Origin of the sequence: Pseudoalteromonas sp. Angola-30 (assembly GCF_028599215.1) — a bacterium.
In the GTDB taxonomy this organism is placed as follows: Bacteria; Pseudomonadota; Gammaproteobacteria; order Enterobacterales; family Alteromonadaceae; genus Pseudoalteromonas; species Pseudoalteromonas atlantica.
The window spans coordinates 115,343-173,013 of record NZ_JAQREI010000006.1 but is presented as its reverse complement, the minus strand read 5'-3'; the positions used below and the strand labels follow the sequence as shown (position 1 = coordinate 173,013).

Below are 57,671 nucleotides of genomic sequence, written 5' to 3'. Positions count from 1 at the left end.
TTGATGGGTAACTTCTTCTTCGCTATATAAACGTGGGCCTGACATGGGTAAAACCTCAATGCATTTTAAGTGCGCACATAATATCAAAACTCATCTGTGTTTTGAGAAAAAACAGCTAAAAATAATGACTTTTTTGTTACCAGCTCATGCGCAGTTAAGCTTAAATAAGATTCAAAGTGCTTTGACTAAAAAAGTTAAAAATAATTCAATTTATTTTTTATTATAAAACAAACCGTTACTTTACTTAGTACGGCGTACATCATAAGCTCAAACACATAATAATAGGAGAGCGCAATGATAAAACTAGAAATACAACAAGGCATTGCTAACGTTATTTTAAGCCGCGCAGAAAAACAAAATGCACTTAGCTTTGATATGTTCTTGCAATTAAACAGTACTATTAAACGTATAAAAAAAGATAAAAGTGTTCGCGCCGTAGTGATAAAAGGTGATGGTGAGCATTTTTGCTCTGGGCTTGATGTGGCTGCAGTGATGGCTTCACCATTAAACATTGTTAGGCTGTTGCTAAAATGGCTACCTGGCAATCAAAACCTAGCGCAAAAAGTGGTACTGGGCTGGCAATCGTTAAGCGTACCTGTGATTGCGCAAATAAACGGAAATTGTTTAGGGGGTGGGCTACAAATAGCATTGGGCGCCGACTATAGAATTGTTGATACCCACGCAAAACTAGCCATTATGGAAGCGCGTTGGGGGCTATGCCCCGATATGGGCGCTAATGTAGTGCTTGCTGGTTTATTAAAGCGCGACCAAGCGCTGTGGCTGGCAAGCCACGCCAACCCTATTAGTGCTCACACGGCCTACGAGCTGGGGTTAGTCACAGAGCTTACAGACAATACCGAACAGGCCACACAGCGCATGTTAAATATATTACGTGAACGCTCCCCCGATACACTGGCAGCGATAAAGCGCGTTACTCAACAAAGCTACACAACAAACCAACGACAAATTTTAGCTAAAGAAACGTTTAGCCAAATTCGCTTGTTACTCAATCCTAATACTAAAAAAGCAATTGCCAAAGCAAAAGGGAAAACAGATATAAGCTATGCAAATCCAAAGCGCTGGTAAGACTAAATTAGCATTTAATAATAGTGCGTATTTGCTAACGTTAATTTCTTTCTATATTAATGAGCCATTATCATGAAGTACTTACTTAGCAGTGCAATTATTTTACTGTGCTTAGGGTGTGCTAAATTAATAATGCACTTAATTGGTGGCAGCTTCCCTGCACCGCTCCTTGGCATGGTTATTTTACTGAGTTTATTACTGTTAGGTGTAGTGAAAGAGCACTATATTAAGCCCTCGGCCTCCCCTATTTTAAATATTATGCCAATATTTTTTATACCCGCGGGGGTAGGATTTATCGAGCACATTGCACTTATTAAGCTGCATTGGCCCTATTTGGTTTTGGTTATTTTGCTCGTCCCTGCCAGTACGCTTTTACTGGTAAGCAGCGTTGTTGGCTATGTTAAAGGTAAAAATAACAATGACTGAGCTGCACCTTACGCTATGGTACTTAACAACTCCCGCTATTATTTTGCTGTTTTTATTATTAAGAGCGTTTAATAAACACTGGCAGCACAGCATAGTAAAGTCGCTCACCAACCCAGTGTTTTTAAGTATTGCGATTATTGCCTTAGTACTTGTTAATTTAAAATTACCTTATGCTGATTTTTCCACGCATAGCCAACTACTTAGTTGGCTATTAGAGCCTGCTATAGTGGCACTGGCCTTACCTTTGTATCAGCAGTTTATACATGTCAGAAAAAATCTACTGTTAATAGTAAGCACGTGTAGCCTAGGCATTATTAACGCCACAGTGGTGGCTTTTATTTTAAGTATTTTATTTGATGTACCCGCCAATTTAAGCGCCTCCGTAGCTGCATTAAGTGTAACTACGCCTATTTCATTAATAGTTACTGAGTCTTTAGGGGGGATTAGCTCCCTTGCCGCTGCATTAGTTATATTTATTGGCTTACTAGGTGCGCTCTTTGGGTTAATGCTCATTAAGTGGATAGGTGTTAATAACCACCAAGCTCAAGGAATAGCAATGGGAACTGCGTGCCATGCTATAGGCACCGCAGCAGCACTGGACGAGCACCCAAAAATAGGCGCGTTTTCCTCGGTTGCTATGGCTTTAAGCGCATTATTAACCGCCATAATAGTCCCCGTGCTATATCCTTTTTTAGTCAACACTTTGCTATAGTTAGCAAAAAATAATTACGCAATATAAAGAGCCCACTATGATCAGTTCTGAAATAGAACAATTTGAAAAATACTACACCATGCTCACTGAGTATTTAGTTACCTACAGCATGCAAATTGTGGGTGCCGTTTTTATTCTTATACTGGGTTTGTGGGTGGCTAAAAAACTCTCAAATTTAGTCGCTAAATTGATGGCTCGTCACAATGTCGATATCACGCTTACCAGCTTTGTCAGTAACGTGGTAAAAGTATTGCTTATTGTGATGGTTGTAGTGATAGCGCTTGGCAAAATAGGCATTAGTGTTACCCCCTTTGTAGCGGCTATAGGTGCTGCTTCTCTGGGTGCGGGTTTAGCCTTACAAGGAATGCTTTCAAACTATGGCGCAGGCCTTGCTATTATTGCCACGCGCCCTTTTGTGGTAGGCGATACCATTGAAGTAAAAGGGGTCAGCGGCCAAGTAAAAACAATTGAGCTGGGTTACACCATTTTAATTGATGAAGAAAAAGTAGAAATCACTATTCCTAACAAGCACATAGTGGGTGAAATTATTCACAACTCGTTTAGTTACTCGTTAGTTAAAGGAGAAATAGACATAGCCTATACTGCCTGCGCTGATACCGCTGTTAGCCTTATTGAAGAAGTGTTAAAGGCTCATGATCAGGTGGCTCAAAACCCTATTTCTCAAGTAGGCATAGAGCGCTTTGCCGATAGCGGCGTAACCATTAGTTATCGCTATTGGGTGCCTACAACCAAAATAATAGAAACCAAGCTTGCTATTAACGCAGGCGTTTATAAAGCCATTAATAGCGCTGAGATAGAAATACCCTTTCCGCAGCGGGTGGTTACGATTAAAGAACGCGACCTTTCTTAATAAAAAGCAAAGCCGCTTAATGCGGCTTTGTTGTTTTATAGCTTAAAGCAGTAATAAACTGCCTAACCCTAAAAAGGTCACAAACCCAACTATATCGGTAACCGTGGTTAATATTACCGAGCCAGAAAGCGCAGGGTCTATTTTCATTTTGTCTAAAATAGACGGTATAACAACCCCAGCTAACGACGCAGCCACTAAGTTAAGCAATATAGCAACGGTAATTGTAATGCTTAGCATTATGTCGCTAAACCAAACAAAGGTGAGCGCGCCAATCACTAATGCCCATACTAAGCCGTTCACCGCACCCACCCGTAGCTCCTTTTTTAAAAGTGCATTGCGGTTAGAGTCGGTTACCTGGCCAAGCGCTAAACCGCGCACTATTACCGTTAAAGTTTGACTCCCGGCGATTCCGCCCATAGAGGCCACCACAGGCATAAGTACCGCCAGTGCCACAACTTGCTCTATTGTTGCGCCAAATAAGCCAATAAACCACGATGCTAAAAACGCAGTGGCTAAATTTATACCCAGCCAAATTCCCCGGTTTTTAGCACTTTTTCTTACACTGGCAAACAGGTCTTCGTCTTCGCGTAAACCACCAGCTTTGGCCGCAGCTTCGTCGGCAATTTCTTGGCGTAGTTCGTATGCCGAGCTAATGGTTAAACGCCCGACTAGTTTGTTATCGGTATTAACCACCGGCATGGCCATTTTTTCACTGTGAATAACCACTTCTGCCGCTTCGTATAAATCATCATCAGCATGTAATGATGAAAAATCATAGTTTGCCAGCGCCAATAGGTTATCGCCTTCATTGGCTTTTATTAAATCATTTACTGCAAGTTCACCTATTAGGCTGCCTTGGCGGCTAACTAAATACACAACTTCGCTGTATTGCGGCAAACCTTTGTGCAGTAATTTTTTAACGCCTGCAATTGTTGCTTTTTCAGTTATTTTTAGAAAGTCGAAACCAACCCAGTGACCTAATTGCTCAGGCGGATACTGCTGAGCAAGATCGTATTGTTTCGTTTGTGCTTCATCGAGTTGCTTTTTAGCATAATCAACAAAGCGCTCAGGAATAACCTCTTCGAGCTCAAGTAATTCTTCAACATTTACTTCATCTAATAGCGCGTATGCCTCGCTATCATCTAAGGTTTGCAGTAACCATAAGCAGCTGTCATCGCTCAGGGTGACAAATATTTCATGCTGCGTGTCTTTATCTAATAGCTGCCAAATTTCTAGACGCTGTTCTTTGGGGATGGCTTCAAAAAGTAGCGATAGGTGCTCAGTAGATAAATTAAGCTGTGCATCGGCTAAAAGCTGGCTTTTTTGCGTGTGTGTTTCGCATTGTAATAAATCGTTTATTAGCTGCGGTAGTTGGTCGACTGGATACTCAATCATCTTGAAACCTTAAATTTAAAAATGCACATTGCTTATAGTTTACTTGAACAATAAAAAATTGCAGAAAAAACCTAAACTTATTAAGACGCTTTAAGCTTTGATGGTTGAAACTGCGCTCATTATTTTTGCGCATTGTAGGGGTAAAAACACCAGCGATACTACTGTTTATTTTAAAAATTAAAAAAGAAATTTTTGGCCTTATTTTTAGCCAAAAAAAAGCCCATAACGCTAAGCTGTTATGGGCAAAGTCACACAATGAAAAAGGGGGATTAAAATCTATCGGTTAAGTTACGTATTAGGTCAGAGTCTACAAACTGCGTGACCATTGCAGCACCCCATGCATATGCACGTTGTATTGGGTAGCCTTTAAATATCCAGCGTTTACGAACATGGTTAAAACGCTGTAAATACTGCTGCTTAGCACGCGGCAAAGGTGTACTACTTAGCTTATCCCACGCTTTATATACGCCCGACATGTCAGAGCCGCGCATAAAACGTTGCAACCAACGCGCAAAGCGCGAAAAGCTAATGGTTGACTGAAAATCAATGATATAAGGCTTGCCATCGCTACCACATAATATATTGCCCATATTACGTAAATCTAAATGCACAATGCCTAGGCGGTGCATTTTTGCAACTTGGCGTTCAAGCTCAATAAAAAATTCAACAGGCAACGTCTCACCCTGGTGTATTAAGCTTCTAAGCGGCGTGCCTTCTATGTAGTCATACGCCACCGCTATCGGCGATAAACGGCTAAACCGATTAGCAACTGCATCAAGCTGTGCTAAGCGGCTCAACCCTTTAAATTCTTGATTTACAGAAAGCTTGGCAAAGGTTTTACGAATAAACCACGGGCTTTGGCTAAAGTCTTTTACTATTAAGTCAAACGTATCATCTTTGTACCTGTATACAATTGCGTTCGCAAAACGCCCTTTATGAACAACACTTAAATACTGTTGCATAAATACATGTTCAGGAAACTGCTGCTGTAATTGTGATAACAACTTATTTTCAATCATAACAAACCTAACAAGATGATAACTTTAATTGCCTAGGCAACTATATTAGCAAAGTTGGATTTGCTGCACAATTAGATCTAGTACTTAGCAGGCTAAGTTTTTATTGAAACAGTATCGCTAAAATGTTGATAATCTTTTTTAGAGATTTAAGAAGGTGAATCTAGGTTGTTTATTGCTCGGTTTAGTAAGTCCATAACGCTGTGTTTTTCATTTTCAGAAAAGCCGCTAAGTGCTTTTTCGTACACTTGATTTACTAAGGGCATTATTTGCGGATAAAGCGCTTTGCCTTTATCACTTAAACTTAAAAGTGTAGAGCGCTTATCAAACTCACATTGTGTTTTTTCAATTAAGTCTTTTTCTTCTAAACGCTTTAACAAACGGCTCATCGCGCCTTTATCGTACACCATATGATCGCTCAGCCCAGCTAATGTGTTTACTGAGCCACGCGCTAATAGCACCACCACAATATATTGCGCAGAGGTTAAGTCCATACAATCGAGTTGAGCATCAATGTGTGTAGCAATTTTTGAACGTAAAAACGATATCAACCGGCCTAGGTCTTGCTCTGCTACGAGCGTTTCGGGGTCGGCGTTTTGTACTGAAGGCATACTTTGTTGCATATAAGGGTTACTCTGTTTATTCAAAATGCGTGTAATAGACTACACATTATTAATAAAATTCCCTAGGGTTAGCGTACTTTCAAAAATAAAAATTTGTTCTACCTAGGGTCTAACATGTTTGGCGTTAATAAGCCTATGCCTTTGCAGCAACCTTAAAATATAAGCACAGCTTTTCCAAATAAAAGTGCCTTGCTAAAAATTCAACCTCAAAAAGTAAACTCCCCCTAAACCATTTTTATTTAAAATAAAAAGCCGCAACATAAGTTGCGGCTAGTAGTGGTTTATGCAATGCCGTTTTAAATTTTAAACCTTAAACTGCCCTATTAATTGTCCTAAGTTCTCGCCGCGCCCTGCTAAATGCTGGCTAACCTCAGAGGTGGCCTTACTTGCTTGGGTTAGTTCATTAACAATTTCTTGAATGGCAAACACATTACGGTTTATCTCTTCTGTCACTGAGCTTTGCTCTGTGGCAGCGGTTGCAATTTGCGTACTCATGTCGTTAATCGTGGTAACCGACGTAGTCACAGCACCTAAACTTTGCGATATATCGCGCGATGACTCAACTGAGCGATTACAACTTGCTTGGCTCGCCTGCATGGCATTTACCGCGGCGCCCACTAAGTTATGTAATTCACTTAGCATTTCACTAATTTCATGGGTACTAAGTTGTGTACGACTCGCTAAGCTCCTTACTTCATCAGCCACCACGGCAAAACCCCGGCCTTGCTCACCGGCACGTGCGGCTTCTATGGCGGCGTTAAGTGCAAGCAAGTTAGTTTGCTCGGCAATGCCACCTATTACACTAAGTACACTGTCTATTTTTTTAGATTGCTCACTTAAAGAGTTTACCTGATCAGCAGCTAGGTTAATTTCGCCCATAAGGCCAGAAACTTCACTTAGGGAAATATCTACGCACTCTTGCGCTTTTGCCACTTCTAGCGTTGCCGTATGAGTAGACTCAGCAACTTGCGTGGTATTTTTAGCCACTTCGTGAGAGGTGGCCGACATTTCGGTAATCGCTGTGGCAACTAGGTCAGTTTCGTGGTTATGATTAAGCAGTTTATTTTCAAACAGTTTTGTTTGCGAATTGATATCGCTTGAGGCATTTTTTACATCATTAGTAACATCAGCCACATTACTTATAATGCTTTGCAGCTTGCTAACAAACACATTAAACGATTCGCCCAACTGCCCTATTTCATCGTGCGTATGTATAGCTAGGCGTTTTGTTAAGTCGCCTTCACCTTTAGCAATATCATCTAAGCTTTGGCCCATTATTTGGATAGGTTTAACCATAGCGTTAGACGCTAAAAGTGCGCCCACTACGCTAACCACAACCCAAAATAAGGCAATCAATAACAAGGTAGTTATTTTTTCGCGAGTATGTGATTGCATAGTCTGTTCATAATTTGCAAGCTCTGTTTGTATATCATCCATATAGGCACCCGTACCAATCATCCAATCGGTACCTGGTATCATTACGGCATACCCTATTTTCTCTACTAACCCGTTGGTATTTGGCTTTTGAAAATGGTAATTAAATGCCCCGCCACCTTTACGTGCTTGCTCTAATAATCCAACAATTATTTTTTTACCATTTGGGTCTGTCATCCCTATTTTATTTTGCCCTTCAATAGCACTTCCTAACAAGGCATGGAACACACTAACGCCGCGTGTGTCGTAAATAAAAAAGTAACCGTCGTCACCAAAAGTAAGCTCCCTAAGGACATTTTTAACACTTTGTGTTGATCCGTTATCCAACTGATGGCGTACCAACTTGCTTGCTATTTCCACTTCGGTGGCAAGTAGCGTGTGTTTGTCTTTAATGAGTTTAGATTTAATTGTTTCAAAATTTTGTTGCTGGTTTTGCGATTCTAAATAGTACGAGCTGGCCATTAAGCTAATTAATAACAAGCTCAACGGTAAAATAGCCAGTAATAAAAGTTTATTTCTCAAGCTTAAGTTACTCATTAAATCTCCACAAATAGGGTATGCACGTTATCACTGTCTGCTTTGCAGTAATCAACGCAATAAAGTAAGCATTCAATATGTCACTATTTATATCAATTTATAAATAGCGCAGGGGGTTGCCAAGGGCTGGCAAGGTGGGCGCATTATAATTAGATTACAGCGCTTTAGATATACATTATCACTCGACATTAGTCGCATTTTTTATCGAAAACACTGTGCAGTAAGGCATTTTCATTACCTTTTACTTAGTTAACACTCAAGCAATTCCACCACTATTCATCTCACATTAAGGTAGCCAGGCATTTTTATTTAACATATAATCATCACAATTCTAATAATAAATACTTATACAAAAAGCGGGACAATGTTCAACGTTAACTTAGGCTGTGGTTTTTAAAAATAATAATGAAGTACTTCTTATATCTAACGTTGTTGATTTGTTTAAACGTGTGCGCTCAACCTGCTAACAAGAGCATTGCCTTTTATTACTCATCCCCCATGCCGCTGGCTGAAATGACCTTTTATTCACGGGTTGTTGTGCAGCCGCAAAGCATCACTCCACACGAACTTAATTGGCTTAAAGAGCGCAACATTAGCGTATACGCTTATTTGAGTGTTGGAGAATCGTTTACTGAAAATGAATCCTCAGTAGCAAAAAATCCACACTGGAATAGCCATATTGCTGATTTAACCGCTGAGCACTGGCAACAACACCTGCAAAAACAAGCACGTGAATTACAACAACGAGGCTTTAACGGTTTATTTTTAGATACGCTCGACAGCTACCAATTATTAAAACCCGATTACGATAAAGCGGCTCAACAAGTGGGGCTTGTGAATATAATTAAAGGTTTGTCGAGTACATTTAACAAACACTTAATTTTAAACAGAGGGTTTGAGCTACTGCCACAGCTTAACGATTACGCCTCTGATTTAGTTGCCGAGGGGCTATTTAGCCACTTTAATCCAGTAGATAACAGCTACAAACTTACCACTGAGAACGATCAAGCTTGGCTAAATGAAAAGCTTCATAAAGCACAATCACTGGGCTTTAACGTACAGGTAATTGATTACGCTAAACAACAGCAGCGCCTTGCGATGGCTAAACAAATTATTGCCCAAGGTTATGCTCCTTGGGTTACTGATGGGCACCTTCAAACTTGGGGGACATCAAATATACGGCCTGTGCCTAGGCGCATACTTATTCCATACAACAGTAATGTAAAGCCACTTATATACACCACAGTTCACTTAAAGCTTGCCACAATGATTGAGTATTTAGGCTACATACCTGATTACATAGACATGGCTAACACGCCTTTACCTAAAGTAGATACCAGTCTCCATGCAGGCATTATCTCTTGGACGACGAGCGATCAATTTTATAATGCACAGGTTATTGAGTGGCTCGAAAGTAACTTAGGCGTGGTACCACAACTGGTACTTGGCGAGCTCCCTCCTTCTAATAAGTTACTTGAAAGCTTAGGAGTCGAGCCTTTTAATTTGCCTTCAAATGGGCCTTATAAACTCGCGGCTATGGCATCTTGGCTCAAAGGTGAGTCAACCACTGCGCCCGCTATTGTAAAGCCCTATTTATTAACGCTTGCAGAGAATGCGCAATCATTAATATCAATACACGCTGAAGATGGCACCACCCTAACCCAAGGAAGTAAAACTAAGTACGGCTCACTTATCGCTGCACCTTGGCTTATAGATACACTGCCTATGGAGGGCAGTAACTGGGTTGTAGACCCCAAAGCCGTGTTAACTAAGGCAATGGGGCTTGCGCCTATACTAGCCCCAGATACAACTACATTAAGCGGTCGGCGTATGCTAACACTTCATATTGATGGCGACGGCTTTACGAGCATTGCACACTTTGCAGGTAAACCTTACGCAGCAGAAGTTGTGCGCGATGAAGTTATAAAAAAATACAAGCTACCACTGACCTCCTCAATTATCCAAGCCGATATTGAGCCTAACGGGTTGCATGGCGCTGACAGCCCAAAGCTTGAAAAAATAGCCAAAGAAATTTTTGCGCTTCCTTATGTCGAAGTCGCGTCACACACTTACAGCCACCCCTATTTCTGGACAGCCTTATCAGGTAGAAAAGAAATAAATAAAGACGACACCGACTACGGGTTTCATTTAGATGTACCCGGATATGACGCCATCGATTTAAATAAAGAAATAACGGGCTCAGTAAATTACATTAATGAGCGACTCGCACCAAAAAATAAAAAAACAGTGATGATGCTATGGTCAGGTGATGCAACCCCAGGCCCAAAAGCCCTCGAACTTGCGCGCGATGCCGGTGTAGTTAACGTTAATGGAGGAAATACCGACGTAAATGCCGACAATCCAAGCTTGTCGCATATATCACCTATTGGCCGTCCTGAGCGAGATTTGCTGTATCAAATATACGCGCCCATTTTAAACGAAAATGTTTACACCAATTTATGGCACGGCCCTTACTATGGTTTTAAACGCTTAGTAGAAACATTTGAAATAACCGAAAAACCATACAGGTTAAAGCCTTACACAATTTACTTTCATTTTTACTCTGGCGAAGTGCCAGCAGGGCTTGATGCGCTGCATTACAATATTGATTACGTATTAGCCAGAGAAAATACCCCGGTGCATTTAAGTCAATATGCACGCATTGCCAAAGACTTTTATTTTTCTGCGCTTGCTAAAAATACGCGCGGCGAATGGCTATTTAGTTCTAAATATATAAAAACGCTGCGCTTGCCTGATATTTTTGATGTGCCCAATATGACTAACAGCCAGGGTATTTTAGGGGTAACCGCGCAAGGAAACTATATTCACGTAGGCGATGAAATAGCCACAATTAACTTTGATCATACAACGCCAGATAACCAACCTTATTTACTCTCTGCTAATGTCGCGTTTAGTAATTGGCAGGTAAACGGCCCTGTCAGCTTTAAAGCGTGGATTGAGGCTAAAATTGAGCTTAAAAATGCTCGCAATTGTCAATTCATTTCGCATATGGGAAAGCGCTTTAGCGGAAAAACCTTTGGCAATACAACGCAGTTTACATTACCTGCTGGCGAATTTTATGGCTATTTAAACTGCGCAAAAAGGGCTCAATAATGAATAACAAAAAGCGCCCTCACTTAGTATCAGTTAAAACCATTTTAATTATATTAGCGGTTAGTTGCTTTTCACTTTACGCGCTGTTTCCGCACACCTTATTTTTTGAAGATGACTCGCTATCGCAAGATTATACTTTTGAAAAAACCTACTTAAATGCCGCATTAAGTAGCGATCCTAATAATGAAAAACTACGCGCCAAAAAAATAGCCATTCACCTGGGCTTAAATGAGTATTCGCAAGCGACTAACGAGCTTGAAAAACTCCCTAAGAGCGATACAAAAACTGAATTAGAAATAAAACTTTTATACGCATTGTGGGTTGATAGTGGCGCAAATAAAGATGACCGTTTTGAAGAACTAACACTTAAACTTGCGGCATTTAAACACTGGGATAACCAGTTATTAAATATAGCTAAAGCCACGGGGCTCAATGCAAACGTAGCGCAATATTATGAGCAACACGCACAGCCATTATTAGCCGCTGATTTTTGGTTAGGCGCAGGTGAGCCTGGCAAAGCGCTCGCTATTTATAAAACCCACATTAATGCCGATGTAGCCCAAAAAGCCATTGAAACCGCACTGGGTGCTAACAATCCAAAACAAGCTTACACATGGTGGAAAAAATACGGTGATACCGCTAATACCGAGCGTACATTATATTTTGCAAGCTTAGCGGGTGATAATAAAGAAGCCTTAAAAGCAGTAGAAAAATTATTAAAAACTCAGCCTAATAACAGCGAATATTTAACCAAAGCCATGCATTTAAACTTAGCCAATGGCAATGCAAACGCAGCTGAACAATTAATCGCAAAGTTATTACTTAAAACACCCAATGATAAAGCGCTGAGGCTTTTAAATTGGAAAATTATGCGCTGGCAAAATAAGCCTAAACAGGCGCTTAAAGAATTTAAATGGTTAATGGCCCATAAAGCCGTTGATGTAGCTATGCTGACCGACAGCATTAATGATGCGAATGCCTTGTACTTATATCAAGATGCCAACGACATTTACGAATATAAAGCGCAAAACCGACAGCTTAAAGACAACGGATTTGCAAATTGGATGCAAACCAACGAATTTATTGGTAACGCAAAACAAGAGCTTAATCATATTGAGCGCTATGAGCAAATAAACGGAAAAACACCTCTTTCACAATATTGGAAAGCCAAGGTGTTACACGATACCGGTAATTTAGCTGGGCTGAGAGCCTTGTGGCCTCACTACGCAGGGCCGAAAAACGAAGAAGACTTACTTTGGCTTGCAAGAGCGCATTGGTTAAACGATGACTTTACAACCGCTTTGGCCATTTTAAAACAAAAAGCACGTAGTAACGATGATGAGTTTTGGGGCGCCCGCGTTGATATGGCTTTGCGTGTAAATGATAAAAAAGAAGAGCTGTACGCTTTAGAGCAATTAAAAAACATTAGCCCACTGAGTGTAGGTGATATGCTGCATTATCAGCAGCTAAAATTTGCCGACAACCCACAAGGGTTATTAAATTACCTATGGCAACAAACCGCACTCACTGATAGACAGTTAATCCAAATTACCTTATTAAGCACGCAAATTGGCGATGAAGAACACGTTACTCGTGCTCATCAGGCTCTTGAAAAACAACGTTATAATAAAGCGCTTTACCCTGCATGGTTAATATTATCAAACTGGTACCAAAATCAAAGTGACTTAAATTACGCATACACAACACTTAACCGCGCAGCAAAACTAAGTGAATACAATCCCGATGTGGTACTAGCGCAAGGCTGGCTTGCATTGCAAATGCACGACACCATTATGATTAAGCGTATTTTAGCTAACTACTCAAGCAATGAACCCAGCCGAGAGTGGGCACAATTACTGGCGAGTTTATCTATTCATCAAAAAGCCTTTAATAGTGCTTATTTTTATCTGCGCCAATTAGCCATTAGTAACCCTCGAGATTTAACTACTTTAGTAAATTTAGCCGATGTTATGAACCAGTTAGGCTACTACGCTAATGCCAGCGAACTTAAACATTATTTATTAAACCATTTACCAAAAGACAAATACGCATACCGAGGTTTAATGATCCAATGGGCCGGCGCAATGGCCGTGCCCCACTTACGCCAATTTAGCAGCTTAGATGACATAGCGCCTGAGGCTATAAACAACGCAACCGCCAACTGGTGGTTAGCCAGACGCGCAGCACAAAAACTTGAGCCATGGCAAAAGCTACAATTAGCTATGAGCAACGGCGAGTTTAATAAAGTAAAGGCACTGGTAAATACGCAAACATTAGGCAAAATAGATGAGCTAAGTGCTTTGCTCTATTTAAGGCAGCCTTATGCAACTATGCAGCGTTGGTATGAGGAGTTAACACACGAGCCAACACAAGCCGAAACGTCTTTATTACGTAACGCCCGCACCAGCTACTTTAGAGCATTAGAGATCAATCTATCCCCTGAGGCCGGTTTAAATACCAGCCAGTACGATGTAAATGTTTATTTTCCATATGCTAAAGGGCAATGGAAACTTAGCATTAGCAATCAACAAAACTTAAATAACAACGGGTTACTGTTTGCCATAGAAGATAAAATGACATGGGGTCGTTGGTACTTTGATGCAAAAGTAGACTCTCATCAGGGCAATTTAATGAGCCGCCAAGGCTTGAGTCTAGATGCGCGTTACCAGTGGGACTCGCGCACGCAGGTAGGCGTAAAACTTGAGCACAACGTTGAAAACCGCCAATCAGAAACCTTACTTAGCTTTGCCAAATTAAATAAAACCACGGCTTATATAAATTACGCTATTGATGGGCGTCAAAACATGCAGTTCTCGGCAGCCGCCATGGCATTTAAGCGCCGCAGTGATAGCTCAACGCTTGTCAGCGGTCAAGAATATAACGCCCGCTATCAATACACTATTTTAAAAGACCGCCCTATTTGGAGTACTTATTTTAGTGCTCAATGGCAAGACTTTGAACGCACATTAGCCCCTTTAGGCATAGATCAAAGAGCCCGACCGCTGCTTATTGATATACAACCTTTTAGGCGCTTTGCTCTGGGCACTTCGCTTTCGTCAAACTCGAACTTAGCCCCCCCTTATTTAGGCGAAAGCCCCTCGTGGTTATTCGACATCAGTACGGGTTATCAAACGTTAAACGACACTCTCGACATTTCAGTAACAAGTGGTGCGGGCTGGTCAGTGCTAGGGGATGATTTATTTAAATTACAGCTGGGTTATCAAAGTAGTAATAAAGTGGGTAACTCAGATACACAATTACAATTAGGCTATTACGTACATTTTTAATGTTAGGAGAGAATATGTTTCGTTTAATCATACCGTGTTTGGTATTAGTGCTCAGTGCATGTACCACCAGCCGTGTGGCTGATGATGTAGAGCTAGGACCATCAACTACCGTGGCTTTAATGCCTTTGGTAAATCATGCGCAAACCCCCTTAGCCGGTGAACGTGCAGAAGATATACTTGCGAGTATTTGGCAGCAAAATAAGCTTCCTACGTTATTACGTGCACCGCGCAGTAACTCTAAAGACCTTCCGCCACTTGACGATCAATACCGTCTTGATAACGCCATGCAGTGGTTAAGCACACAGCAAACAGACTATGTGTTATCAGGTAGCATAGAAGAATGGCGTTATAAAGCGGGTCTAGACGGCGAGCCGGTAGTCGCACTTACACTTAACTTAACGGCTAAAGGTCAAACAACCCCACTTTGGACAGGCACTATCGCAAAAAGTGGTTGGGGCCGCGACAGTATTGCCGCGACAGCACAAGATGTCATCGCCGATTTAATTTCGTACATTGAGGTTAGTGAGTGAAAACACATTTTTTTCGACCAAGAGAGGTCCCTGAGCTACAAATTTGGGCTGAGGTAATTGTATTTACCGCGCTTGCAATTGTGCTGCCGGTTATATTTAACGCCGAAGACCCCTTTTGGACGGAAAATGGGTTTTCGTGGCCCGTACTTGGGCCGCTATTAGTGGCTTTGCGCTATGGTTTTTCAAAAGGCTTTATAAGCATATTATGTTTATTAGCCGGGCAATTGCTGTTAAGCAAAAGCGAAGTATTAGCGCAACCTAACGAATTTAATATTAACGCCATGATTGGTTATTTAATTGTAATTATGATTGCTGGCGAATTCAGAGATGTATGGGAGCGCACTAATCAGCAGCAAAGTATTGAGCTTGAGTATGTAACTAACCGATTAGAAACCTTTACCCGCCAATACCATTTAATAAACTCATCCCACGACCGGATTGAGCAAATGTTAGCAGGTCATACTCTTAGCCTGCGCGAATCGCTCCAAGCGGTACGGGCCGTTATAGGGCAACTAACACAAAGACGCTTAGACAGTGCGGCAAATAGCATTTTAAACTTATTTGTTGAATATGGCTCACTTGAAAAAGCAGCGCTTTATAAAGTAGAAAACCACACCATAATAGAGCAGCCATTAGCAAGCATAGGTGCTATGGGCGAGCTAAATAGGGAAGACCCCCTTATTAAAGCCATGTTTGAAGAGCGCGAGCTGGTCTCTGTTAAAGAGGTTAAAAATAAATTTAGCCAATACCATATTGCTATCCCACTGGTTGATATTAATAACACTATTTACGGGGTAATTTTAGTACAAAGCATTCAATTTTTTGCCCTTAAAAACACCACACTTACTTTGCTAGCCGTTATGGCCGGTAACATTGGCGATTTGCTGCATCATGAAATTACCAACCCAGTAATGACCCCACAAGAAACCCCTTATTTTGTAAGGCAACTACGCAGGGCGAACAAAGAAGCTAAACGCTATAATATTCCCTCGCAGCTGCTTAAACTCAAAGCAATGCAAACAAGTGAAGAGTCGCGCCAATTATTAGAGTATTTAAGTGAAGCTCGCAGAGGTCTAGATATTTATCTTTACGATAGTGACAACCACACACTTTTACTGCTTATGCCAATGGCAAGTGAACTGGACAAAAGTGGCTTTATATCGCGTATTAATACTTGGTGTATCGAGCACTTTGGTAAAACCGTTGAGCAACTGCAAATTAAAATAGAAGAACAAATGGCATTGCCTATAAGCAGCGAACACATCGCTAAGTTAGTTGCATCCCATGATTAAAATTATCGTTGCCGCTTTTATTGGCTGTTTATGTGAATACTTTGCTTTTGCGCATATTTTAGATGCGCCTAACTGGCTGTTGATTGTTTTATTACATGGCATTGCTTGCCTGTGCTTTACCTTTGTAAGCCATGCATTTATTCCTAACAAATACAAAACCACCTTAAAAAGTGGTTCGGCACTGTTATTTTTACTGCTATTTACCTTGCCTGTATTTGGTATTTTAGGGGTGGTATTTGCCATTACTTTTGCCCTTAGTAAACCGCTTAAAAACAACGACATTGATATTGTAGAGCACAAGGTTCCTGCCCTGCCTTTTGAAGCAAGAAGTGTTTCAGCAACGCCTATTTACTCAATGGGTGGACTAAAAGCTATTTTAAAACACGCCAGTGAGCCAAATAAACGCCTAAGTGCAGTAATGGCTGCACGGCACATGAGCGATGCCCAAGCTATTCCTATACTCAAACTGGCTTTAAAAGACTTAGAAGATGATATTCGCTTACTTGCCTATTCAACTCTTGATAGCAAAGAAACTAAACTGAACGAAAAAATAAGCCAATGCCAGCACGCTATAGCCAATACCACGCAACAACCTAAATTGAGCAATCTGCAACGCCAACAAGCCGAGCTTTATTGGGAGCTTAGTTACTTAGGCTTAGCACAAGGCGCACTAAAAAAGTACGTACTAGAAAAAGCAGAAGCACTAACCTTAACAAGTATAAAGTTTAACCCGCAGCCAGCAAGCTATGTGTTTTTAGGGCGAATTCAACTTGCGCTCGGTAAATTAAATGAGGCGCAGCAAAGCTTAAATTTAGCCACGCAATTAGGCATGGCCAGACGCCACGTATTACCTTATAAAGCCGAAGTCGCCTTTGGATTACACAATTACACAGACTGTCAGCGCTATCTTGAAGAGCTAGCACTACAGCCTAAAGGCTCTGAGTTACGCCATTTACAGGAGTATTGGCATGAGTGAAAAAAAAGCCGACATTTTACTCTTACTTGAAGGCACTTACCCTTATGTACGGGGCGGCGTATCGAGCTGGGTACACCAAATTATAGAAGGCCTGCCTCACTATAACTTTGAATTAGTGTTTGTCGGTGGCGCACCCGAACACTACGGCGACATTCAGTACACGCTACCAAGTAACGTAACTAAGCTGCATGTGCATTATTTAGTTACGCAACACAGTACAAAAATAAAAGCGAAACATGGCGTTAAATATAAAAAAGAACTGTTTGATTTTTGGCAGCTATTACAAGGGTATTTCCGTGACTGTAAAGACCCAATACCGACGGAGTTGGTAAAGTTTGCCTTTGAAAATCTAGCTAAAAAAGACGGTATCAACGAAGCCGATTTTTTATACAGCGAGTCGTCGTGGCAGGTGCTGGCAAACTATTATTTAACCTATTGCGATGAATCGTCATTTATCGACTTTTTTTGGTCGTACAGAAATTTGTATAAACCACTGTTTAAAATAGCCGAAATAGCCCGTTCACTCCCCGATGTTAAACTTATTCATTCTATTTCGACAGGCTATGCTGGCATATTGGGCGCAGGTGCAAGCGTTATACACAACACGCCATTTTTGCTTACCGAGCACGGTATTTACACTAAAGAGCGTAAAATAGATTTAATACAGGCCAGCTGGATAAAAGAGTCTGAACAAAGCCTAGGTAAAAACCTAAATACTGAAATGGGCTTTATTCGCCGAATGTGGATCAGCTTTTTTGAGCAAATTGGCCGCACTACTTATCATCAAGCCGACAAAATCATCTCGCTTTATGAAGGGAATAGACAAAGGCAAATTAAAGATGGAGCCAGCGAAAGTAAAGCCTCGGTAGTGCCTAATGGTATAAAAACAAAACGCTTTGCTGATGCCCTTAACGCAAGACCTAAATCGGTCCCTATGGTGGTTGGGTTAATTGGCCGTGTAGTGCCAATTAAAGATATTAAAACCTTTATTCGTGCCATTAAAGAGGTCCAAGCCGAGCTGCCAGAGATAGAAGGCTGGATCATAGGCCCTTTTGAGGAAGACCCACAGTATTATAAAGAGTGCCAGCTACTAGTAAGCAGCCTAGATTTAGACAAAAACATTACGTTTACCGGCATGAGAAACATCGTCGAAATACTCCCTAAGCTAGGTATTGTTGCGTTGACTTCAATTTCTGAAGCTCAACCATTAGTGCTGCTTGAAGCAATGGCAGCAGGCGTACCTGTACTTGCAAGTGACGTGGGCTCGTGCCGAGAAATAATAGAAGGGGCAAGCGAGGAAGATAGGGCCCTTGGTAAAGCTGGCGAAGTAGTTTCTATTGCCTCACCCAGCGAAACCGCACAGCAAATAATCACCCTATTGGAAAATGAGCAAACATGGTATCAGTACCAACAAAGCGGCCTCAATCGCGTTAAAACATACTACGACGAGAGCCATATGTTTGCCCGCTACGATAAACTTTACAAGGATACAATCGCATGGCCGGAATAGGTTTTGAGATACGTAAAATTCTCAAAAAAAACACCCTACTCTCTGTTTTTGAAGCATACGGTTATGCGGGATTAATAGGCTCAGGCCCTTGGCTGCTTTCTATCATTGCGCTCATGCTAATTGGTATTTTAAGCCTAGGTGTCGTGCTGCCAAAAGTATTAATTATTCAGTTTTTAACGCTTATTACGTATATGATGGCAGCGTCCCTTATATTAACCGGCGGTCTGCAGCTATTATTAACGCGTTTTGTTGCCGATCTGTTTTTTCAAAAAAAGGACGAGCAGGTACTGCCTAATTTACTTGGCGCGCAGCTTGTTACCACCCTTGCCGCATTACTGATCGGCTTAGCTGTATGGCCAATACTACCGCTACCTGTTGTGACTAAAATAATAATATTAGGGGCGTTTGTAAGCTTATGTAACCAATGGCTTGGCGCTATATTTTTGTCGGGAATGAAGGAGTACCGGCTTATTTTAGTAACCATGTTAAGCGGTTACAGCTTTATGGTGTTACTGGCATTTTTACTGCGCGACTGGCAAATAGACGGGTTGTTTTTTGCTTTTTTTGCCGGTGAAGCGCTGCTCTTTTTTAGCTTTTTGTTTATGATTATTCGTCGCTACCCTGGCGGTAAACTCATTAGTTTTGATTTTTTAAACAATAAAAAAGTGTATTACAGCCTATTTTTTTGTGGGCTTTTTTACAACATAGGCGTGTGGGCCGATAAAATTATTTTTTGGTACTCCCCCGCTACCTCTATTCAAATTATAGGCACATTAAGAGCAAGCCCTATTTACGACTTGCCTATATTTTTAGCCTATTTAACCATTATTCCAGGAATGGCGGTATTTTTAGTCAGAATGGAAACCGACTTTGTAGAACAATACGACCGTTTTTATACCGCCATTAGAGGTGGCTCATCGCTTGAAGAAATTTTTTACCTAAAAGATAAAATGGTGCAAACAGCGCAAGGCGGCCTTTACGATATATTTAAAATCCAAGGTATAACCGTTGCGTGCTTATTACTGTGGGGTGAGCAAATACTGACCTTTATAGGCATAGACCCTAACTATAAAACACTGCTGTTTATTGATGTGGTGGGTGTAGGTGTACAGGTTATATTTTTGTCTATCTTAAATATTTTATTTTACTTAGATAAGCGTGCCACCGTATTATTTTTATCTGGGCTGTTTTTGTTTATCAATATCGTATTTACGATTGCCTCAATTGCATTAGGGCCACAGTTTTATGGTTACGGTTTTGCGCTCTCGACCATAATTACATCTGTAATTGGTCTTTATTGGCTATCAAAACAATTTGAAGAGCTTGAGTACGAAACTTTTATGCTGCAGTAGCATAACGGTTTTCGTATAAAATTAGCCTGATATTCCACGCTTTTTATAATAGGATCTCTGAATGAGAAAGTCGTTTGAATTCACGGTCAAATCAAACAAAATTAAAATAATTAATTATTGGTTTGGTGGCATTAAGTTATATGTAAATGGTGACTTGCGCGAGTGTAATAAAACGCTTTTTGCCTTTGGCAACAAAGCTTTGTTATCTGCAAACCTTGAGGATATTGGCACACTAGAAATAAAACCATTATCAGGACTGATTTCTGTAGAAATTGATGCATACCTTGTTAAAGCCGATGATATACATCATGTTTATAGCTCACATAAGCGCCTCAGCCTTAAACAAAAAAGGCTAGCTCAGTAAGTATATAAAATGCTGCCAAAACAAAGAGTATAAAAAGCCAAGAAAACTCCCCTTACTTGGCTTAGCTAATCTTTAGCATAGTTAGACATAACTAGTTTAGCTTTATACTAAATGATGATGCAGCTGCAATTACTTACTCACCCAGCGCGCTTTAAAACCACGCGTATCAACATGTATAAATGCACCGCGATGCGATTTTGGCCCGTAAACACCTAAACCGCCAAGTAAACCTTTAAATGATTCTCGCTTAGCGAGCGACTCCACTATGCTAGCCATAGCTTGTGCATCGCCAATAGAGTGCTTGCCGTCGTTGTTTATATCATCCATACGGTAGTCGCCATCGTTATCTATAAATATATCGGCAGCATCGCCAAACACATGGCGGCTAAGCTTTACGTTACCAATGGCTTTGTTGTAATAAGGGGTGCGGTAACCGCTCATTACCACCATATTTTTAACCGGTATGTTTTCTAAAATCAGCTCTTTGCGTATTTTTTCAAGTTTAAGTAACAACTTGTTTTGTAAAAATAAGTATTTAGGGTGCTTACTTCGTTGCTTACTCACAAATTCTTTAAGAGAAAAATGCGGTGATATTTTTATATTTTCGTTCTCTGGGGTCACCTTTACAAAACCATCGGGCACTATGTAATGCTTACTATCTTTAATTTGTGAGGGCGTTGGGTAATGGCCAATGTGGTAATATTTAAGCTTTCCACCTTGTACTTCATCTGCAGCTACTTTAACAAACACATTAATTGTCATACGTTGCTTTTTGTCGGGGGATTCAATAATTACCCGTGTTAAGCCAGGCTTTTTAGGCGCCTGCCACTGCCAGCGGTTTGTATCCGTTAAGGTGGCGTTGCTATGGTTATTAATAAATGAATAGGGTCGTTTTGATTGTGCGTAAAGCACTTCAAATTCAACTGCCTCATTAGGCATCACAAATACAGAAAACACCGAATACGGCATTACTATGTCGTTAATTTTTAGGCTAAACTCTGCATCTTCAAAATTTGCTTTATTTTGAATATCAACGCTTGGGTGTGCTTTTTTCACGGGCTCGGCGGCATAACTACCTACGCTTACGCAAAGCGCTAATATGCAGCCTAAAATACATGGTATAAACGGCATAATTCCTCTCATAGTCTATTTAATCAATGCAGCAATGACTGACTGATCTTCGTTTTCAAGTAATGCTTTTGCGTCGTGTTGATAAATATCGTCTCTAAAATTAACGAGCATGTCTTCATCAACCCACGCCGTCCAATACACTAAATGAATAGGTAAGGGCTCATTTAAATAAAAAGTTTGAGTGGTATCGGTATCTCTGGCTTTATCTACTTGCTTAAGGGTGCGCTCTTCACCTTGGTGCTTAATTATTTCACGCGCCAATGAAAATGGCTCTTCAACCCTTATACAGCCATGTGATAGCGCACGCTGCGCTTGGTTAAAACGCTGCTTTGCTGGAGTATCGTGAACATAAATGGCTTCAGGATTTGGAAACAGATATTTCACTTCGCCAAGTGGGTTTTCATCCCCTGCACGCTTAACTAAAAAGTGATCAAATTGATAGGGTTTAATAGCCTGCCAATCAATATTACTGGGGTTAACTGTTTTAGAATCTAGGTAGCTGTTTTTTCTAACTTCGATATTATTTTTAGCAAGGTACTGAGGATCTTTTGCCACCTTTGGTGCTATTTCTTTGGTTGCAATAGAGGTTGGTATGCGCCACTCAGGGTTTACTACAAATTTTTCGATTTCGTCACTAAAGGCAGGTGTTTCCCAACTCGGCTTACCCACAATAACGTTATTTTGTAGTTTTACTTCGCCTGCTTTTACATAGCGCAAGGTGTACTCAGGTATGTTTACATACACATACTGCGAATCACTTGAGCCTGCGAAGTTAGTTATGCGGTAAAAGTTAAGCTTTAATTTAGCCAATTTTTTCTTAGCGGGTACATTAAGCTTAGCTAAGGTGTGCTTTCCTACTCGCCCATCAACCTTTAAACCGTGGCGACGCTGAAACTGTTGCACAGCCTGCTCTATGGTTTTATCAAATGTGCACATTGCGCTGTCACATACATTGCTGGTTAAGTCACGCTCTTGATACAAACGCAGTGCTAACTGACTCACCGCCTTGCTGGTGCTGCCAAGTTCAAGCAACTCATTGGTGTATAAAGGGGTAAACCCGCCACTGTTAACTATTTCTGTGTACCAGTTAATTGCTTTTTCGGTGCGCGCTATTAACTGTGATGCATTTTGATCAAAATAATAATCGCCATTTTGCAATTGTTGTTGCGAGTTGTAAGTGGTCAATGAAGAGTTGGCAAGTGCCACACTTTCAAGATCTGCACTGCCTAGCGCTTGCCCTGTTAGCAAGGTGCTAACGCAGCCTGCGAGCGTAGCGTGTAACGTAATGTGTTTTACCTTTGTAGACAATGCCTTTGAAAATAACCCCTTCACTTTGTACCTCCTCGCTAAATATCATTGATAAATGCTTTTGTACTTACTGCTTAACAGTAATTTGAAGGTGCAATGCAGGTGCCAAAATAAAACAAAAACACAACACACTGAAATTTAATAACTTTTTAAACTTTTACATGGTAATTAAAAAACACTTCAACTACGCAATTATGTAATTTGGTTGCTGTAGTGTGTAAAGTTGCTATAGCAATTAGTCTTTTAAAAAGGCTAAAAAGCCACGCTCATAACGACTCAAGTATTTTGTTTTTCGCGGTAAAGAAAGCGACTCTCGCCACGCTGTTTGAGTTTGTTCATCTTCTTTACACAAGGCAATTAAATCCGGGTGAACATACGATTTACGGGCAATAGCGGGCGTGTTACCTAGCTGCTCAGACACACTCTCGAGCATACTTTTTAAACTAAGTGCGCCTTTTGCTTTTACAAGTTGCTTAAAGGCAATAACACTGGCTCGCCAGGTTCTAAAGTGCTTAGCGCTAAAGTCCTCACCCATTATTTGTTGAATATACTGGTTAATTTCACTAGAGGTCACGTTTGTGCGCTCTCCATCGCTTATATATTGAAACAAATGCTGACCGGGTAAATCTTGTAGGTCTTTAATTACATGGCTAAGCACTCTGTCGGTTATGTTTACCTCGCGCTCTTTGCCCGATTTAGCCCGATACCGTAGCTGTATATTTTTACCCGTAAGCTTAGCATGGCGATTGCGCAGGGTTGTGGCGCCAAAACTTTTGTTTTGCTTTACATTTCGCTCGTTACCTACCCGCAATGCACCTAAGTCCATAAGCCTAACTACCGCAGCTAATGTGCGCTCTACGCTGAGCTCATCCCCTTGTAAATCGTTTTCTAAACGGGCGCGCAGTAATGGCAGCTTATTGCCAAACACCCCACAGGCTTGGTATTTTTTCGCCTCTTGTTGAGCTCTAAAATCTTCATGGTAGCGGTATTGCTTACGACCTTTACTATCTACCCCGGTTGCTAAAATATGGCCATTTTCTTCAGGGCAAAACCAAGCATTTTTGTAGGCGGGCGGAAACGCTAACGCATTTAAACGATCAATCACTTTTTGATCGGTGATTTGCTTTCCTATTGGGTCAAAGTACAGCCACGTTTTGTTTTTACGCTTACGGGTTATACCGGGTAAATTATCATCTACGTAGATTAGTTTCATTTATACTCCTAGCAACTTAAACCACCATCAATAAATGTATCACTGTAAAATAACCTTAAACTGAACAACGTTATTGATATATAATCAAAAATTGAACAATAATATAAAAATCCGTTTAGTTTAATTACCTGCTTAAGTATATAAACTGCACCTTTTGGTACCGTTTAGCTATGCTCATTTTGGCCAAAATATACACGGATAATAATACCAACTCGCTTAATTAATTAGTCTATTTGAGCCCGGAAAACATAGCTAACACTAGGTTTGGTCCCGCAAATGATTAAGTATTATTGCAAAACTGGTAACCCCCCTTAAATAATGTGCTGTTTACAAGGAGCATACAATGGCATTTGATTATGGTTCTATTGATCTTGGGTTAAAAAACCCCTTTAAGTTGGAAGGTAAAGTAACGGCGCTAAGAGGTATTATTGAGTCGGTAGCAGGCGTAAGTTTACTTGTTATAGCTGCAAGCTCGGTGAAAGAAAGTACCACCGCAGGCTGGATTTTAATGCTATTTGGCATGTTTATTTTAGCGCTGGGTATTCGCTCTTTATCGTCAGGTATTTATGCCACCTTAAAATACTTTGTAGGTAGAAACCACCCTACATCGCTTGCGTATAATTTTAGTAAGTCTGAGAGCTCTACCGCGCAAGAAGAAAAAAAAGAAGTAGCCTATAACGCCCAATCACTCGAAGAAATGCTGGTTGGTCGTAAAAACAGTACCTTTAAAGAGCCTAACGGATTTTTATCTCGTTTGTTACACAGCTTAATTCCCAAACTGTTATTTTTACCTTACCCAATTCGAAATGTAGCGCAGCGATTATTTGGCTCATGGGTGAGCACGCTTGTTGCTTTAGTTGCTTATGGGCTTGTAGCGTTTGTTTCGCTGTCGGGCTTTACTGGGGAAGCTGGCGAATTGGCCTTTCCGGTTTACAGTGCTATTTTAATGTTTTATGTGCTTTTTTCTTGGCGCTCAAGTAGCAAACCTATCTCTCGCAATGCTGAAAGAAACATTGAAGCGCTGGGAGGCGGTACATTAGCTAAAATTATTTCGTTGTCGTTTATTTTGCCTATTGTTATTGGCCTTTCTATGTCATGGCTAATGCAAGAGCAACATATCAGCAAACAAGAAATAGACGCGTGGATGGCACAACTGCCAAACTTGCATGCTGGCATATACCTCATTGCCATTATTATATTAGCAACGTTAAGCTGCGCATTAGTATTTACAATGATCAAAGCACGCTTAAACGCAGTGACCCCTACCGCCGAAGTGTCAGAATTACGTGAAAACTGGCAAGAGTCTGTTCACCCTGATGAAGTATTTATAAACCTTGATAATCTTGTCATGGCAAATAGACGCTACAAAGAAGTGCCTAATAGAGTTTACCGCGAGCTAGACCCAAAACTGCAAGAGCAAATAGAAGGTAAAGGCGGTTTTAAAGGCGAAATGATTCAAGAGGTTCAGCCTAAACTACATGCTATGGAGCTAGGTAAAAACTTTACCCTAGCCAGATTAGTCGCGCTAATCAGTGCTAATTTACTTTATATTGTGGCGTTAGCATTAACGGTGTGGTTAGCCTATTCATTAATAGATATTTATTACTACATAGATAGCGCTAATATTAATAATTTACAGCAAGCGTTTAATAATCAAAACGTTATACAGTTTAGTAGCTTACTAATGAGCAGTGTTCATATTTTAATAATAGCAGTGATTATTAAAGCCTTTGCTCGTTTATTGGCTAACTGTGCTCATTTATTTTTTGCCGAAATGCAGTTTGAATCATTACTTGTGTACTTTAAGTGCGAAGGTACATTTACCGAATCTAAAATTTCAACGGGTACAGGTATTCACGACAGCACTCGCTCAGAAAACACCTTAGTGCGCAGCAGTATCACGCCATGGGTCATTGTCTCTCGTGTTATTACGAGCACGTTTGCTGCCACCGGTATGAAAAACCTTGAGCATCCTCGCCATATAATGGAAATGCACAAAGATGAAGGTCAATTACAAGCCATTAAAAATGATGTAATTGCCTTTCTAAAAGACCGCGAATCGATTGCTTCAATTACCAGTGAGCGCGATTTAGGCAATGCATCGCAAATACATCAATTAAACCAACAAACCCGTGCAATACCTACTCAGCAAGCAATAACAAAAGAGGATGAAGAGGCCGCAGGTTACCTAAGGCAAGAAGAGAACTTAACACCAGAGCCTAAAGCTTAATAATCGCTTTGCTATATTTGTAAAAGCTAAACTGCGCCGCGGTTTGTAATCTAGGCAACTAGGTTACAAACCGTGCGCGCACTAAATACTTACCGCTAAACCTTTTTTAAATACCAGCTTGTTAAAATTTATGGTGTTTATCTGCCTTATTATTAACGTATTTTTAATTGTCCTTCACTTTATTGAATCATTTATACCTATTTGACCGATTAATTCTAAATTTACGCATAAACCCCTTGCTTTATGCGTTAAAAACCAAATAATGAAGCAATTATAAACTGGGTAAGAATGAGGAAAATGAGCTATATACTAACCACCCAATGTGCCGACGATGTAGGCCTAATTGCCAAAATTACAGGGCTTTGCCACGCGCACAATTTAAATATTACACGTAATAACGAATTTGTAGATAAAGACGCCAAGCGCTTTTTTATGCGCACTGAACTAACCGGCGAGCCACAAAGTGACTTTTTATCGCAATTACGCGCTTTATTACCTGAGGGTGCACAACTTGCTCTACATGATGATACAAAAACTAAAGTGGTACTGCTTGCAACAAAAGAAGCACATTGCTTAGGGTCTGTATTACTTAAACAGTTTGAGCAAGCGTTAAATATTGAAGTATTAGCTGTAATTGCCAACTACCCAGATTTAGAGCCATTAGCAAAAGGCTTTGATGTGCCTTTTCATGTTGTTTCGCACGTAGGCCTAAGTCGCGCCGAGCATGATGAAAAAGTAGGTGATTTAATTGCCTCTTATAACCCTGACATTATTGGCTTGGCAAAATACATGCGCATACTAAGTCCTGAGTTTGTGGGTCGCTTTGAGAACAAAATTATTAATATTCACCACTCGTTTTTACCGGCCTTTATTGGCGCTAAACCCTATCATCAAGCATTTGAGCGCGGCGTAAAAATTATTGGTGCTACGGCTCACTTTGTAAATAATGAGCTAGATGAAGGCCCTATTATTTTACAAGACGTCACCAGCGTAACGCACGCTAACACCGCTGAAATGATGGCTAAAATGGGTAAAGACGTAGAAAAAACCGTGTTTAGTAAAGCCTTACAGCTAGCTTCTGAACACAAACTATTTATTAACGGTAATAAAACCGTGGTATTTAGCTAAGACCCCTTTTTACATACTATAAAGCCAGCAACAGGGTTTCCCCCTTTTGCTGGCTTTTTATGCCTAACAGCTTAATTAGAGTCAGATATTAGCTGTGCTGTGTTTTATCCAACACCGTAATTAATTGTAAATTGGCATCCACCATTAAGGTGTGTAATAAATAGGTGACTCAGGCCCTACTGGCAAGCCTAAAGCAAACACCCATACGTAAAATAATATGACCCAACCGATAAAAAACACAATACTGTATGGCAGCATGGTGGCCACTAACGTTCCTATACCCATGTCTTTTTTATATTTAACTGCCACCGCTAAAATTAAGCCAAAATAGCTCATCATTGGGGTGATTAAGTTAGTCACAGAGTCACCAATACGATACGCCGCTTGAATGGTTTCTGGCGCGTAACCAATAAGCATAAGCATAGGCACAAAAATAGGGGCTGTAATCGCCCACTGCGCCGATGACGAGCCTAAACTCAAGTTAACCATTGCACACATTAATATAAACAATACAAATACTTCTGGGCCAGTAAGGTTTAACGCTTGTAATAGTGCTGCACCATTAATTGCCAAAATAGTGCCTAAATTAGTCCATTTAAAAAAGGCCACAAACTGGGCTGCAAAAAATACTAATACTATATATAAACCCATTGAGCTCATGCTTTTGCTCATTGCGTTAATAATGTCTTTATCGTTTTTCATGCTGCCAACAACACGCCCATAAACAAAGCCTGGCACACTAAAAGTTACAAATATAATTGCGACTATTCCTTTTAAAAAAGGCGAGCCTGCCACTTGGCCTGTTTCTGGGTGGCGTAAAATGCCATCGGCAGGAATAATCGTCCAAGCAAATAACGACAGCACCACTAATAAAGTAACGCCCGCCCATTTTAGACCGGTTTTTTCTAACGTGGTAAGTGTATCAATATTGTTTTGTGACAAGTCGATACTGGCTTCATCGGGGTTATATTTACCTAAGCGTGGCTCTACTATTTTTTCGGTTACGAGTGTACCCAGTGCGGCAATAAGTAATACTGATATCATCATGAAATACCAGTTAGCCTCGGCGCCAACCTCGTACGTTGGGTCAATCATTTGTGCTGCAGGCGTAGTTATACCTGCTAATAATGGGTCTATTGTGCCAAGTAGTAAGTTAGCGCTATAGCCGCCAGAAACACCGGCAAATGCAGCCGCTAAGCCAGCTAAAGGGTGGCGCCCCAAACTATGAAATATCATGGCTGCAAGCGGAATTAACACCACATAGCCAAGCTCAGAAGCTGTGTTAGACATTATGGCAGCAAACACCACCATAAAGGTAACTAAACGCTTTGACGCGCCCATAACCATGCCACGCATAGCAGCAGAGAGTAGCCCTGAATGCTCTGCAACACTTACCCCAAGTAGTGCCACTAATACAGTGCCTAAAGGCGCAAAACCGGTAAAGTTAGTAACCAGGCCAGCCATAATACGCTGTAGCCCCTCAGCACTGAGTAAACTAACAACTTCAATTACTCCATCAGGCGCACGCCCTGCTGCCCCAATCGGTCTTGGGTCAATTGCGCTTAGCCCAAACCAATCGGCAATACCACTTATTAGCACAATTGAAACCGCAAATATCGCAAATAAAGTAATGGGATGAGGAAGCATATTTCCTAAAAACTCAACGGTTGCTAAAAAGCGATTAAATAAGCCGTTATTGTCTTTAGGTTGATTATTAGGTGAGTGTGTGGAGTCTGTCATACTTGGCTCTATAAATTACAAAATTGCGCTAACCTAGCATTGTTTGCAAAAGAGATCATGTATAAAAGGTAAATGACGTGTAGGTTTTAAGTTTAAAAAGCGCTGCTTGAGTGTATTGGCTTTTGTGGATTGAAGTTTTTTCAGTCTTGCCATATCACCCAGAGCAGCGAATATCTGGTATTTTTAAGCGCTTATCACCTATTAACTGGCAATAAGCACATTAGCTAGGCACGGCTTTGCCTAAACGATAAACAAATTTTAGCGCTTTTAATATTTTAAGCTTGCTCTATTGGTTCTAGTTGTAATTTAGCTGCAATAAGAACGGCTTGGGTACGGTTATAAACGCCAAGTTTTCTAAAAATTGCAGTAATGTGTGCTTTGACTGTTGCCTCAGAAATATGTAGTTCGTAGGCTATTTGTTTGTTTAGTAACCCTTCATGAAGGTATTGCAATACACGATATTGCTGCGGCGTTAACGATGCAACCTGCGCGGCAATTTCTCTGTCTTCTCCTTCTATTTCGGCTACTTTATTTTTTAACTCTTTTGGAAGCCACGTATCGCCTTCTAGTATTTGGTTTATAGCATTAGCAATATCATCTGAAGATGATGACTTAGGAATAAAGCCCATTGCGCCATAACCCATTACCTTAGACACTATGTTTATGTCTTCACTTCCTGAGACAACCGCTATGGGTAAGCTTGGGTAGTCTTCGCGAATGCGGATCAGGCCATATAAATCGCCATTACCTGGCATATGTAAATCTAGCAGTAATATATCAAGATCTTCTTGTTCGCTAAGCACTTGCAGTGTGCTGTCAAAATCTGATGATTCAAATACCTCTAAATCGTCAAACTTAGCACTTAATGCTCCTTTTAGTGCCTCGCGAAATAACGGATGATCATCCGCTATTAAAAACTGACTCATGGTTCGCTCCTAATAAATTCGGCTGCCAATAAGGTATAAAGTACTTACTGACAGCCGATATACTACGTTTAGAATCAACTTGTAATCAAGTTTTTAACGCGCATTTAACGATTTAATCGGTTTTCTATGAGCTCATCTACCACGGTTGGGTCTGCAAGTGTTGATGTATCCCCTAGCTGTTGATGTTCATTTGCGGCTATTTTACGTAAAATTCGACGCATAATCTTACCTGAACGCGTTTTTGGTAGGCCTGGCGACCATTGAATCATATCAGGGGAAGCTATTGGGCTTAGCTCTTTACGTACCCAATTACGGACTTGAGTTGTCAGCTCATCACTTACAGTAACGCCTTCATTTGGCGTAATGTAAACATAAATACCTTGGCCTTTAATATCATGCGGATAACCGACTACGGCGGCCTCTGCTACAGCTTCGTGAGCTACTAGCGCGCTTTCTATTTCAGCGGTGCCTAAGCGATGCCCTGATACATTAAGCACGTCATCAACACGCCCTGTGATCCAGTAATAGCCATCTTCATCACGACGACAGCCGTCACCTGTAAAGTAAACACCGGGGTAAGCACTAAAATAGGTTTGTTCAAAACGTTCGTGGTCGCCATAAACAGTACGCGCTTGTGAAGGCCAGCTATCTAATATCACTAAATTACCGTCAACGGCACCTTCAAGTGTATTACCCTCTGCATCAAATAGAGCCGGCGCAATACCAAAAAACGGATGCGTTGCTGAGCCTGGTTTAGTTTGGGTAGCACCAGGCAGCGGGGTGATCATAATGCCGCCCGTTTCGGTTTGCCACCACGTATCTACGATTGGGCAATTAGCATTACCTATATTTTCGTAATACCACGTCCATGCTTCAGGGTTGATGGGTTCACCCACTGAGCCTAAAATGCGTAAACTTTGACGATTAGATGACGCGGTTGGCTCATCGCCTTTGGCCATTAACGCTCGAATAGCGGTTGGTGCAGTATATAAAATGGTTACGCCGTGCTTATCAATCACCTCACCCATGCGCCCTGCGGTTGGGTAGGTAGGCACACCTTCAAATACCACTTGCGTACAGCCATTAACCAGTGGGCCATAAGCAATATAGCTGTGGCCGGTGATCCAACCTACATCGGCGCTACACCAATATACGTCGTCCTCTTGTAGATCAAATACGTATTCGTGGGTCATTGATGAGTAAACTAAGTAACCCCCTGTAGTATGCACAACCCCTTTTGGTTGGCCAGTAGAGCCCGAAGTATATAAAATAAAGAGTGGATCTTCTGCATTCATTGGCTCCGGTTCGCACTGCGCCGGTTGGTCGGCTACAAGCTCATGCCACCAAATATCGTGCTCGTTCCAATCAACTTCGCCACCGGTTAACTGATGTACAATAACGTGTTCAATGCTTGCCACCGACTCTTGTGCTACGGCTTCATCAACATTCGCTTTTAAAGGAACACAATTACCAGCTCGGCGGCCTTCATCGGATGTGATCACCACTTTAGCGCCTGAATCTTTAATTCGATCTGCAATGGCTGAGGGAGAAAAACCACCAAATACAACCGAGTGAATAGCACCTATACGTGCACAGGCCTGCATGGCGTAAATGGCTTGCGGCGTCATCGGCATATAAATAGCAACTCGGTCACCTTTTTGTACGCCCAGTTTTTTTAAACCATTAGCAAAGCGCGCCACTTCATCATGTAATTGTTGGTAGGTAATGTTTTCACTTTGGTTTGGGTTGTCTCCTTCCCAAATAAGCGCAACTTTATCGGCTTTGGTTTTTAAATGGCGGTCAATACAGTTATAAGAGGCATTTAAAACGCCATCTTCGTACCATTTTATATCGATATGGCCTTTATCAAATGAGGTGTTTTTTACTTTAGTATACGGAGTAAACCAATCTAAGCGCTGGCCATGTTCACGCCAAAACCCTTGTGGGTCATCAATCGACTGTTTGTAGAGTGTATTATATTTTTCGTTATCAACTAACGTCGTTTTTTCAATATGTGCAGGAACAGGATAGATACTTTGTGACATCTCAGTCTCCATTTTAATAACTTGCCATGATTAAAGGATTACTCAGCAGTACTTTATTAAGTATTAGACCTTAGTTGTACAACCCTTCTAATTAACATTTTGTGGTTTATAATCTCGCCGCTCATGACTTTTTTACATAGAAATACAGTATGTTAAATATAAGTAAGTGGCCATTGAATTACTCTTAAACCTTCGTCTTATAGACCAATAGGTAATTGAGTAAATTTTGCACATATTTAAAAGTGGTTTTCGGACATTAAAATAATGATGCAGCCATGCAAGTTAAACACTTATTTAACGAACTCATAGCGTGATGCAAGATAAATAAATTTTTATTCGTAAGTAATACCTGTAGCAAGTAATACATTTGAACGTTTAAAAAGCAACAAACAACAAGTAGCCTTTAAAGGACACCACAATGAAATTTACCCCATTAAAAACTCTTGCAGCGAGTGCTGTATTATGTGCTTTAACAAGCACGGCTTATGCGGCAACTGCAGCTAAAGTAGGTAACACCGAATTTACTTACGGCGGATACATTAAGCTAGATACAATGTGGAGTGATTACTCTGCAGGCGCTCCTGATGGCTCGAATGTAGGGCGTGATTTTTACGTACCAAGCACACTGCCAGTAGGCGATGACGATGATTCGGATGCCGTATTTGATATGCATGCACGTGAGTCACGTTTTAACTTTGGTACGTCAACGTTAATGGATAACGGTAAAACAGTTAAAACTAAAATTGAGTTAGACTTTTTAGCTTCAGCCCCTGGCGGTAACGAGCGCGTATCAAACTCTTATGCGCCACGTATTCGCCATGCATTTGTAACTTACGATGGCTGGTTATTTGGTCAAACATGGTCAAACTTTCAAAACGTGGGTGCACTTGCAGAAACACTTGATTTTGTAGGCCCTGCTGAAGGCACTGTTTTTGTTCGCCAAACACAAATTAAGTACACAACCGGTGCTTGGTCGTTCTCACTAGAAAACCCAGAAAGCACAATTACCACTCAAGGTGGCGCTCGCGTAGAAACAGATGATGCGTCACTTCCTGATTTTACTGCGCGCTACACACACAATGCCGATTGGGGTAACTTTGTAGTTGCAGCACTTGCTCGCCAACTTACTTATAAAGTAGGCGATGTTGACGCTGATGAAACCTCGTTTGGTATTAGCGCTTCGGGCCGTGTAAATTTTGGCGAAGACTACCTTAAATTTATGCTTACTCAAGGTAAAGGCCTTGGCCGTTACGTGGGCTTAAATGTTGCCCATGGTGCAGTGCTTAATGGCGATGAACTAGATGCAATAGACTCAACATCTGGTTTTGTTGCTTATCAACATAAATGGACAAGCCAGTGGCGCTCAACTTTCTTATATTCTTTCTTTAGTGCTGACAACAACACCGATCTATTAACAATATCAGGCGACCCTGTTGAATCAAGCCAAAGCTTTAGTGCAAACATTTTATACTCACCGGTTAAGCGTTTAACATTTGGTGCAGAGTTTAAACATGCCGAGCGCGAAACAGAAAGTGGTATTGACGGCGATTTAGAGCGCTTACAATTTTCTGTAAAATACAATTTTTAATTAAACATAGTGATCACAATAAAGCGGCTTAGGCCGCTTTTTTTAGCTATACAACGTGAACTCTGCTTAAAAGGTTTAATAGTACTGTGATAGTAATGGTATTTAAGGGTGCTTTTTTGTCTGAGATTTTCAGTAAATTAAAGACGGTTAGCGATTAAACAAGCTAAAATAGCAGCATTTGGAAGAGCTCAGATAAAAGTTTGTACAGAAATAGCCCCCTCTTTGCGATTAAGGAGTATTACCTTAGCGCTAAACTAAGCGGCTATTTAGTTGCTAAAATCCACTAAATTCCCACAATTTCGGATAACTATTAATTATTTTGCACAAACAACAAGCATGTTATTGAAAATCACTCTCATTTAGATTATGTTATACACTTCTTTTTTGAACCTATTGGAAAAACACATGTCGTCCCAACAAATTTTGCGTTTATCTAAGCTAAGCCTTATTACTTCACTTGTTTTATCTGGTCATGCATTTGCACAAGAAACTACAACAAATACAGATGACTCATTAGAAAAAATAGCAGTGTATGGCCAGCATCATAAAAACTACATCACAGAAGATGCGCAATCTGCTACAAAATTAGGCCTAACAATCAAAGAAACCCCACAAAGTATTTCTGTTGTTTCTCGCGCTTTAATGGATGATTTTTCACTAGATGATATTAACTCAGTGCTAGAGAGCACCCCCGGTGTAACTGTAGAACAAATAGAAACTGACCGTACTTATTTTAAAGCCCGTGGCTTTGAAATAACAAACTTTCAGGTTGATGGTTTAGGCATCCCTCAAAGCTCAGGCTCTATTCAGGGCACTTTAGATACGTCTATTTACGACCGTGTAGAAATTGTACGTGGTGCAAACGGCCTTATGACTGGCGCAGGTAACCCATCTGCAACCGTAAATATGGTATTAAAAAAACCAACTTACATAACTCAAGCGCATGCATCTGCATCGTATGGTTCATGGAACAACAAGCGTTTAGAGGTAGATGTTTCAACGCCAATTAACGACGACCACGCTGTACGCGCCGTATTTACCAAGCAAAAAGCGGAGTCATACCTAGATCGTTACGAAACAGATAAAACAATTGCTTATCTTGCTTACGAAGGCAAGCTAACCGACGACACGACATTAAGCATCAACTATGTTAACCAACAAAAAGATGCCGATAGCCCACTTTGGGGCGCACTCCCTCTTTATTACACCGATGGCACAGCAACAAACTACGACGCCTCTACAAGTACGGCATCTGATTGGTCTTACTGGGACAACAGCGCAGAGCAAGTATATGTAACACTTGAGCAAAACCTATCGGCTACGTGGGTTGCAACAGCGCGTTACGCACATATAGAAAACGAGCAAGACTCAGAACTATTTTACGTATATGGCACACCAGATAGCGAAACTGGCCTTGGTTTAACCGGTTACGCAAGCCGTTACGACTACGAAGATAAGCACGATTTATTTGATTTATACGCCAGCGGTAAATTTGATTTATTTGGCCAAGAACACGACCTGTCATTTGGTGTTAGCCAAGCAAAAATGGATTACAACGAGCAGTCGCTTTACGATTACACCACGGGCAACGGCTTCCCAGCAATGCCTTCGCTTGATACGTGGGATGGCGTAGTACCTGAAGCAACCCTTGCTGATGGCTTAAATGGCAGTGACATAGAAAACAAACAGCAATCAGCTTATATGTCTACTCGCATTAAATTAAGCGCTCCGCTAAGCGTGTTAGCAGGTGTACGTTACACTGATTGGGAAACATCCGGCACTGCTTATGGTGTTGAACAAACACGTAACGACAGCGAAGTTATCCCGTATGTGGGGGCTGTGTATGACTTTAATGAATCGCTTTCAGCCTATGCAAGTTACACAGAGACCTTTGTGCCACAAAAAGAGCTTGATATTAATGCCGAGCAATTGGCGCCAATTACAGGTAAAAGTAGCGAAATTGGTTTAAAAGCACAGCTTTTAGACGATCAAGTATTTGTAACCTTTGCTTACTTTGATGCAAAACAAGAAAACCTAGCTGTTGCATTACCTGATTCATTACCAAGCGATACTCGTTATTATGGTGCTGATGGTATCACCAGCGACGGTTTTGAAATTGAATTAAGTGGTAAAGTAACCGAGGATTTAAGTGCAAGCATCAGCTTTAGTAATTTAAGTATTGATGGTGATGATTTAGTTGAAGATTACACGCCAGAGAATCAGCTAAAACTGGCTGCAACTTACCAAGTACCATTTGTTGAAGGCTTAACATTTGGTGCAAATTATCGTTGGCAAGACTCGGTTAGCCGCGTACAAGTTGAAGATGCAACCGGCGCTGCACTTGTAACCACGAACCAAGATGCTTACGGTATTCTTGATTTAATGGCTAACTACAAAATTACAGAAAACGTTGGGGTTACTTTTAACGTCAATAACACCACAGATGAAAAATACCTACACAGCCTATACTGGGCTCAAGGTTATTACGGTGCGCCGCGTAACTACGCGCTATCTGTAAACTGGCAGCTATAAGTCGCTTTTTTAAAGTACGGCTTTTAAAATTAAACGGCACTTTTTAGTGCCGTTTTTGTTTTAAGCCCCTTTTAGTTAAAGCGCATATCCCCCCTCCTTGCGCTATCTACCTTATGCAAAGTACTAGCAATACCATCTTTTATTACGCGCCTCAATTAAAACGCGAACTTGTTAGCCAGCATCACTATAAATATGGCTAAGTGCTATTTAAACTGCATCTATTAAAGCCTGTAAGGTTATAGTTTTAGCGTGCATTAAACACAAAAAGGCGCTAACCATTGCTGGTTAGCGCCTTTTAAAGCTCGGGTCAAATCAAGCTTAGAGAACGTTTACACTTAAAGGTCAGACTCAGCGCCTAATACGTCTTCGCCATCTTCTGGCTCAACCGTTGCTTTTAATAGCAACATATCACGTAACTTACCTTCAATTTCATCTGCAATTTCTACGTTTTCTTTCAAAAACTTAATAGAGTTTGATTTACCTTGGCCTACTTTATTGCCGTTGTAGCTGTACCAAGCACCTGCTTTTTCAACAATTTTGTGCTTAACACCTAAATCAATTAACTCACCTTGTTTAGAAATACCTTCACCATACATAATGATGAATTCAGCTTGTTTAAACGGTGGTGCAACTTTGTTTTTAACTACTTTAACGCGGGTTTCGTTACCGACTACCTCATCGCCTTCTTTAACAGAGCCAATACGACGAATATCAATACGCACTGATGCGTAAAACTTAAGTGCGTTACCACCGGTTGTTGTTTCAGGGTTACCAAACATTACACCAATTTTCATACGAATTTGGTTAATGAAAATACATAGCGTATTTGAGCGTTTAATATTACCTGTAAGCTTACGTAGTGCTTGCGACATTAAACGTGCTTGTAAGCCCATGTGCGAGTCGCCCATGTCGCCTTCAATTTCAGCTTTTGGTGTAAGCGCTGCAACAGAATCGACAATAACAACATCTACAGCACTTGAACGTACTAACATGTCACAAATTTCTAGCGCTTGCTCACCGGTATCTGGCTGAGACACTAACAGCTCATCAATGTTAACACCTAACTTTTGTGCGTATACCGGATCAAGAGCATGCTCAGCATCAACAAAGGCACATGTTTTGCCTTCTTTTTGAGCCTGCGCGATAACTTGCAAAGTAAGCGTTGTTTTACCTGAAGACTCAGGGCCATACACTTCAACAATACGCCCCATAGGCAAACCACCTATGCCTAAAGCAATATCAATCCCAAGTGAGCCTGTAGATACAGCATCAATATTTAGGGCTTTGTTATCGCCCAGTTTCATAATTGATCCTTTACCAAATTGACGCTCAATTTGTGATAGTGCAGCGTCCAGCGCTTTTTGTTTATTATCGTTCATTCTGTTCTCCAAATCCGGCTAATGCGAACAAGTATACTGTATGAAATCACAGTATCAAGTGAAATTTATAATTTTATCTTCTCGATCGTATTTTTCAATGCAAATTCAATAGCTTGCATTCTAACTTGTGCTCTATCGCCGTTAAATATTTGCTTAAACGTAAATTGTTCATTGGCAATTTGTATGCAAAACCACACAAAGCCAACTGGTTTATCGGACGTAGCGCCACCTGGCCCAGCAATGCCCGAAATTGCCACGGCAACATCAGCTTTGGCAACGCTTGCGGCACCAAAAGCCATCTCTTTTACTGTTTGCTCACTCACCGCACCAAATTGCTCTAGCGTAGTATTGGCCACATTAAGCAGTTCATGCTTAGCTTCATTACTATAAGTAACAAATGCGCGGCCCAAATAACCTGAGCTACCTGGCGTATCTGTAAGCGCATAACTCACTCCGCCACCAGTACATGATTCAGCGGTAGTGATCCATAAGCGTTTATCCGTTAAAATAACGCCCAATTGCGCAGCAAGTGTTTTAATCTCTTGATGTAATTCCATATTCAGCCTTTGGGTAAATACATGTCGTTTGATCTTTATGCACCGCACACTATAAAACAACAAACCCCTATGATGCAGCAGTATCTAAAAATAAAATCAGAGCATCGCGATATTTTATTGTTTTATCGTATGGGGGATTTTTATGAACTCTTTTTTGACGACGCTAAACGCGCGGCCCAACTACTCGATATTTCGCAAACGCATCGCGGTAAAGCCGGCGGCGATCCTATCCCTATGGCGGGTGTCCCTTATCATGCAGTAGAAAACTATTTAGCTCGTTTAGTGCAAATGGGCGAATCGGTTGCTATATGTGAGCAAGTTGGCGATCCTGCAACCAGTAAAGGGCCAGTAGAGCGCAAAGTCGTACGTATCGTTACACCGGGTACTATTTCAGATGAAGCGCTATTGCAAGAACGCCAAGATAACTTACTCACTAGCGTATGGCAAAATAAAAAAGGGCTATACGGTATTGCCTACCTTGATATAAATTCAGGGCGCTTCAACGTAGTTGAAGTTAACACCGACGAAGCATTTACTTCAACCTTACAGCGCTTAGCACCCGCTGAGCTTTTATACTGTGAAAGCTTTGAAAACACACATTTAATTGAGCATATAAAAGGGGCACGCCGACGCCCTGAGTGGGAGTTTGACCTAGACACCGCGCAACACTTACTGTGCGAGCAGTTTGGCACCAAAGATTTAGTTGGTTTTGGTGTAGATAAAGCGCATGCGGCTTTGGTCGCTGCGGGTTGTTTAATGCAATACGTAAAAGATACACAACGTATTGCGCTCCCTCACATTCGCGCTATTACGCTTGAGCATAACGAGCACGCAGTTATATTAGATGCGGCAACGCGCAAAAATTTAGAACTAACCGTTAATTTATCGGGCGGCTTTGAAAACACCTTAGCGCAGGTACTTGATAAAACCGCCACGGCCATGGGGTCGCGTTTACTTAAACGCCGCATTCATACACCTGTGCGTAATAAAAATGAGCTTAACTCACGTTTAAATGCCATTAGCGCTATTTTAGATGTGCAATTATATGGCGAGTTACACGACTCATTAAAAGAAATTGGTGATATAGAGCGCGTAATAGCACGACTTGCTTTATGCACTGCACGCCCGCGCGATTTAACCCGACTGCGCAGTGCCCTACAAGCACTCGCACCACTGCATGCTTTATTAAACGATGCTAATGATGAGCGTATCGCTAGCATTGTTCGCCACTCTCCAGAGCTGCCTGAACTACAAGCTTTACTTGAGCGTGCTGTTATTGATAACCCACCAGTACTGATTCGTGATGGGGGCGTTATTGCACCAGGCTACAACAGCGAACTCGATGAATGGCGAAACTTGAGTAAAGGCGCTACCGATATACTTGAGCAACTAGAACTTAGAGAGCGCGAGCGCACCGGGATCAGCACATTAAAAATTGGCTATAACAAGGTACATGGCTTTTTTATCGAGGTAAGTCGTGCAAATTCACACTTAGTACCTGCTGATTATATTCGCCGCCAAACGCTTAAAAATAATGAACGTTACATAATACCTGAACTAAAAGAGCACGAAGACAAAGTGCTTGGCAGCCAATCAAAAGCTCTTGCGCTTGAAAAACAATTATATGAAGAGCTATTTGAGTTTATAGCCCCGCATATTGAACAGCTTCAAATGATGGCTGGCGCATTAGCTGATTTAGATGTATTGAATAACTTAGCAGAGCGAGCACAAACGCTTAATTATGCTAAACCACAGCTATGCGATGATGACAATATAAGCATTAAACAAGGTCGCCACCCTGTGGTAGAGCAAGTAATGAAAGAACCTTTTATTGCCAACCCTGTGGAGCTAAATAGCCAGCGTAAAATGTTGATTATCACCGGTCCAAACATGGGTGGTAAATCAACCTATATGCGCCAAACAGCACTTATCGTATTGATGGCGCATATTGGCTGTTATGTCCCTGCTGATAGTGCAAAAATTGGTAATATTGACCGTATATTTACTCGCATTGGTGCAAGCGACGATTTAGCCTCTGGTCGCTCTACTTTTATGGTAGAAATGACCGAAACTGCCACAATATTAAATAATGCAACTGCGCAATCTTTGGTATTAATGGATGAAATAGGCAGAGGCACCAGTACCTACGATGGCTTGTCACTTGCTTATGCAACGGCTGATCATCTGGCACAAAAAATATCTGCTAAAACATTATTTGCTACGCACTACTTTGAATTAACGGAACTTGCCGAGCAAAAAACCGGGCTGGTGAATGTACACCTAGATGCCATAGAGCACAACGACACCATTGCATTTATGCATACTGTGCTTGATGGTGCAGCAAGTAAAAGCTTTGGCTTACAGGTCGCAGCGCTTGCCGGCGTGCCTAAAGCCGTGATAGCCCAAGCAAAACAAAAGCTTAAACTGCTCGAAAACCACCAAAGTGTAACAGCGCCTAATGCTGAGCAGCAGGCGTTTTCATTTGCTAATGAGTTACCTGCGCCTGAGCCTTCAGAGGTTGAGGAGCAGCTCGGTGCCATTGACCCTGATAACCTATCGCCGCGTCAAGCACACGAACTTCTTTATAAATTAAAAGCACTACTTTGAATATAGGTAACTTGAGCGGTGGTTAAGAGGCTGATAACACTGTAAATAGTATTTCTTGGGGGTCGTAAGACATAAAAAAAGCTGAAGGTTTTATCCTTCAGCTTTTAAACACATAGACATATAAAAGGGAGTTACGAGAACTGGTCAAACAAACTTTCTGTGCTTAACCCTTCTTGTTGTAAAATATCTTTTAAACGACGTAATGCTTCTACCTGAATTTGTCTTACGCGCTCTCGCGTTAAACCAATTTCACGGCCAACATCTTCAAGTGTTGATGGCTCATAGCCAAGTAAACCAAAGCGACGCGCTAATACTTCACGTTGTTTAGGGTTTAACTCACCTAACCAATCAACAATATGTTTGTTAATATCATTGTTTTGAACTTCGCCCTCAGGGCCTGCGCTTTTTTCATCGGCAATAATGTCTAACAGTGCGCTGTCGTTCTCACCGCCAATTGGCATATCAACTGAGGCAATTTTCTCGTTTAAGCGTAGCATTTTAGTTACGTCTTCTACGGGTCTACCTAAGCTTTCAGCAATTTCTTCAGCAGTTGGCTCATGGTCTAGCTTTTGTGTCAGCTCGCGTGCTGTACGCAAGTAAACATTTAATTCTTTAACTACATGTATTGGCAGGCGAATTGTGCGCGTTTGATTCATAATGGCGCGTTCAATTGTTTGGCGTATCCACCACGTTGCATAAGTCGAAAATCTAAAACCGCGCTCTGGGTCAAACTTTTCAACAGCGCGAATTAAACCTAGGTTACCTTCTTCAATTAAATCTAGAAGTGCTAATCCTCGGTTGTTATAACGGCGGGCAATTTTTACAACTAAACGTAGGTTACTTTCAATCATACGCTTGCGAGATGCTTCACATCCACGTAGCGATTTGCGGGCAAAAAAGACTTCTTCTTCAGCGCTAAGTAGGGGAGAAAAACCAATTTCTCCTAAATAAAGTTGGGTTGCATCAAGGTTTTTAGTTACTTCCTCTTTTGCAAATATCTCTTCTTCGTTATCAACCTCTTCAAGTAATGCTGCAGTTTCTTCTACTGCGGTGTCATCAAATTTTTCGTCGGTGGTGTTTTTGTCAAGTTTTGCTGCGTTAGCCATAAGCCTTCTCCCGAGCAATTATCAATACCTAAAAATTAGGGAAGGTATTTAGCAGGATTGACAGCTTGCCCACGGTAGCGAATTTCAAAACGAAGCGCAGTGACCGAAGATTCTGACTTGCCCATTTCTGCTATTTTTTGTCCTGCCTTAACTTTCTGCTTTTCTCTAACAAGTAGTTTAGAGTTATGTGCATAAGCACTTAGGTAATCATCATTATGTTTCAAAATGATTAAATTACCGTACCCTCGAAGCGCATTACCCGCATACACCACCGTTCCTTGTGCTGCGGCTAAAACTGAAGCCCCTGTACGGTTAGTAATCTGTAAACCCTTGTAACCGTTTTCCTTATTAGAAAAGCGTTTAGTCACTTTGCCCTTTGCAGGCCAAAACCACTTTACTTTACTGCTCGACGAAGGTTTAGCATTACTAACTATTTCATTGGCTTGTTTTCGAACATACTCTCGTTGTTTCGGCTGATCAAGATTTTTCTTTAATTTTTTGTTAGTTTTTTGTTTTATTTTAGTGGATGTTATTTTTTGTTTAACGGGTGAATTGCTAGCAAGCGCATGGCTAGTGGTGGCTGCAAGCGAAACAACTTGCCCAGGATAAATAACGTAAGGTGATGGAATTGAATTGTTTTTTGCAAGCGACCTAAAATCTTGCCCTGCACTAAAGGCAATGGAATATAAAGTATCCCCCTTTTGTACTGTGTATTTATTGCCATTAATGTTAATGCCTTTTTGAAAGTCATTAACATTAGTATTGAGGCTACTAACTGGAGCAGGTATATGGCGAGATGAACACCCCGAAAGCAAAACAACAATAAATACAATTACATATAATGCGTACTGACTATTCAAGGTGTTTTGCTCCGAAATTTAAAAAGTACTACTTTTGTTTGTTAGCGTAATAAAAAGTAAGCAACCGCTATTAATATAACTAAACCCCAGCCAAGTACTTCAACATATTGACGTAATTTTTGCTCCATTTTAACCCCGCCCCACTTCATTAAAGCAGAAACTAAAAAGAAACGCGCACCACGGCCAACGGCAGACGCTATTAAAAATGGTAAAAATGCCATTTGTAATACCCCTGCACCAATAGTAAATACCTTATAAGGGATAGGTGAAAAGCCCGCTAAAAATACCACCCACACGCCATACTCTTTAAACCATGTAAGCGCTGTTTCAAACTTTTCTTGCCAGTGCATCTGCTCAATAAAGGGCTGTACAACAGGCTCAAATAACCAGTAACCTAAAAAGTAACCTACAATCCCCCCAAGTACTGAAGCAACTGTTGCAAAGCTTGCAAAGCGCCACGCTTTACTTGGCTGAGCAAGCGACATAGGAGCAAGCATTACATCCGGTGGTACCGGAAAAAAAACAGACTCAGCAAAGCTCATGGCTGCTAAATAGCGCTCAGCAAAGCGGTGTTTTGCCCACACTAGGGCCATATCGTATAACTTAGTAAACAATTTCAACGTGAGTTCCTATTCAATATCACCAGGGACGAGAGGGACAAACCGTACTGGTGCAATAACATGCTCTGTGAAGCTATCGCCTTGGCGAATAACCATGGTTAATTTTTGTTCTTGCTCACCAATGGGAGCAAGAAGTACACCGCCATCAGCTAGTTGTGCAAGTAAGTCTTGAGGTACTTTTGATGCGGCCGCGGTAACTATAATACCATTAAACGGGGCCTGCGATTGCCAGCCTTGCCAGCCATCTGCGTGTTTCATGGTTACATTGTATAAATCAAGTTGATGTAAACGGCGTTTAGCCTGCCATTGCAGTGCTTTTATACGCTCGACCGAATACACCTTATTAAAACACTTGGCTAACACTGCGGTTTGATAGCCAGAGCCTGTGCCAATTTCTAACACTTTGTCGCGTACGCCAGCCAAATGAAGCAGCTCGGTCATACGCGCCACAATATAAGGCTGCGAAATAGTTTGCCCTTGCCCTATTGGCAACGCCGTATTTTCGTACGCCTTGTGTTTTAGTACATCATCAATAAAGGCATGACGTGGTATATCTGCAATGGCTTTTAATACCTGTTTGTCTTCTACCCCTTCTTGTTCTAATAGCTTAGAAAGCGCAATAGCACTGCGCGAGTAATTAGCCAGCACGGTTTATCTCCATTTCAGCTAACCACTGCCCAACCGCTTCAATACTTTCTTTTGCTGTCATATCAACGCTTAACGGTGTAACTGAAGCATAGCCATTATTAACAGCGTAAAAATCAGTGCCCTCTCCGGCATCGCTTTCAATACCAAGCGAGCCATACCAAAAAATATCACGCCCCCATGGGTCCGTTTGTTTGGTCATGGTTTCGGCTTTATGTCGAGCACCTAAACGCGTAACTTGCACCCCTTTTAGCTCAGTTAGAGGAATATCGGGTACATTTACGTTGATAATTTGATCTTTAGGCAGTGGGTGCGATGCCAGCCCTTTAATTATGTTAACGGTCACAGCTGCTGCGGTTTCAAAGTGCTCACCACGGTGCGAGCAAAGCGACACGGCAATAGCAGGCAAGCCTAAATGGCGCCCTTCGGTCGCCGCTGCCACAGTGCCTGAATACAATGTATCATCGCCCAAATTAGCGCCGTGGTTAATACCTGCTACGACTAAATCAGGCGTTTCATCTACTAACTGATTAACCCCTAAATGAACACAATCAGTAGGCGTGCCATTAACCGATATAAAGCCGTTTTCAAGCGTGGTAGAGCGCAGTGGGTTTATTAACGTTAACGAGTTACTGGCACCACTACAGTTACGATCAGGGGCTACAAGGGTTACATCAGCAATTTGCGTAAGAGCCTGGTATAAAACAGCAATCCCTTTAGCGTTTACACCGTCGTCGTTACTTAGCAGTATCTTCATTTTGACTGTCCTTTTCTTTTCGCTCATTAGGGCTTGCATCGGTGTAATCCACCAGCTCACGTAAAAGTGCGGTAGCAAAACACCCTTTAGGCAATCCAAAGCTTAATTTTAAAGTCGTTTCGTCTAGTGTTTCTATGGTTAAATCTTGCGGAATGAGGCGCAGCATACGGCGCTCATTTTTAAGACCTAATTCGCCTAAGCCCTCACACCATGCTTGGTATGGTTTTAGCCATATTTTTTCTTGATCAGTTAAGCCCTTTTCACTTTTACCAACCATTGGAGCCGACATCATAATATCGCCAGAGGCTAAACGTGCTATGTTTTCATCGCTTATTGCATCTTCAAAAAATGCGTTACTACCGCTTAGCATAAATACTTCACGGTGCATGGTTTTAGCTAACCCATGCTCTTTAACACGTAAGCTCACTATTTGATTAAATACATGTGAACGGGCAGCGGAGATAATAATACCGCGTAGTTTTTTATCGCGAATGCGCTCGCCGGCAAACATTTTTTCGGCCATAACTAAATTATGCCCATCGCGGCCAAAGCGCTGCTCGCCAAAGTAGTTAGGCACACCAGCACGCACGGCATTAATGCGACATAAAATATCAAGCGGCTGGGTTACATTACGAAGCGTAATAGTGAATCGGTTTCCTTTGTGGCAACCGGTGCGTAATTTGCGTTCGTGGCGCTGTTGCGAAACCACAAAAATGCTGTCGCTATTGAGTTCACTAAAATCAATATGCTTTTTAATGGGTACTTTTACGCTAAACCATTGGCTACACACGCCGTGGCGGTCTTTCATGCCAGCATAGCTTACTTCGCGCGGTGACACTCCAGCCTTTTGTGCAATTAACTTGGCCACATATTGCGTGTTTTCACCTTTTTTAACGACCTGTAAGCATACATGCTCACCACTGCCGGTAAATTCTATGCCGAGGTCTTCATCAACCATAAAATCTTCAGCAACGGTTTTAAAATCTGCTTTTGAAAGCGGTGCACCGTATAGGTAATTTAAATCGCTCATGCGCTTGCTGTACTCTCAGGCGCTTTGCTCATAATAACCACCGCATGGCTAGAAATACCTTCTTTACGCCCTTCAAAGCCGAGCTTTTCGGTGGTGGTCGCTTTAACATTGATTTGTGAAAGCTCGCAATTTAAATCGCTGGCTAAATTAGAGCGCATAGCGTGGATGTGTGGCAACATTTTAGGAGCCTGCGCCACAATAGTGACATCGCCATTGCCCAGTACATAACCTTGCTCTTTGACAAGGCCTACAACATGGCGAAGTAAAATACGGCTATCTATATTTTCATACTCGCTCGCCGTATCCGGAAAATGCTTACCAATATCGCCCATTGCCAACGCGCCTAAAATAGCATCGCATAATGCATGAATAGCAACATCGCCATCTGAGTGTGCTAAAAAGCCCTGCGGGTAATCTATTTTTTCGCCGCAAATTGTTATTGGGCCTTCGCCACCAAATTTGTGTACGTCAAAACCATGGCCAATTCGAATCATAATGCTTGCTCGTTTTGTTGTTTGTTTAATAAAAACCCCGCTAGGTCTAAATCCTCCGGCGTGGTTATTTTAATATTGTCGCTGCGCCCTGCAATTAGCTTAACGGGTTTATTTGCCCACTCAATGGCACTGGCTTCATCGGTAATAGTTACGCCTTCACAAAGCGCACGTTGCAACGCATTTTTAAGCTCGTCATATTTAAAAAACTGCGGCGTAAGCGCTTGCCATAAATCATCACGAGGTACGGTTTGCTCGCTATGCGTGTTACCGCGCTTTATGGTGTCTTTTACCTTGCTTGCTAAAATACCGCCTTCGTCGTCGGCTATACAATGCGCTATTAAGGTTTCAATATCGTTAATAGTGACTAAGGGGCGGGCTGCGTCGTGCACCAGCACCCATTCAGGAGGGTTATTTTCTAAAAATAATAAGCTATTAAGCACTGAGTCTGCTCGCTCCTGCCCGCCGTTGGCGCGTAGAATTCGCGAGTCTATGTGCGCAAGCGAGTCAAAATAAGGGTCGGTTTGACTAACGGCTACAACTATTTGGCTTAAGCTTTGTAATTGCGAAAGCTTACAGAGCGTGTGCTCTAAAATAGTTTTTCCTGCCAATTTAATATACTGCTTAGGTGCACTGTGCTGCATTCTGCTGCCTACGCCGGCAGCGGGTACAATGGCAGCTATTGAATTATTATTTTTCATGTTGTTTGCCCGGTAAAACACGTATAAATGTTTCATCCGGTTTAATCATTCCTAATTCGTTACGAGCGCGCTCTTCTATGCCTTCTTGACCAAGCTTTAAATCTTCTATGTCGGCGGTAAGTACTTTATTGCGCTTAATTAGTTTTTCGTTAGTTTGTTGATGAGAAGCCACGGCTGCTTTTAAACGCGTATAGTCTTGCACACCGTTATGACCAAACCAAAGTCGGTATTGTATAAACAGTGCTAAGCACAACAGACCAAGCTGAAAAAACCGCATTTAACACTCCCTATTCGTTTTTAAATAAAATTAGGCTCGTGGGCGTTTTATATTTCGCCAATTAATATTACCCGCTAATAACATTTCTCTAAGTGAAAGCAACCTAGGTGCGCAGCGTTTTGAAAATTGCCACTGATGCCCGCAACACGCCGCTGTTAAACTCATTTTACTGGGTTTTACCAACTGCGCATTTGCTTGCTCTAGGCCCTTGCCAAAAAAATCAAACCAGCCTAGTTCATTACAGTGCAGTTTATTGTCGCTTACTTGATCTATGCTGTCTATTCTTAGCCTCACTTGATCATGGCTATTTATTAACACCGGCACTATTAGCCCCACTTGGGCATATTTTTTATAAAAAAGTTCATTTGCCTGAGCGTTAACCTCTGGCGGTGTTGGCTTTTGTTTTTCAAGCCAAGAGCCATTTTGTGAGTCGAGCGTAAACGGCGAACTCCCATTGGCAACCAAAGTCGCCGCCCGTTCTATATAATACGGTAAGCTTTTTAATTGGCGGCGTAGTTTATCAGCATTAGGCTCAGCAACTAAGCGCTGTACCTCTCGCTGATAAAACGCATTGCACAATTGTGCATACAGCACTTTTTGCGCATCACTTTGCCATATTTCTTGCTGCTGAGCTGCAAGTGGCTGACTCTTCGCTACCAATAGTTATACTCAAAAAACAATTAGGTAGCTGTTTTATAGCACAATAGCGGCTATTTTTTAAGCGCACTAGGCAATTTAAGCGCTTGGCTTTTCACCTAATTTAGCAATGCCGCTTTCTAAAAATTGCACCACGGTATTACGCTTTTTACCAATTAATAAACTGCCATCAGCTAAAAACATAAAGTTTTGCCAATTACGTTTAAATACATCAAAGGTGGTTTCTATAACGTTATCGCGTGCCATACAAAAATAAACGGTGGTATTAGCCTGCCAATCTAAATGATCCAAAATGGCTTGCGGTAAGCTTTCGTCGCCATTTTCCCACGCATCTTCCCAATTTACTTCATCGCTAAAGCTTTCTTCTTTACCGCACCAATCAGTTTTATCAAAAAAATCGGGGTGGTCGAACTCGCGGCTCACCATAGTGCTCCAAAGCACCGCAGCACGTTCGCTCGTCATTGGCTTAATACGCGCAGCGTCTTCTTCAGATACAGGGAGGTCTTTATGACGAAAAACCCAGGCTTTTTTGTGATCATCGAGCGAAATATAATTCATAGTGTTGGTGTATTCTTTGGCATAATAAAAAGCAAACGCAATTATACAAGAGATCAAAACATGACTACAGCAATAAAACCGCTTTCCCTCAAACCAGGGATATATCAACACTACAAAGGCCCACAATACAAAGTATTTTACGTAGCAACACACAGTGAAACCGACGAGCAACTAGTTATATACCAAGCCCTGTATGGCGAGTACGGCATGTGGGCACGCCCACTAAGTATGTTTTTAGAAACCGTTGAAAAAGATGGACACACTATTCCACGCTTTGCCTACCTTGGAGCTGCAGATTAACTATGGCATTATAATCACATACAACACTGATCAGACCAGGCAAGGGGAACCCGTGCAATTTAATTCTACCGACAACTACATCGCTAGCAGCTCGCTTAAACAGGCTGTAAATGCCGCTATTATGCTTGAAAAACCCTTATTAATTAAAGGTGAGCCAGGTACAGGTAAAACCATGCTGGCTGAAGAGCTTGCTAAAAGCTTAGATACCGAGCTTATTCAGTGGCACATTAAATCAACCACCAAAGCACAACAGGGCTTGTACGAATACGACGCGGTATCGCGCCTACGCGACAGCCAATTAGGCGATGAGCGCGTACATAATATTGGCAACTACATTGTTAAAGGTAAACTGTGGCAAGCGTTTAACTACGCTGAACTTAACGGCAAACGGCCAGTGCTTTTAATCGACGAAATAGACAAAGCCGACATCGAGTTCCCAAACGACTTACTGCTCGAACTTGATAAAATGGAGTTTCATGTTTACGAAACTAACGAGCGCATTGTAGCGAAAGAACGCCCTATTGTGATCATCACGTCAAACAACGAAAAAGAACTACCAGATGCCTTTTTACGCCGCTGCTTTTTTCACTATATTGATTTTCCAAGCAGCGAAGAAATGCAGCAAATCGTTGATGTGCACTACCCTAACGTTAAAAAAGATTTAGTTCGCCAAGCACTCGAAGTATTTTTTAACTTACGTGAAGCCAACGGTCTTAAAAAGAAACCTTCCACCAGCGAATTACTGGATTGGTTAAAGCTTTTAATGGCCGAAGATATAGACGCTAAAACACTGCACGATAAAGCCCAAAAAGGCGGCTTAATGCCGATGTTTGGTGCACTGCTTAAAAATGAGCAAGACATAAGCCTCATCGAAAAACTTGCGTTTATGAGCCGTCGCTAACATGTTAGTACAGTTTTTTTTCACGCTGCGCAAATACCGCTTACCGGTAAGCTTGCGCGAGCTACTCGATTTAATAAACGCCTTAAAAAAAGGCGTTATATTTGCCGATGTAGATGGCTTTTACCATTTAGCCCGCACCATAATGGTAAAAGACGAAACCCATTTTGACCGGTTCGACAAAGCGTTCAGCGACTACTTTAGCGGTATTGCCGACCTTGATTTGCTCGAAAGTTTAAAACAACAGCACAACTTACCTAAAGACTGGTTACGCAAAGAGTTTGAAAAACACCTAAGCGATGAAGAAAAAGCCCAGCTAAAAGCCATGGGCGGGCTCGACGAGCTAATGAAAACCCTAAAAGAGCGTTTAGAAGAGCAACAAAAACGCCACGCTGGCGGCAATAAATGGGTAGGCACTGGTGGTACATCACCTTTTGGTGCATATGGCTATAACCCAGAAGGCGTGCGTATAGGGCAAGAGGGTAACCGTAATCGCCAAGCGGTAAAAGTGTGGGATAAGCGCGAATACCGCAATTTAGACCCTGATCGCGAAATTGGCTCTCGTACTATTAAACTCGCCCTTAAAAAATTACGTAAATTTGCCCGCTCAGGCGCAAGTGACACCCTTGATTTAAACGAGACCATTCGCGCTACCGCCAAACAAGGCGGCATGCTGGATGTAAAAATGGCACCCGAGCGCCACAATGCGGTAAAAGTATTAATGCTGTTTGATATTGGCGGCTCAATGGATGACTACATTCATACTTGCGAAGAGCTATTTAGCGCAGCCCACAGTGAGTTTAAACATTTAGAGTTTTACTACTTTCATAACTGTTTATACGAGCACGTTTGGCAAGACAATGCGCGGCGCCATTCAAACATCATCGACACCATGACGCTGATTAATAAATTTACCAGCGACTACAAGGTCATATTTGTAGGTGATGCCACTATGGGCCCTTACGAAATAGCCTACCCCGGCGGCTCAGTAGAGCACTACAACGAAGAACCCGGCAGTGCATGGTTGCAACGTATAACAAATCACTTTGATAAAGTCGCCTGGCTCAACCCACAACCTGTTGAACACTGGCCGTACTATCAATCCATTGATTTTATTAAGCAGCTGATGGATAACAGAATGTACCCGCTGAGTTTAGATGGAATAAGTAACGCGATAAAAGAGCTGAGTTAGATATTAATTTACCTCAGCTCAGCGCTAGCAGCGGAGCTTCAGGCGTGAACCTATAACGTTGTTGGGTGGCGCCTTTGGCTTAACCAACCTACCTTTGAAGTAGGTCGGATAAGTGGCGAAGCCACGCCATCCGACAGTAAATGATAAATTTATTAGAAACAAGCCGACTTACCGAGTTAATGTAGGTTTATTTTTGTGTCGGGTTTATTTTTCCTGACTTAACTTTATCAAGTTGTCTGAATATACGCTTCAATTCTTTTTTTGTTTGTTGTGATTCAAAACTATCTCTTTTAATAGTCCACTTTAATGCCAATAGGCTAAAGTCAGAATAAAGAGAAATATTTTTCTTTTGACGTGCTCTAATAAATGGTCTTAAGTGTAGGCTAAGATCGATAACAGAAGATTTATGTGAGGAGTACAAAAATTCTTCATCATACAACTTATGCCTAATAGCATTTGCCGCTTGTTCCCAAGTATTTAAAACATAACGTATAGACATAACCCTAGAGTCATTAGAGTTTTCAGGCTTTGCAAGCTCTAAGAGTGTCTGCTTTCTTTCAAGGCTATGTATTATTCCACCTAATACAACCACATGCGCTAAATAATCTTTATCATCTTTAAGCTTTTGTTGAAAATCTAATGTATTTTTTTCTTTCGCTGTTTGCCGTTGGTAAAACATTCCTGCTAATGCTGCTGATAAGCCCAGTAAAGCAGAGAGCAAAACAGCTCCGCTTGGAAAGAGTTTAGGGTCCATCTTTGATATAAAGTAAATTCCTGCAACAGGAGCCACTATAAACCAAAGAATAAAAATACTTTTCATTGAATCACGCTTACTCACTTATTCATTCCTTAGAACAAAAAAAGAGCCATTTAGGCTCTTTTCTTTAAAACTAGTGACGGGCTATATTGGCCAATCTTCTTCATTGTATGTAATCATATTACGTCTCCTGGCGTGGAAAAGTGGTAGTATTGCTTTACTACCAAGCGGTATCCAAATATACAAATGTTAATTTGTTTAAATATTTACCGTGTAAAAAGAATATAACTGACCGTTACAACAGTTACAACAATACCGTTCCTGCGAATAACCTTGAATCTCAGTGAATTGCCTTGCACCTCTCTAAAAACGTACTTTAGAACTATTTGCTATATAAACATACGTTTTTAATATTAAAATGAATTTGAGAGTTTTTAGCATTTTATAGAACAGGATAACGGAACGACATTATTTGTATCTGTACAAGTTCCCAGCTTTCAGTTATTGGATACAGATTAATCTATGAACCTTATTGATAAGAGGAGAACATAGAAGCAAAACTGCTAATTTAAAACGTAATTTTATCAATCCATCAGCTATAAAAAGTTATATCAGGCTTTGTGAGTTTAGTTACATCCAGCGCATGTACGCTTTCAACAGGTGAGTGTTTTAGCATATCGTCATGATGCGCTTGTAGTAACTTTATAATGTGTGGGTTTGAAAGCGCGTCTGTTCTAATATCCATTTACACCCCATTTAATCCTTGAATTTAATGCTTTAGGGCTTTAATTAAAGCCCTAAAGTAAATAGCTATATTTAGGCTGCTAGTTTCCACACCACAAACGCAACAGCAAAACCAACCAAGTACACTAAGCCTAACCACGTTAAGCTGCGCAATAGTACGCTGTGTTTAATAGCAGGCTCTGAGCGCACTAGGCTAAAGTTAAGCCATGCAAAAACGGGGGTAGTGACAAAAGCAAGTGTCATGGCAAAGGTAAGCATTGGCCCCAGGGCCGATTTAAAAAATAAAATAACTGCCATACCGGCAAATGCCTGCAGTACTAACCAAATATTTAAACTGTGTTTAGATTGCTTAAAGCCAAGTAGTTTATGTGACTCGTTAAGTGTACGTGCGTAGCCATCAAGCACGGTGAGTGTAGTACCAAACATACATAAAAAAGCAATGGCTGATACAAGTGGCCTTGCCCACTCGCCAATAGTCAGTGCATACATATCAATAAGCTGTTTAGCAAAGGCAACACCGCCAAGCTCAATACTGCTGCTTTGCCCGTATTGCACCAGCACACCTAAGCTAAAAAATACCAATGCTAAGCAGGCTGTTAGCCAATAGCCTACGTTAAAATCGAATAAACCTTGGCTTTTAGTAACCGTTTGCTGAGTTTGTTTTTCTTTAAGCCATAGCGAGCTAAGGGCTGAAATTTCAATGGGTGCTGGCATCCAGCCCATTAACGCGACCATAAAGCTCAGCATAGCCAACTCGTAAGGTGATGGGCCAATATAGTCAGCTGGTGCCATTGGGCCATTACTAAACGCGATAACCAGTGCAATAACAGTAGCAAGCGTTAATAGCCCCATAATGCCTTTAGCAACGCTGTCGAGCGCTTTAAAGTGCCCAAGTAATAAAATAGCTAAACACACACCGAGCAATATCCAACACAGTAGCGTGACTTCTATCACTATTGGCAGTGCATAATGAAGCAAGCTTGCAGTCAGTAATAACACCCCTGCGGTATTAACTATGGCGGCCAGTATATTTAAGCCAATAAAACTATAAAAATAGACAGGGCCTTTATTTTTATAGCCTTCTACTAAACTGTTTTTGGTTGCTAAGGTGTATTCCATACCAAAGCGAAAAAACGGGTACTTTAATACGTTAACAACGAGAATTAGCCAAAACAGTTGCCATCCAAATAGCGCGCCAGCTTGAGTAGATGCAACTAAGTGAGAGCCGCCAATTGCTGCGGTTGCCATTAAGATACCAGGGCCTAGTGCGCCCAATCGAGATTTCCAAGAGGTGTGTGTTTGCTGCATTAATTTCTCAAATTATGTGTGTTATTCGCTCTGGTTATTAATTTTCATAATTAATAACACCGAAGGCTGAATAACTTACCTAAATTAAAGGCAATAAAAAAGAGCCGTAAGGCTCTTTTTTATAGTACTTTGGGACTAAATCTTATTTTAGTTCCATCTCTTGGATGATTTCGTGCGCTATTTCTGGCGTTGTGCTTACAGGCTTTTCGTGTAAATTTGCTTTTATTTGCCCTTTTCGATGTTTTAGTGCTGCATCGAGTTTTTTAGCTGCGCTTGCAATCGCCGGGTACATAACTTCGTTTTCCCCTTTTACCGATATACGCGCACCTTCGTAATTTGTGCTAATTTCTGCTTGGATTTTGTGATGCTCTTTAGACAATATAATGTCGAGTGCGATAAGTGATGGAAAGTGGCTCTCGATTTTTGAAAACTTTTCGTTGATATGCTCTCTAATAGAGTTAGTAACGTCTACATGGTGACCAGAAAGATTAATTTTCATAGGGTATCCTTTTATTTGTTACCTCATAAATAGTATTGGGGGCTATTTAGATTAACACAAGGAAAAAGCACTGATTTTTGAAATTAATTTGTTACTTAAACTGATTTAAATTACAAGTTGTGCAAAGTTTATGCAAAGCCCATAAAGTATGGGCTTTCAGACGTCTAGCCTTTAGCGTTTAGTCTGTGTACGAACAACAATAGTCAGCAAAATCACTCACTTTTACTTTAAAGCTAACATTGGCATCAACGTTAAATGATTCGCCCGCGATAAATGTTTTCCACTGCGTTTCGCCAGGTAATAAAATATCCCATTGGCCGCCTAACAGCTCCATGAGTTCTTTTTTGCTTGTATCAAATACAAATTCGCCTGGTTGCATAAAGCCTAGCGTTTTGGTTGTGCCATCGTTAAATACCACGGTACGGCTTGATACTTTACCGTCAAAATACACGTTCGCTTTTTTAATTACGCTTACATTTTCAAACTGAGACATCCTCACTCCTGTTGTATTATTTTATTTAATCGGCCACCACCTTGCCTGATAGGTCATAGCCTTGCAAGAAAAGCGCTGTGAAAATTACTCATCTAAAATTCAAGCTCAAAAGGCTTTAAGCCAAAAAAGTACTACGTATTACAAGCAGTGTGATTGAAGTATCTTAAGGCTACTACGCCACTTTATAACTCAGTCAGCAAACAAAAAAGCCCGCCCTGTTTTACACAGGGCGGGCTTTTAAATATTAAAGCTAACGGTTAAAACAACGCGTTTGCTTTATTTACAATGTTCTCTACTGTAAAGCCAAAGTGCTCAAACAGCTCACCAGCAGGTGCCGACTCACCAAAGGTAGTCATACCTACTACTGCACCATTTAGGCCTACGTACTTGTACCAGTAATCAGCAATACCTGCTTCTACTGCTACGCGGCGTGTAACGGCTGCCGGTAGTACGCTTTCTTTGTACTGTGCGCTTTGCTCTTCAAATACATCAGTACATGGCATAGATACAACACGTACCTTTTTACCTTGGCTGCGTAGCTCTGTTGCAGAGTCTTGTGCTAGTTGCACCTCAGAACCTGTTGCAATAATAATTAGCTCTGGCTCGCCGTCACAGCTAAGGATGTAACCACCCTTTTTAACATCTGCTAATTGCTGTGCGTCACGCGCTTGTTGCTCAAGACCTTGGCGAGTAAAGATAAGTGATGTAGGACCATCTTTACGCTCAATAGCTTGTTGCCATGCAATTGCCGACTCAACTTGGTCACACGGGCGCCAGTTGTATAAGTTTGGCGTTAAACGCATGCTCGCAATTTGCTCTACCGGTTGGTGAGTTGGACCGTCTTCACCTAGGCCGATTGAATCGTGCGTGTATACAAAAATGCTTGGTTGCTTCATTAGTGCAGCCATACGTACCGCATTTTTTGCGTATTCAACAAACATTAAGAACGTTGCACCGTAAGGAATAAAGCCTTTATGAAGGGCAATACCATTCATAATTGCCGACATACCAAACTCACGTACACCGTAGTAAACGTAGTTACCGCTTGCATCGTCTGCAGTTAGCCCTTTAGAGCCATCCCAAATTGTTAAGTTTGAGCCAGCTAAATCGGCTGAGCCACCCATGAACTCTGGTAATAACGGGCCAAATGCATTTAATGCATTTTGCGACGCTTTACGAGATGCAGGGTTTGCAGGGTTTGCTTGTAGTTGCTCTATGTACGCTTGAGATTTTTCAGCCCAATCGCCTGGAAGTTCGTTATTAATACGGCGCTTATATTCAGCTGCAAGCTCTGGGTATGCCTTTGCGTATGCTGCAAATTTTTCGTCCCAGCTAGATTCAAGCTGTTGACCCTTTTCTTTGCTATCCCACTGTGCGTAAATATCATCAGGGATTTCAAATGCACCGCCAGACCAGCCTAAAAATTCGCGAGACGCTGTAATTTCGTCATCACCTAATGGCGCGCCGTGACAATCGTGGCTACCAGATTTATTAGGTGAACCGTAACCAATCACTGTTTTACAACAAATTAGTGATGGTTTGTCGGTAACACTTTGAGCCTCTGCTATTGCAGCACTAACAGCATCGCTGTCGTGGCCATCAACGTCACTTATTACATGCCAGCCGTACGCTTTAAATCGTGCTGGTGTATCGTCGCTAAACCAACCTTCAACTTCACCATCGATTGAAATACCGTTGTCATCCCAAAAAGCCACTAACTTGCCAAGGCCTAATGTGCCAGCAAGTGAACATGCTTCATGAGAAATACCTTCCATTAAACAACCGTCACCCATAAATGCATATGTGTAGTGATCAACAATGTCGTGGCCTTCACGGTTAAATTGTGCAGCAAGCGCTTTTTCAGCAATCGCCATACCTACCGCATTTGTGATCCCCTGACCTAGTGGGCCCGTAGTAGTTTCAATTCCTGGTGCATAACCGTACTCAGGGTGGCCTGGCGTTTTAGAATGCATTTGACGGAAGTTTTTAATTTCATCAAGTGGTAAGTCGTAACCAGTTAGGTGCAATAGAGAATAGATAAGCATTGAACCGTGGCCATTTGAAAGAATAAATCTGTCACGGTCAGCCCACTCTGGATTAGTTGGATTATGCTTTAGATAATCGCGCCATAATACTTCTGCGATATCGGCCATGCCCATTGGGGCTCCAGGGTGGCCAGATTTGGCCTTTTGTACTGCGTCCATTGACAAGACGCGAATAGCATTTGCAAGTTCTTTGCGAGATGGCATGAATTCTCCTACCTTTATGTGTATTTGCGCGGGTACTTATGTGTTCGTTAATACCCTTAAGTAACTTAAGAGCTGTTATAGCAACCATTCTTACTTAATGTGGGTGCAGTGTGCAATTAAAAACCCCATAAAAATGGGCTATTATGAATATTTTTTAAGACCAAAAAGTTATTACTCATTTTATTTAGACGTCTAGGCGTAAAAACACTATGCAAGGTGTTTTGTTTTAGATAAAATACGCCCCTTAATTTTTTAGCGCTAATACCGACGTTTGTGAAGCGCAATATTTGTGAGCAGAAATACAATGGCAAAACATTTATTTACTTCTGAATCTGTTTCTGAAGGTCATCCGGATAAAATCGCCGATCAAATCTCTGATGCGGTACTTGATGCTATCCTAGAGCAAGACTCTCATGCCCGTGTTGCGTGCGAAACTTACGTAAAAACCGGTATGGTTATGGTTGGTGGTGAAATTACCACTAGCGCATGGGTTGATATTGAAGAAATTACACGTAAAACAGTACGTGAAATTGGCTACACGCATTCAGACATGGGTTTCGATGCAGACTCGTGTGCAATTTTAAACACTATTGGTAAGCAGTCTCCTGATATTAACCAAG

General features: G+C 41.4%; 50 protein-coding genes and 1 pseudogene (2 of these 51 running past the window's edge). 21 read left to right on the top strand and 30 right to left on the bottom strand.

The annotated features are described in order from the left end of the window. Nucleotides 1-45: the 5' end (the start) of an HI1450 family dsDNA-mimic protein gene (locus PSH54_RS10380; protein WP_004586214.1), read on the bottom strand. Its footprint begins 285 nt before the window's first position; only the first 45 of its 330 coding nucleotides appear in the window; it begins with the start codon at nt 43-45; the stop codon falls past the left edge of the window. A 249-nt stretch (nt 46-294) separates the two neighbouring features. On the opposite strand from PSH54_RS10380, the gene PSH54_RS10375 reads away from it, so the two are divergent. The 4 genes from PSH54_RS10375 (at nt 295) to PSH54_RS10360 (ending at nt 3,095) form a co-directional block, all read left to right on the top strand. Then, nucleotides 295-1,086: a crotonase/enoyl-CoA hydratase family protein gene (locus PSH54_RS10375; protein ID WP_273606086.1), complete on the top strand. Its 792-nt coding sequence runs from the start codon at nt 295-297 to the stop codon at nt 1,084-1,086. Nucleotides 1,087-1,158: 72 nt separating this feature from the next. Beyond that, entirely contained in the window at nt 1,159-1,512 is a 354-nt protein-coding gene (locus tag PSH54_RS10370; protein WP_138579034.1) for a CidA/LrgA family protein, read from the top strand. After that, nucleotides 1,505-2,224 (top strand): LrgB family protein, encoded by a 720-nt coding sequence (locus PSH54_RS10365; protein ID WP_138684442.1) that lies wholly within the window; start codon nt 1,505-1,507, stop codon nt 2,222-2,224. Before PSH54_RS10370 ends, PSH54_RS10365 begins: the two co-directional genes overlap by 8 nt. Before the next feature lie 37 nt (nt 2,225-2,261). Continuing rightward, nucleotides 2,262-3,095, top strand: a complete 834-nt coding sequence (locus PSH54_RS10360) for a mechanosensitive ion channel family protein (protein WP_029774567.1) — start codon at nt 2,262-2,264, stop codon at nt 3,093-3,095. Between the two features lie 42 nt (nt 3,096-3,137). Here the strand turns inward: PSH54_RS10360 and PSH54_RS10355 are convergent, their stop codons facing one another. From PSH54_RS10355 to PSH54_RS10340, 4 genes are all read right to left on the bottom strand, one after another. Next, entirely contained in the window at nt 3,138-4,490 is a 1,353-nt protein-coding gene (locus PSH54_RS10355; protein WP_273606085.1) for a magnesium transporter, read from the bottom strand. 269 nt (nt 4,491-4,759) lie between these two features. Continuing rightward, a complete protein-coding gene (locus PSH54_RS10350) occupies nt 4,760-5,509 on the bottom strand; it encodes a serine/threonine protein kinase (protein WP_024033091.1) in 750 nt (249 codons plus the stop codon). A gap of 146 nt (nt 5,510-5,655) precedes the next feature. Continuing rightward, on the bottom strand, nt 5,656-6,129 hold the full coding sequence (locus PSH54_RS10345; protein WP_273606084.1) for a MarR family winged helix-turn-helix transcriptional regulator: 474 nt from the start codon (nt 6,127-6,129) through the stop codon (nt 5,656-5,658). 303 nt (nt 6,130-6,432) lie between these two features. Further along, a complete protein-coding gene (locus PSH54_RS10340) occupies nt 6,433-8,100 on the bottom strand; it encodes a methyl-accepting chemotaxis protein (RefSeq protein WP_273606083.1) in 1,668 nt (555 codons plus the stop codon). 405 nt (nt 8,101-8,505) lie between these two features. Between PSH54_RS10340 and PSH54_RS10335 the strand changes: the two genes are divergently transcribed. The 8 genes from PSH54_RS10335 to PSH54_RS10300 all read left to right on the top strand — a co-directional run bounded on the left by PSH54_RS10335 (nt 8,506) and on the right by PSH54_RS10300 (nt 20,525). Further along, nucleotides 8,506-11,214 (top strand): endo alpha-1,4 polygalactosaminidase, encoded by a 2,709-nt coding sequence (locus PSH54_RS10335; RefSeq protein WP_337946982.1) that lies wholly within the window; start codon nt 8,506-8,508, stop codon nt 11,212-11,214. After that, entirely contained in the window at nt 11,214-14,501 is a 3,288-nt protein-coding gene (locus PSH54_RS10330; protein ID WP_273606081.1) for a tetratricopeptide repeat protein, read from the top strand. The genes PSH54_RS10335 and PSH54_RS10330 overlap by 1 nt, the downstream gene beginning before the upstream one ends. Nucleotides 14,502-14,515: 14 nt before the next feature. Beyond that, complete coding sequence (locus PSH54_RS10325) at nt 14,516-15,031, top strand: protein PelC (protein WP_273606080.1); 516 nt, start codon at nt 14,516-14,518, stop codon at nt 15,029-15,031. Then, nucleotides 15,028-16,323 (top strand): PelD GGDEF domain-containing protein, encoded by a 1,296-nt coding sequence (locus tag PSH54_RS10320; RefSeq protein ID WP_273606079.1) that lies wholly within the window; start codon nt 15,028-15,030, stop codon nt 16,321-16,323. Before PSH54_RS10325 ends, PSH54_RS10320 begins: the two co-directional genes overlap by 4 nt. Next, nucleotides 16,316-17,299, top strand: a complete 984-nt coding sequence (locus tag PSH54_RS10315; RefSeq protein WP_024033098.1) for a tetratricopeptide repeat protein — start codon at nt 16,316-16,318, stop codon at nt 17,297-17,299. The genes PSH54_RS10320 and PSH54_RS10315 overlap by 8 nt, the downstream gene beginning before the upstream one ends. Further along, nucleotides 17,292-18,809, top strand: coding sequence for a GT4 family glycosyltransferase PelF (pelF, locus tag PSH54_RS10310; protein ID WP_273606078.1), 1,518 nt, complete (start codon nt 17,292-17,294; stop codon nt 18,807-18,809). The genes PSH54_RS10315 and pelF overlap by 8 nt, the downstream gene beginning before the upstream one ends. Then, nucleotides 18,797-20,161, top strand: coding sequence for an exopolysaccharide Pel transporter PelG (pelG, locus tag PSH54_RS10305; protein WP_024033100.1), 1,365 nt, complete (start codon nt 18,797-18,799; stop codon nt 20,159-20,161). The genes pelF and pelG overlap by 13 nt, the downstream gene beginning before the upstream one ends. Nucleotides 20,162-20,222: 61 nt before the next feature. Next, a complete protein-coding gene (locus PSH54_RS10300; protein ID WP_004586204.1) occupies nt 20,223-20,525 on the top strand; it encodes a hypothetical protein in 303 nt (100 codons plus the stop codon). A 129-nt stretch (nt 20,526-20,654) separates the two neighbouring features. Here PSH54_RS10300 and PSH54_RS10295 read toward each other — a convergent pair whose 3' ends face one another. From PSH54_RS10295 to PSH54_RS10285, 3 genes are all read right to left on the bottom strand, one after another. Beyond that, the gene (locus PSH54_RS10295; protein WP_273606077.1) at nt 20,655-21,656 is read right to left on the bottom strand and encodes a D-Ala-D-Ala carboxypeptidase family metallohydrolase; all 1,002 of its coding nucleotides are present in this window, start codon (nt 21,654-21,656) and stop codon (nt 20,655-20,657) included. A 15-nt stretch (nt 21,657-21,671) separates the two neighbouring features. Continuing rightward, on the bottom strand, nt 21,672-22,988 hold the full coding sequence (locus PSH54_RS10290; protein ID WP_273606076.1) for a L,D-transpeptidase family protein: 1,317 nt from the start codon (nt 22,986-22,988) through the stop codon (nt 21,672-21,674). Between the two features lie 211 nt (nt 22,989-23,199). After that, nucleotides 23,200-24,177 (bottom strand): DNA topoisomerase IB, encoded by a 978-nt coding sequence (locus tag PSH54_RS10285; protein WP_004586201.1) that lies wholly within the window; start codon nt 24,175-24,177, stop codon nt 23,200-23,202. A 343-nt stretch (nt 24,178-24,520) separates the two neighbouring features. Here PSH54_RS10285 and PSH54_RS10280 point away from each other — a divergent pair, with 343 nt between their 5' ends. Continuing rightward, a complete protein-coding gene (locus tag PSH54_RS10280) occupies nt 24,521-26,407 on the top strand; it encodes a hypothetical protein (protein ID WP_273606075.1) in 1,887 nt (628 codons plus the stop codon). A 297-nt stretch (nt 26,408-26,704) separates the two neighbouring features. Next, a complete protein-coding gene (gene purU, locus PSH54_RS10275; protein WP_024033106.1) occupies nt 26,705-27,535 on the top strand; it encodes a formyltetrahydrofolate deformylase in 831 nt (276 codons plus the stop codon). Nucleotides 27,536-27,679: 144 nt separating this feature from the next. On the opposite strand, the gene PSH54_RS10270 is transcribed toward purU, so the two are convergent. The 3 genes from PSH54_RS10270 to acs all read right to left on the bottom strand — a co-directional run bounded on the left by PSH54_RS10270 (nt 27,680) and on the right by acs (nt 32,246). Further along, nucleotides 27,680-29,275, bottom strand: coding sequence for an AbgT family transporter (locus PSH54_RS10270; RefSeq protein WP_273606074.1), 1,596 nt, complete (start codon nt 29,273-29,275; stop codon nt 27,680-27,682). A gap of 275 nt (nt 29,276-29,550) precedes the next feature. Then, entirely contained in the window at nt 29,551-30,201 is a 651-nt protein-coding gene (locus PSH54_RS10265; RefSeq protein WP_004586197.1) for a response regulator transcription factor, read from the bottom strand. A 104-nt stretch (nt 30,202-30,305) separates the two neighbouring features. Next, the gene (acs, locus tag PSH54_RS10260) at nt 30,306-32,246 is read right to left on the bottom strand and encodes an acetate--CoA ligase (RefSeq protein ID WP_273606073.1); all 1,941 of its coding nucleotides are present in this window, start codon (nt 32,244-32,246) and stop codon (nt 30,306-30,308) included. Between the two features lie 418 nt (nt 32,247-32,664). Here acs and PSH54_RS10255 point away from each other — a divergent pair, with 418 nt between their 5' ends. Both PSH54_RS10255 and PSH54_RS10250 read left to right on the top strand, forming a co-directional pair. Beyond that, on the top strand, nt 32,665-33,834 hold the full coding sequence (locus tag PSH54_RS10255; protein ID WP_004586195.1) for a DcaP family trimeric outer membrane transporter: 1,170 nt from the start codon (nt 32,665-32,667) through the stop codon (nt 33,832-33,834). Nucleotides 33,835-34,239: 405 nt separating this feature from the next. After that, nucleotides 34,240-36,366: a TonB-dependent siderophore receptor gene (locus PSH54_RS10250; RefSeq protein ID WP_096739201.1), complete on the top strand. Its 2,127-nt coding sequence runs from the start codon at nt 34,240-34,242 to the stop codon at nt 36,364-36,366. Between the two features lie 335 nt (nt 36,367-36,701). Here PSH54_RS10250 and recA read toward each other — a convergent pair whose 3' ends face one another. Together recA and PSH54_RS10240 are read right to left on the bottom strand one after the other, a co-directional pair. Continuing rightward, entirely contained in the window at nt 36,702-37,745 is a 1,044-nt protein-coding gene (recA, locus tag PSH54_RS10245) for a recombinase RecA (protein WP_004586193.1), read from the bottom strand. Between the two features lie 65 nt (nt 37,746-37,810). Further along, on the bottom strand, nt 37,811-38,302 hold the full coding sequence (locus PSH54_RS10240; RefSeq protein ID WP_273606072.1) for a CinA family protein: 492 nt from the start codon (nt 38,300-38,302) through the stop codon (nt 37,811-37,813). 21 nt (nt 38,303-38,323) lie between these two features. Here PSH54_RS10240 and mutS point away from each other — a divergent pair, with 21 nt between their 5' ends. Continuing rightward, nucleotides 38,324-40,909 (top strand): DNA mismatch repair protein MutS, encoded by a 2,586-nt coding sequence (mutS, locus tag PSH54_RS10235; protein ID WP_248531623.1) that lies wholly within the window; start codon nt 38,324-38,326, stop codon nt 40,907-40,909. 131 nt (nt 40,910-41,040) lie between these two features. Here mutS and rpoS read toward each other — a convergent pair whose 3' ends face one another. The 11 genes from rpoS to PSH54_RS10180 form a co-directional block, all read right to left on the bottom strand. After that, nucleotides 41,041-42,015: an RNA polymerase sigma factor RpoS gene (gene rpoS / locus PSH54_RS10230; RefSeq protein WP_024033114.1), complete on the bottom strand. Its 975-nt coding sequence runs from the start codon at nt 42,013-42,015 to the stop codon at nt 41,041-41,043. A gap of 35 nt (nt 42,016-42,050) precedes the next feature. Then, nucleotides 42,051-42,875: a peptidoglycan DD-metalloendopeptidase family protein gene (locus tag PSH54_RS10225; protein WP_024033115.1), complete on the bottom strand. Its 825-nt coding sequence runs from the start codon at nt 42,873-42,875 to the stop codon at nt 42,051-42,053. A gap of 41 nt (nt 42,876-42,916) precedes the next feature. After that, the gene (locus tag PSH54_RS10220; RefSeq protein ID WP_004586188.1) at nt 42,917-43,495 is read right to left on the bottom strand and encodes a YqaA family protein; all 579 of its coding nucleotides are present in this window, start codon (nt 43,493-43,495) and stop codon (nt 42,917-42,919) included. 9 nt (nt 43,496-43,504) lie between these two features. Next, nucleotides 43,505-44,143: a protein-L-isoaspartate(D-aspartate) O-methyltransferase gene (locus tag PSH54_RS10215; RefSeq protein WP_004586187.1), complete on the bottom strand. Its 639-nt coding sequence runs from the start codon at nt 44,141-44,143 to the stop codon at nt 43,505-43,507. Next, the gene (surE, locus tag PSH54_RS10210) at nt 44,133-44,897 is read right to left on the bottom strand and encodes a 5'/3'-nucleotidase SurE (protein ID WP_248442792.1); all 765 of its coding nucleotides are present in this window, start codon (nt 44,895-44,897) and stop codon (nt 44,133-44,135) included. Before surE ends, PSH54_RS10215 begins: the two co-directional genes overlap by 11 nt. Continuing rightward, nucleotides 44,878-45,927 carry a tRNA pseudouridine(13) synthase TruD gene (gene truD, locus PSH54_RS10205; protein WP_054982723.1) on the bottom strand — a complete coding sequence of 350 codons (1,050 nt, stop codon included), beginning with the start codon at nt 45,925-45,927 and terminating at the stop codon, nt 44,878-44,880. Before truD ends, surE begins: the two co-directional genes overlap by 20 nt. Then, a complete protein-coding gene (gene ispF / locus PSH54_RS10200; protein ID WP_273606071.1) occupies nt 45,924-46,421 on the bottom strand; it encodes a 2-C-methyl-D-erythritol 2,4-cyclodiphosphate synthase in 498 nt (165 codons plus the stop codon). Before ispF ends, truD begins: the two co-directional genes overlap by 4 nt. Continuing rightward, nucleotides 46,418-47,119, bottom strand: a complete 702-nt coding sequence (gene ispD / locus PSH54_RS10195) for a 2-C-methyl-D-erythritol 4-phosphate cytidylyltransferase (RefSeq protein WP_054982725.1) — start codon at nt 47,117-47,119, stop codon at nt 46,418-46,420. Before ispD ends, ispF begins: the two co-directional genes overlap by 4 nt. Next, nucleotides 47,109-47,396 carry a cell division protein FtsB gene (gene ftsB / locus PSH54_RS10190; protein ID WP_004586182.1) on the bottom strand — a complete coding sequence of 96 codons (288 nt, stop codon included), beginning with the start codon at nt 47,394-47,396 and terminating at the stop codon, nt 47,109-47,111. Before ftsB ends, ispD begins: the two co-directional genes overlap by 11 nt. A 30-nt stretch (nt 47,397-47,426) precedes the next feature. Beyond that, nucleotides 47,427-48,056 (bottom strand): hypothetical protein, encoded by a 630-nt coding sequence (locus PSH54_RS10185; protein ID WP_024033119.1) that lies wholly within the window; start codon nt 48,054-48,056, stop codon nt 47,427-47,429. Between the two features lie 75 nt (nt 48,057-48,131). Then, entirely contained in the window at nt 48,132-48,611 is a 480-nt protein-coding gene (locus PSH54_RS10180; protein WP_024033120.1) for a DUF2947 domain-containing protein, read from the bottom strand. A 60-nt stretch (nt 48,612-48,671) separates the two neighbouring features. On the opposite strand from PSH54_RS10180, the gene PSH54_RS10175 reads away from it, so the two are divergent. The 3 genes from PSH54_RS10175 to PSH54_RS10165 are packed head-to-tail and all read left to right on the top strand — an operon-like array spanning nt 48,672 to nt 51,001. After that, the gene (locus PSH54_RS10175; RefSeq protein WP_029774266.1) at nt 48,672-48,911 is read left to right on the top strand and encodes a DUF1653 domain-containing protein; all 240 of its coding nucleotides are present in this window, start codon (nt 48,672-48,674) and stop codon (nt 48,909-48,911) included. A 52-nt stretch (nt 48,912-48,963) separates the two neighbouring features. Beyond that, nucleotides 48,964-49,812 carry an AAA family ATPase gene (locus PSH54_RS10170; RefSeq protein WP_273606070.1) on the top strand — a complete coding sequence of 283 codons (849 nt, stop codon included), beginning with the start codon at nt 48,964-48,966 and terminating at the stop codon, nt 49,810-49,812. A gap of 1 nt (nt 49,813) precedes the next feature. Then, nucleotides 49,814-51,001 carry a vWA domain-containing protein gene (locus PSH54_RS10165; protein WP_273606069.1) on the top strand — a complete coding sequence of 396 codons (1,188 nt, stop codon included), beginning with the start codon at nt 49,814-49,816 and terminating at the stop codon, nt 50,999-51,001. 187 nt (nt 51,002-51,188) lie between these two features. On the opposite strand, the gene PSH54_RS10160 is transcribed toward PSH54_RS10165, so the two are convergent. The 6 genes and pseudogenes from PSH54_RS10160 to tkt all read right to left on the bottom strand — a co-directional run bounded on the left by PSH54_RS10160 (nt 51,189) and on the right by tkt (nt 57,051). After that, nucleotides 51,189-51,839 (bottom strand): DUF4760 domain-containing protein, encoded by a 651-nt coding sequence (locus PSH54_RS10160; RefSeq protein WP_182695081.1) that lies wholly within the window; start codon nt 51,837-51,839, stop codon nt 51,189-51,191. A gap of 514 nt (nt 51,840-52,353) precedes the next feature. Next, nucleotides 52,354-52,503: pseudogene (locus PSH54_RS10155) on the bottom strand (GNAT family N-acetyltransferase); the annotation flags it as partial. Nucleotides 52,504-52,574: 71 nt separating this feature from the next. Next, nucleotides 52,575-53,810 carry an NRAMP family divalent metal transporter gene (locus PSH54_RS10150; RefSeq protein WP_031289801.1) on the bottom strand — a complete coding sequence of 412 codons (1,236 nt, stop codon included), beginning with the start codon at nt 53,808-53,810 and terminating at the stop codon, nt 52,575-52,577. Nucleotides 53,811-53,952: 142 nt separating this feature from the next. After that, nucleotides 53,953-54,309, bottom strand: coding sequence for a ribosome hibernation-promoting factor, HPF/YfiA family (hpf, locus tag PSH54_RS10145; RefSeq protein ID WP_024033129.1), 357 nt, complete (start codon nt 54,307-54,309; stop codon nt 53,953-53,955). Nucleotides 54,310-54,487: 178 nt separating this feature from the next. Continuing rightward, on the bottom strand, nt 54,488-54,802 hold the full coding sequence (gene ppnP, locus PSH54_RS10140; RefSeq protein ID WP_024033130.1) for a pyrimidine/purine nucleoside phosphorylase: 315 nt from the start codon (nt 54,800-54,802) through the stop codon (nt 54,488-54,490). Between the two features lie 257 nt (nt 54,803-55,059). Beyond that, a complete protein-coding gene (gene tkt / locus PSH54_RS10135) occupies nt 55,060-57,051 on the bottom strand; it encodes a transketolase (RefSeq protein WP_273606068.1) in 1,992 nt (663 codons plus the stop codon). 304 nt (nt 57,052-57,355) lie between these two features. Between tkt and metK the strand changes: the two genes are divergently transcribed. Beyond that, nucleotides 57,356-57,671, top strand: the 5' end (the start) of a protein-coding gene (gene metK, locus PSH54_RS10130) for a methionine adenosyltransferase (protein WP_004586168.1). Its footprint extends 836 nt past the window's final position; 316 of the gene's 1,152 nt are visible here — the first part of the coding sequence; it begins with the start codon at nt 57,356-57,358; its stop codon lies off the right edge, out of view.

Excerpts from the sequence above, each read along its gene's own strand:
- PSH54_RS10375 (WP_273606086.1), top strand. The coding sequence starts at position 295 with ATGATAAAACTAGAAATACAACAAGGCATTGCTAACGTTATTTTAAGC.
- PSH54_RS10370 (WP_138579034.1), top strand. The coding sequence starts at position 1,159 with ATGAAGTACTTACTTAGCAGTGCAATTATTTTACTGTGCTTAGGGTGT.
- PSH54_RS10365 (WP_138684442.1), top strand. The coding sequence starts at position 1,505 with ATGACTGAGCTGCACCTTACGCTATGGTACTTAACAACTCCCGCTATT.
- PSH54_RS10360 (WP_029774567.1), top strand. The coding sequence starts at position 2,262 with ATGATCAGTTCTGAAATAGAACAATTTGAAAAATACTACACCATGCTC.
- PSH54_RS10355 (WP_273606085.1), bottom strand. The coding sequence starts at position 4,490 with ATGATTGAGTATCCAGTCGACCAACTACCGCAGCTAATAAACGATTTA.
- PSH54_RS10350 (WP_024033091.1), bottom strand. The coding sequence starts at position 5,509 with ATGATTGAAAATAAGTTGTTATCACAATTACAGCAGCAGTTTCCTGAA.
- PSH54_RS10345 (WP_273606084.1), bottom strand. The coding sequence starts at position 6,129 with ATGCAACAAAGTATGCCTTCAGTACAAAACGCCGACCCCGAAACGCTC.
- PSH54_RS10340 (WP_273606083.1), bottom strand. The coding sequence starts at position 8,100 with ATGAGTAACTTAAGCTTGAGAAATAAACTTTTATTACTGGCTATTTTA.
- PSH54_RS10335 (WP_337946982.1), top strand. The coding sequence starts at position 8,506 with ATGAAGTACTTCTTATATCTAACGTTGTTGATTTGTTTAAACGTGTGC.
- PSH54_RS10330 (WP_273606081.1), top strand. The coding sequence starts at position 11,214 with ATGAATAACAAAAAGCGCCCTCACTTAGTATCAGTTAAAACCATTTTA.
- PSH54_RS10325 (WP_273606080.1), top strand. The coding sequence starts at position 14,516 with ATGTTTCGTTTAATCATACCGTGTTTGGTATTAGTGCTCAGTGCATGT.
- PSH54_RS10315 (WP_024033098.1), top strand. The coding sequence starts at position 16,316 with ATGATTAAAATTATCGTTGCCGCTTTTATTGGCTGTTTATGTGAATAC.
- pelF (WP_273606078.1), top strand. The coding sequence starts at position 17,292 with ATGAGTGAAAAAAAAGCCGACATTTTACTCTTACTTGAAGGCACTTAC.
- pelG (WP_024033100.1), top strand. The coding sequence starts at position 18,797 with ATGGCCGGAATAGGTTTTGAGATACGTAAAATTCTCAAAAAAAACACC.
- PSH54_RS10300 (WP_004586204.1), top strand. The coding sequence starts at position 20,223 with ATGAGAAAGTCGTTTGAATTCACGGTCAAATCAAACAAAATTAAAATA.
- PSH54_RS10295 (WP_273606077.1), bottom strand. The coding sequence starts at position 21,656 with ATGCCGTTTATACCATGTATTTTAGGCTGCATATTAGCGCTTTGCGTA.
- PSH54_RS10285 (WP_004586201.1), bottom strand. The coding sequence starts at position 24,177 with ATGAAACTAATCTACGTAGATGATAATTTACCCGGTATAACCCGTAAG.
- PSH54_RS10280 (WP_273606075.1), top strand. The coding sequence starts at position 24,521 with ATGGCATTTGATTATGGTTCTATTGATCTTGGGTTAAAAAACCCCTTT.
- purU (WP_024033106.1), top strand. The coding sequence starts at position 26,705 with ATGAGCTATATACTAACCACCCAATGTGCCGACGATGTAGGCCTAATT.
- PSH54_RS10270 (WP_273606074.1), bottom strand. The coding sequence starts at position 29,275 with ATGACAGACTCCACACACTCACCTAATAATCAACCTAAAGACAATAAC.
- PSH54_RS10265 (WP_004586197.1), bottom strand. The coding sequence starts at position 30,201 with ATGAGTCAGTTTTTAATAGCGGATGATCATCCGTTATTTCGCGAGGCA.
- acs (WP_273606073.1), bottom strand. The coding sequence starts at position 32,246 with ATGTCACAAAGTATCTATCCTGTTCCTGCACATATTGAAAAAACGACG.
- PSH54_RS10255 (WP_004586195.1), top strand. The coding sequence starts at position 32,665 with ATGAAATTTACCCCATTAAAAACTCTTGCAGCGAGTGCTGTATTATGT.
- PSH54_RS10250 (WP_096739201.1), top strand. The coding sequence starts at position 34,240 with ATGTCGTCCCAACAAATTTTGCGTTTATCTAAGCTAAGCCTTATTACT.
- recA (WP_004586193.1), bottom strand. The coding sequence starts at position 37,745 with ATGAACGATAATAAACAAAAAGCGCTGGACGCTGCACTATCACAAATT.
- PSH54_RS10240 (WP_273606072.1), bottom strand. The coding sequence starts at position 38,302 with ATGGAATTACATCAAGAGATTAAAACACTTGCTGCGCAATTGGGCGTT.
- mutS (WP_248531623.1), top strand. The coding sequence starts at position 38,324 with ATGTCGTTTGATCTTTATGCACCGCACACTATAAAACAACAAACCCCT.
- rpoS (WP_024033114.1), bottom strand. The coding sequence starts at position 42,015 with ATGGCTAACGCAGCAAAACTTGACAAAAACACCACCGACGAAAAATTT.
- surE (WP_248442792.1), bottom strand. The coding sequence starts at position 44,897 with ATGAAGATACTGCTAAGTAACGACGACGGTGTAAACGCTAAAGGGATT.
- truD (WP_054982723.1), bottom strand. The coding sequence starts at position 45,927 with ATGAGCGATTTAAATTACCTATACGGTGCACCGCTTTCAAAAGCAGAT.
- ispF (WP_273606071.1), bottom strand. The coding sequence starts at position 46,421 with ATGATTCGAATTGGCCATGGTTTTGACGTACACAAATTTGGTGGCGAA.
- ispD (WP_054982725.1), bottom strand. The coding sequence starts at position 47,119 with ATGAAAAATAATAATTCAATAGCTGCCATTGTACCCGCTGCCGGCGTA.
- ftsB (WP_004586182.1), bottom strand. The coding sequence starts at position 47,396 with ATGCGGTTTTTTCAGCTTGGTCTGTTGTGCTTAGCACTGTTTATACAA.
- PSH54_RS10180 (WP_024033120.1), bottom strand. The coding sequence starts at position 48,611 with ATGAATTATATTTCGCTCGATGATCACAAAAAAGCCTGGGTTTTTCGT.
- PSH54_RS10175 (WP_029774266.1), top strand. The coding sequence starts at position 48,672 with ATGACTACAGCAATAAAACCGCTTTCCCTCAAACCAGGGATATATCAA.
- PSH54_RS10165 (WP_273606069.1), top strand. The coding sequence starts at position 49,814 with ATGTTAGTACAGTTTTTTTTCACGCTGCGCAAATACCGCTTACCGGTA.
- PSH54_RS10150 (WP_031289801.1), bottom strand. The coding sequence starts at position 53,810 with ATGCAGCAAACACACACCTCTTGGAAATCTCGATTGGGCGCACTAGGC.
- hpf (WP_024033129.1), bottom strand. The coding sequence starts at position 54,309 with ATGAAAATTAATCTTTCTGGTCACCATGTAGACGTTACTAACTCTATT.
- ppnP (WP_024033130.1), bottom strand. The coding sequence starts at position 54,802 with ATGTCTCAGTTTGAAAATGTAAGCGTAATTAAAAAAGCGAACGTGTAT.
- tkt (WP_273606068.1), bottom strand. The coding sequence starts at position 57,051 with ATGCCATCTCGCAAAGAACTTGCAAATGCTATTCGCGTCTTGTCAATG.